The organism is Aureibaculum marinum, from assembly GCF_003813905.1.
Taxonomy (GTDB): domain Bacteria; phylum Bacteroidota; class Bacteroidia; order Flavobacteriales; family Flavobacteriaceae; genus Aureibaculum; species Aureibaculum marinum.
Map to the genome: position 1 here is coordinate 120343 of NZ_RPFJ01000003.1, position 57671 is coordinate 178013.

Sequence of the window (57671 nt, forward strand, 5' to 3'; positions counted from 1 at the left end):
TACCTCAATTCTATCAATATCTTGAGGGTTAATATCAGACAATCTATTTTGAACCACACCTGTTACCCCCAAAACGTTGGTTGAATTGTTGTTTACTATAACACCATCTATAATGTATAATGGGTCTGAACTTCCATTAACAGTACTCGCACTCCTTAAACGAACACTAATACCACCTGCTGGATCTCCAGAATTTTGTGAAACTTGTATACCCGCTAATTTTCCAGAAAGTGCACCTGTAACATCTAAAGAAGCTGATTCTGCAACATCTAAACCACTAACAGAAGATATTACATTTCCAATTTGTTTTTTAGCAGTTAAAGCTCCAACACCTGTAATTACAACTTCATCTAAGCCTAAAATATCGGCTTCCATTACTACGTCAATAACTATTTCAGACTGAGATTCATAATTAAAAGGAATTTCTTTCGTAGAATAACCAATAGATCTAAAGACTAGTATGTTACTACCTTCATTTAAATTAGCTTGAAGGGTATACTTTCCAGAAAAATCTGTAACCGCACCCTTAGCGGTATTTTTAATTTGGACTGTTACTCCAGGAATGGTCTCTCCAAAGTCGTCCGTTACTGTTCCTGTAATAGATATTGATTGTGCAACTATAAATTGCATAAACAATAGCATTAGGATTGATAAAACTAATTTGTTTGTTTTTTTCATTTTGAGTTAGTATTTTATATTAGTTAGACCAAATATATAAAACTAAACTCGAACATTATTAGTTATTAACATAAAAAAGCCTAAGTAAAACTACCTAGGCTTTTAACGTATTAAAACTCTAAATAATTTATTTACAAACCAATTACCAAAGTTGCTGTAAACTTTCCTTGATCAACATCTAACTCAGCCGGATTTGAGTATTCTGCAAATCCATAAACCCCAGTATTTGTAGATTTTTGATATGCTAAATCTAATTTAATGCTTCTACTAAAACTAAAACCTGTACCAAGAGAAAATCCTTGAACATTATCGCTATCAATAGCATCTTCAAAAGGACTTTCTTTATAAAAATAACCTCCTCGTAAACTAAATATTTTACCAAAACGCCATTCTCCACCTATTCTTAACTCTGACGTATTTTTTAAATCACTGTTAAAACTTCTATTAGTATCAGAAAAATCACTGTTGGGTTTTAATTTAGTTTTTGTATAATTTTTATAAGTATAATCTAAACTTAATAATCCGTCTTTTCCAAATAGATATGCAATACTTCCTGTTGCTTTTGCTGGTGTTACTAAATCATATTCATAAATATTTAAATCAGAAAACTCAGTATACAATCTAGAATTATTACTTACTTTTATTTCTAAATCATCACGATACTCTTCTGTAAGATTATACCAAGTTGGTGTTTGAAGTGCTAGTCCTAAACGTAATTCTTGAATAGGTTTAGCAATAAAACCTACATTTAACCCTACACCTTGGCCATAAGTATACAATTCTTGCAAAAATGAAGCATCAAGTAAATTTCCATTTCCGTCATTACTTGACTCTTCAAACAATCCTTTTTGGAAATGATCTATTTTGTGTGAAACCAACGATAACCCAAAACTGAAATTATTATCATATTCTGCAGCAAAAGATACTGTAAACTTAGTATTTTCACCCGAGGTATAACTTCCAAAAAAATGCCCATCAATATTATCATAATAAACATCATCTAAATAAGGATCTCCATCAAACTCTGTTAATCCATCACTTACCCCATTTACCTCAAATTCATTTTCATAATCTTTTACCAATGCATAATTGAAACCAATTGCAAATTTTGTCCAGTTTGAACCGTTATAAGGTTTAAATACTAAAACTCCACCCGCTTGTACCAAATTTAAAAAATTATCAGAATAATCTGTTGTAGTACCATAATAATTAGTTGAAATATCAGTATTTCTATACCCTAAGGTAATTGCTCCTTGTGAATTTGAAAAAACTGCCAATCCAGCAGGGTTAATATCCGAAGCAGACATATCTCCTCCTAAACTACCAAAAGCTCCACTCATAGCATTAAACCGTGCTGTTCCATTAATATCTTCATCAGAAAATAATACTGCTCCATCAAAATTACTTATAACTTGAGCATTAATTACTACAGAGGATAATAATCCTCCTATTAAAAATAGAATTTTTTTCATAATAATTTTATTGAATTTTATTGACGTCTAGAGCTACTTCTGGATACACTACTGCTTCTAGATGGACTACTGCTTCTAGAAACACTACTGCTTCTAGACACACTGCTTCTAGATGAACTGCTACTTCTTGAAACATTGCTTTTTGAAACACTACGACTCCTAGTTGGACTAGTAGTTCTTGTTGATACTCGTGCTGGAGATAAATTTTTTGATCTAATTACATTTGGAGAACTGCTTCTATTTACAGCATTTCTACTAACCACTCTTACACGTCTTTGAGCACTTGAATTTCTATTAACAGTACCTACAACGCTCCTATTTAAAGCAGCAGAAGAAGAAGAACGTCTAATAAGAGAACTTTGACTTCTAAAAGCTGTTGGCGAATCATTATTTCCGCGTCTAACCGCACTAGAGCTTCTTCTAACCCCACTTGAACTTCTCACTCCTGAATTGTTTGTTGGAGTACTGCTTCTTCTTATTGTTGAATTTTGACTCGGAGTAGTAGAACTAGACCTTCTAATGTTTGTATTAGTACGTCTCACACCTGTACTTGTTCTAGGTGAAGTAGTGGTTCTTCTCACTGAAGAATTTCCCCTTATATTATCTGAGCTTCTTCTAATACTCTCTGTACTTTTTGAAATTACAGACCTTCTAGTAGTAGTTCCTTGAATTCGTCGAGCTGCATCATTAGTAGCTATAGAAGATCTTCTACTATAAGCATTCCTATTTGCTAATCTACTTGTACTATAAGCATATCTTCTTCCATATGTGTAATTACCTCTATAAAAATTAGTATTGTAATAATAAGGATTGTGATATCTATACCTATAATAAGGCATATACCTATAAGGATTATAAAAAGGAGAGTAAAAACCTCCATGTCTATAATAAGGACGGTAATAACCTCCAAAATACCCCTCATATCCATACCCATAATAACTATCATAGTAAGGATAATAACTATATCCATAAAAATATGGATTGTAAAAACCATCCCAACCAAAACCATTATAAATAGTTACAGAAACATCATCTGTGTACTCCCATGGAGAACCTCCTTCAACATAACTACCGTCTTCATAATACTCTATATTGTCTTCATACCCATAGTCATCAATATCTGTAATAATATCATCTTCTGTGATATCGCTATACCTTTCGGCCTCTCGTTTGAAGTACTCTTGATATTTATTACTTCCAGGTCGAGCTTCTTCTACTACAACTTGTCTTTCATTATCTTCAGAAGCGTATATGCCATCATCATTATAAGTACCTTGATAGGTTCCGCAAGAGGACAAACCCAACAGCACTGTTACTGTAAAAGTAAGATAGGCTATTTTTTTGCTGATATTATATTTATTTTCCATATTCGCTTAATTTAATGGTACTAAATTACAAAATAGTTTTAGTTTTGTAATCTAATTATTTCGTATTATTTACATTACAATATTTATGCCAAAACCCAATATATGAGCAAAAACTTAACAAAACGAAGCGAGGATTATTCTAAATGGTATAATGAACTAGTTATTAAGGCCGACTTAGCCGAAATGTCTGGTGTTAGAGGTTGTATGGTAATAAAACCATATGGATATGCAATCTGGGAAAAAATGCAGAGTGAACTAGATAGAATGTTTAAAGAAACTGGACATGAAAATGCTTATTTTCCTATTTTTATTCCTAAATCTTATTTTAGTAAAGAAGCTAGTCATGTGGATGGATTTGCTAAAGAATGTGCCGTTGTAACTCATTACAGATTAAAAAACGCTGAAGATGGAAGTGGTATTGTTGTTGATGAAGATGCAAAACTAGAAGAAGAATTAATTGTTAGACCAACTTCTGAAACAATAATTTGGGATACCTATAGAAAATGGGTACAATCCTATAGAGACTTACCCATATTAGTAAATCAATGGGCCAATGTTGTACGTTGGGAAATGCGTACTCGATTATTTTTACGTACTGCTGAATTCTTATGGCAAGAAGGTCATACTGCACATGCCACCAAAAAAGAAGCCATTACTGAAGCTGAACAAATGCAAAATGTATACGCTAATTTTGCTGAAAACTTCATGGCCATGCCCGTAATTAAAGGTACAAAAACCGAAACTGAAAGGTTTGCAGGTGCATTAGAAACTTATACTATTGAAGCCCTAATGCAAGATGGAAAAGCATTACAAGCTGGAACATCTCACTTTTTGGGGCAAAATTTTGCAAAAGCTTTTGATGTTAAATTTACCTCTAAAGAAGGAAAATTAGAACATGTTTGGGCTACATCATGGGGTGTATCTACTCGATTAATGGGTGCATTGGTTATGACACACTCAGATGATAAAGGATTGGTTTTACCTCCAAATTTAGCACCAATACAAGTTGTAATTGTACCTATATATAAAGGAGAAGAACAACTTCAAATGATTTCTGAAAAAGCAAATCAGATAATGAATGAGCTCAGAATTAAAGGTATTTCTGTTAAATTTGATAATAGAGATACGCATAAACCAGGATGGAAATTTGCCGAATACGAATTAAAAGGTGTTCCACTTAGAATTGCAATGGGACCACGAGATATGGAAAACGGTACCGTTGAATTGGCTAGAAGAGATACCTTGACTAAAGAAATAGTAAAACAAGAAGAATTAGTTACTACTATTGAAAGTTTATTAATAGAAATACAACAGAGTCTTTACAATAAGGCCAAAGACTATAGAGATCAACACATCACTAAAGTAGATACATTTGAAGAATTTAAAAGTGTTTTAAATGATAAAGGAGGGTTTATATCTGCTCATTGGGATGGCACCGCTGAAACTGAAAATAAAATAAAAGACTTAACTAAAGCTACAATTAGATGCATTCCCATAGATTCAATTGAAGAAGAGGGAATTTGTGTTTTTAGTGGAAAACCATCCTCAAAGAGGGTTCTATTTGCAAAAGCATACTAGTTTAACTCTGATTATGAATGTGTTAAAAGTTCTTTTTCTAATAGAAACAACATATATTTTATGCAATTCATTTCTATTAATTTTTGATACTTTAAAAAAAAATGTCACTTTTTTTAAAAAGAACTTGCAGAGTTCAAAAAATGTATTATTTTTGCACTCGCTTTACAAGATAAAAGAGCACAATGGTCCGTTCGTCTAGGGGTTAGGACGCCAGGTTTTCATCCTGGTAACAGGGGTTCGATTCCCCTACGGACTACAAAAAGTTTAATCTAATAGGATTAAATAATTTATCAGATTTTGATAAAATAACATTTAAAAAGAAGTTAGATGGCAAATCACAAGTCAGCATTAAAGAGAATTAGAAATAGTGAGACTAAACGCTTAAGAAATAAGTTTCAGCATAAAACTACTAGAAATGCTATAAAAGAATTACGCGAAACTGAAAAGAAAGCAGATGCTGAAAAGCAATTAAACAAAGTTTTGTCTATGGTTGACAAATTAGCTAAAAAGAATATTATCCATAGTAATAAAGCTGCTAATTTAAAATCTAAGCTTACTAAGCATGTAGCTTCGTTATAATTTTGTAAACACTTAAAAAAGAGACCGTCATAATAAGACGGTCTTTTTTTTGTCCCTAATTTATCTATATTTCTACCAAAATTACCTCTTCTATATTAACTATTACTGTTGCTTAAATACATTTCAATATTATTTTCTAAATCTATTGAGAAAAACAATTAGGAGTTTTTATGTCTAAGTTGTTCTATATCTAAAGGAAAAGAAATGGAAAAGAATAATAAAGAAGAATTAACTTATGTATTATTTGGAGCAGAGGCTATTCAAATTTATAAAATATCATTAGATATGTTATTATCTTCTGTTCATTTAAATTATAAGGTTGGTGCATACAATGATGTGAAAACTTTTGTTAAAGAGAGTGAAAAATGGGATGATTTTATAGAAATCAATAAAAACGATTACATAAAGCTTAAAAAAAAAGGCCTAGAAAAACCATCGATAGAACATTCTAAAAAAAACAACAGTAAACCTTCAATTTTTAATTTATTTAAATGAGTTCTACCACTCATAAGTTCTATCAGCATCTAATCTAATAAAAACAAAGAGTAAAATAGTAAATCCCCATAGAGACGAGCCTCCGTAACTAAAAAAAGGCAAAGGAATACCAATGGTAGGCACCAATCCTATTACCATCCCTATATTAATCATAAAGTGAAAAAAGAAGATTGTAGCAACCGAATATCCAAAAATTCTACTAAACTTTAATTTTTGCCTTTCAGCGACTCTTATTATTCGCAAAATAAACGCTGTAAATATAATTATTACAGCACTTGTGCCTACAAACCCCCATTCTTCACCAATAGTACTAAAAATATAATCAGTCTGCTGTTCTGGGACAAAATTTCCCTGTGTTCTATCCCCCTCTAAAAACCCTTTACCTGTAAGTCCTCCAGAACCAATAGTAATCATGGATTGGTTGGTATTATAACCAATCCCCCTTGGGTCAACTTCTTTACCTAAGACGATACTAAATCGATCTCTATGTCTTTGATCAAAAATATTATTAAAAATATAATCAACACTATACATAAAAGTTCCTACACATATAAATAAAACTATAATTTTAGGCCATTCTCTATTTAAATGGAATTTCTTCAGGTTAAGCAGATAAAGAACTAGTAATGTTAAAATAGAAAATATAATAATTAATGCGGTTACAAAGCCAAAATAAAGAGTTGCTAAAAATAATATTATGAGTATGAAGCCAAGTCCTAAATACCACCCAGGAAGTCCTTCCCGATACATTACAAAAAATAAGGTAAAATAAATAAGTGCAGAACCTGCATCGGGTTGCAGTATAATTAAAACAAAAGGCACTAAAAGAATTAAAAAAGCTCTAATTTGAGTACTAAAATTACTAAGGTCTTTGTTGGGTTCACTTAAAAAGTTTGCTAAAGCTAAGGCGGTTGCAACTTTTGCAAATTCAGTTGGTTGTAAACTAAAACCTCCAAAATTATACCATGACGTTGCTCCATTCACTGTATTTCCAAAAATAAATAAACCTGCAAGACTCAGCATTGAAATAACATAAAAGAAGCCTGCAAATCGTTCATAAAACTTGGCGTCAATAGCCATTGTTATAGTAATTAAAACAGCACTTAACCCTATCCATTTTAATTGTTTTCCATAAAAAGTAGTTCCATCAAAAACACTTAAGCTTGTATCTGTTACAGTTGCCGCATAGATATTAATCCATCCGATAAACACAAGCACTATAAAAAACATTACAAGTATCCAATCTACTCCAGCAAATATGTTATTCTGTCTCTTTCTCAATTTTTTGTTCTAGCATTAATCTTTGTTTTTCATATTCATCTTGAATACTACCTTCAAACATACGTTTTTCTAAATAAGGTCTTGAAACAGTACCTTTTAAATATTTTTCAATTATTAAAGAGGCAATTGGAGCTGCCCATCTCGACCCCCAATATCCATTTTCAACAAAAATAGCAATTGCAATTTTTGGATTATCTTTTGGTGCAAAAGCAATAAAGATAGAATGATCTTGAAACTGTACCTTTTCTCCATTTATAATTGAAAAGTTCTCTGCGGTACCAGTTTTTCCACAAATTTCTATTCCTTCTACCCTAGAAGCTCTGGCTGTACCTTTTTCAAATACATTTAGCATCCCTTCAATAACAGGTTCAAAATGCTTAGGATCTATTGTTGTCTTTTTAGGAACAACAAACCTATCAATTTGAATAGGTTTATTATCAATTTTCTTTATAATGTGTGGTGTATAATAAAAACCTCTATTAGCTATAGCCGCTGTCATATTTGCTAATTGTATAGGAGATGTAGTAATTTCACCTTGCCCAATAGCATTAGATATATTTGTTGTGGCTCCCCATGCAAAATCAGGATACATTCTATTATATAATTTTTCATCAGGAACTTGACCCCTTGTTCCTGTTGATAGATCATTATGTAAAAAATCTCCTAAACCAAAACTCTTAACATGGTCACTCCACTTTTTCATTCCCTCAGCTGCTGTAGGATATTTTTCAATAGTTTTTTTATAAGCACTTGCAAAATAAGCATTACATGATTGATGAATTCCACTATTTAAAGCATGTACAGTACCATATGAACAGTGACATTTCATAAAACCTCTTCTCCCATAACGAAAACCCCGGTAACATGTAACTCGAGTTTCTGGAGTAATAACTCCTTCTTGTAAACCAATTAATCCTGTTAATATTTTAAACGGAGACCCTGGAGGATATTGAGCTAATAAGGACCTATCATATAAAGGATTTTCGTATTTTTTATCGTGTAAAATATTGTAGTTCTTAGAACGCTCTCTACCTACTAATAAATTTGGGTCGTAAGTTGGACTAGATACTAAAGTTAAAATTTCTCCAGTAGAAGGCTCTATTGCAACAATACCTCCTCTTTTATTCACCATTAAATCCTCAGCATATTTTTGAAGTTCAATATCTAATGTAATATTTACATCTTTACCTACTGTAGCTAAAGTATCATAAATACCATCTTTAAAGGGACCAATTTCTTTATTAAAACGGTCTCTTTGAATAAACTTCACCCCTTTTACTCCTCGAAGAGCTTCCTCGTATTGTTTTTCAACACCATTGATACCAATAAGCTCTCCTTGCTGATAATAACTATTTTTCTTTAATTGATAAGGGCTAACTTCTCCAATATATCCTAAAACGTTAGCAGCAGATTTTATAGGATATTGTCTTAATGTACGTTTTTGAATATAAAATCCTTTATACTTATACATTTTTTCTTGCAAAAAAGCATAATCACTTTTTGAAAGTTGAGCTACAAATACAGAAGGTATTCTAGGAGAATAAGTCCATGCTTTTTTATATCTTTTTAAAAATGTCTCTTTATCAATTTTTAACAAATTGCAAAACTCCACAGTGTCTAGAGCCTGAACATCTCGCGGAACAATCATTACATCATAAGAAGGCTGGTTGGCTACTACCAACACTCCATTTCTATCATAGATAAATCCTCTTTCTGGATAATCATATTTAACAGCTACAGCTGAATTATTTAATGGTGATGGCTTATATTTCGAAGCCAATACCTGAATATAAAATAACCTACTAATAAATATTAAACTGACTAATAATATAGAAAAATATGCAATATATTTTTTCTCCACTACTACTTGTTTTTATTCAATAATAATAAACTGAATATAATTAATATAATTGTAAAAATACTTGTTAAAATTGTTCTGGAAAGAATAGTAAGTATTTCCGCAAATTTAAAATATTCTAAACTAAAGAGGATTAAATGATGTGTTAAAGTTATAATAGCTATAAAACTTAACAATTTCAAAAATGGTAATCTAATTATTTTAAAAAGAGGAAAATCAATTTCTGTTTTTCTTGTCAATGCTTTAATTAATGGCAATCTAAAGTAAGCAATTGCAACTGTAGCTGCAGCGTTTACCCCTCCAGAATCTAAAAAAAAATCAATGCTTAATCCTAATAAAAAACTTAAAACAAGTAAAAGGCCTCGATCACGTCTTACAGGAAAAACTATTACAAATAAGATATATAAAAATGGATTAATGTATCCTAAAAAGTTAATATTATTTAGAATGGTAACTTGAATAACTATCAAGCCAATAAACAAAAAACTATTTTTTACTACTTCGTTCATTAATTTAATCCTTCTTCTAAATTATCTATTTCTTGCTTATCAAAACTTGTAATAATATTTACTGGTCCAATGGCACTCATATCATTAAAAAGTTTAATATTCACTTCTTTGTAAGTATTGTTTTCTTTATGAAAGTCTAGTATAGTACCTACTAAAATACCTTCAGGAAAAATAGTAGATCTGCCTCCAGTAATAATAGTATCACCAACTTGTATATTGGCTTGTATAGGCAAATCAATTAATTGCAAAATATTATAATCATCTCCATTCCAAGACAAGCTTCCAAAATGATAACTCTTTAGTAGTTTTACGTTTATTTTAGAATTTTCATTTAAAATAGATAAAACTGTAGCATACTTTTTAGATATTGAATTTGTAATACCAATTACTCCTCTACTATTTACAACTCCTTGATCATGTTTAACTCCATGGTTAGAACCCACATTAATGGTAATAAAATTAAACTTTCTATTGTATTGATTACGAATAACTTTAGCTGGAATATAACTATATTTTTGATGATATTTAGTAGAATCTAAAACAGTAATAGCATTTAAAACAGTATCAATATTACTTCTAGCGATTAAATTTTTTAAGCGAGCATTTTCTTCCATCAATTGCTCATTAAACTCTTTTAAGCTTGTGTACTCTTTAAATGCATTAATTTTACTGTAAACACCACCAGTTATACTATTTGCAGAATTCACAAACTTACTTTTGTGATAAGAATGACTTTGCAATGTGAACGAAAAAGCCAAAATTTCTAGCAACAAGAAGAGTAAAAAGTACTTGTTCTTTAGTATAAAACTAATAATCTGTTGCATATTATATCCGAGACTTTACTATTTCATCAATACGCTTTGATATTTTTCAAGGTCTTTTAAAGCAATTCCTGTACCTCTAACCACTGCTCTTAACGGATCTTCTGCTACATAAACAGGTAGATCAGTTTTTCTAGATAATCTTTTATCTAAACCTCTAAGCATAGAACCTCCTCCTGCTAAATAAATACCCGTATTATAAATATCAGCTGCAAGTTCTGGAGGCGTTTGAGAAAGCGTTTCCATAACAGCATCTTCTATTCTTAGGATAGATTTATCTAACGCTTTGGCTATTTCTCTATAAGATATTTTTATTTGTTTTGGTTTTCCACTCAATAAATCTCTACCCTGAACTAATATATCTTCGGGAGGATTATCCAATTCTTCGGTTGCAGCTCCTACAACAATTTTTATATTCTCTGCAGTGGTTTCACCAACATAAAGATTGTGTTGGGTACGCATGTAATAAGCGATGTCGTTGGTAAATACATCACCAGCTACTTTGATAGACTTATCACAAACAATACCACCTAAAGCAATTACAGCAATTTCTGTAGTTCCTCCACCTATGTCTATTATCATATTACCTTTTGGCATCATAATATCAATACCAATACCAACTGCTGCTGCCATTGGTTCATGAATCAAATAAATGTCTTTAGCATTCATATGTTCTGCAGAATCTCGTACTGCACGTTTTTCAACTTCAGTAATTCCTGAAGGAATACAGATTACCATTCGTAAAGAAGGTGGAAAGAAAAAACGTTTTTTTATGGAAGGAATTTGTTTAATAAATTCCTTTATCATTTGTTCTGAAGCTTCAAAATCGGCAATTACACCATCTTTTAAAGGCCTGATAGTTTTAATATTCTCATGCGTTTTACCTTGCATAAGATTTGCTCTTTTACCAATGGCAATAATTTTACCAGAAGTTCTATCTTTAGCTACAATTGACGGACTATCTATTACAACTTTACCATTGTGAATAATAAGCGTATTAGCTGTCCCCAAGTCAATCGCAACATCTTCAGTCAGGAAGTCAAAAAATCCCATAGAGTTATTTAGTTTGGGTTATTTAATTTTTGCGAATTGCCAAAGTTAATAAAATTAAAGGAATGTTAACGAAACTTTATTCCAAAATTAATTAATGTTTAAAATGACGCGTTCCTGTAAACACCATTGGCATGTTTTTAGTATTGCAATAATCAATAGATAATTGGTCTTTTATTGAACCTCCTGGTTGAATTACCGCATTAATTCCTGCGTTTTTAGCAATCTCTACACAATCAGGAAATGGGAAAAATGCATCACTTGCCATTACTGCTTCATTTAAATCAAATTTAAAATATTCAGCTTTTGCAATTGCCTGATTTAAAGCATCTACTCTAGAAGTTTGCCCAGTACCACTAGCAAAAAGCTGTTTGTTTTTAACTAAAACAATTGTATTTGATTTGGTATGTTTACAAATTTTTGAAGCAAATATTAAATCCTCAATTTCTCGGGCTGATGGTTTAGCCGATGTTACTACTTCTAATTCTTCTGCTTTATCTGTCTTGTTATCTTTTTCTTGAACTAAAACACCATTTAAACAGGTTCTTACGGTTGTTTTAGCCAATTCTACATCTTTTAAAATTAGCAATATCCTGTTCTTCTTTCCTTTTAAAATCTCCAGAGCATCATCATCAAAGGAAGGAGCTATTACTACTTCACAAAATAAACTATGAATTTGTTGTGCTGTTGCTTTATCAATAGTTGTATTGGCAATTAAAATACCTCCAAAAGCAGAAACAGGATCTCCTGCTAAAGCATCTTTATATGCTTCAGCCAACGTATCTCTTTGAGCAAAACCACATGCATTATTATGTTTTAAAATGGCAAAAGTTGGAGCTTCATTTTTGAATTCATTTATTAAATTTACAGCAGCATCTACATCTAATAAATTATTATAGCTCAACTCCTTACCATGTAATTTAGTAAACATAGCATCAAAATCACCAAAGAAGAATCCCTTTTGATGTGGATTCTCTCCGTAACGCAAAACTTTTCCATGGGTTTCACTTATTTTTAAAGCGGGCTCCTCGTGATTTGCATTAAAATAATTAAAAATAGCGGTATCGTAATGAGAAGAAATATTAAATGATTTACGTGCAAAATTTTTACGCTGTTCTAAAGTAGTTTCTCCAGATTGAGAAGTAATAATCTCTAAAAATTCGTCATATTGATCCATTGAAGAAACACAAACAACATCTTTGAAATTTTTCGCTGCCGCTCTTATTAAAGAAATACCACCAATATCTATTTTCTCTATAATATCTTGCTCAGAAGCTCCTGAAGCTACAGTTTTTTCGAAAGGATATAAATCAACAATTACAATATCTAACTCTGGAATTTCAAATTCATTTAATTGATCAACATCACCCTCATTTTCTCTTCTAGATAAAATACCTCCAAAAACTTTCGGGTGTAAGGTTTTAACACGTCCTCCTAAGATAGAAGGGTAAGAAGTTAAATCTTCTACGGGTACTACGTCTATACCTAATTCTTTAATAAATTTTTCTGTACCACCAGTTGAATAAATAGTAACACCCAACGCATTCAATTTTTGAACTATAGGTGCTAATCCATCTTTATGAAATACTGATATTAATGCTGATTTTGCTTTTTTTGAAGAACTCATTTTTACCTGTTATAATTTTTGCCAAAGCTACTAAAACACAACAGTTTATACACCAAAAAATTTAGCCGATTTATTAACAGGTGTTGATAGTTTTTTTTAGATTATCAATTGCGTATTTATTTTTAATTTTTTATAAATACAACTAACTATAAAGTCCATTCATAGAAGTTAACATCATCCATTAATTTAAATCCAGACCGTGAGTACAAATTATTGCCTATTTTATTTCTTTTTTCTGTTTCTAAATACATTCCACAAGCATTTGTACTTCTAACTAAATCTTTAGCCATTTCGATTAATTTTACAGATATTCCTTGACCTCTACACTCAGCAACTACAAATAAATCATTTAACAACCAATACTTTTTCATACGGGTTGAAGACAAAAGCGGATACAGCTGTATAAACCCAACCACATATTTATCATCATTCAATGCCACATAAATTTCAGAATCATTATTACATATTCTTTCTAACAAAAAATCATATGCTGCTTTAACATCAGCTTTTTTTTGATAAAACATTCTGTAACTATTAAATGCCTGAGACAACGATTCTAAATCCTGTTGGGTTGCTTTTCTATAAATCATTTCTTCAATTTTTTAGTTTAATTTAAGTACAAAACATAACTTATACCAACTTAAAGTTCACTAACAAGACCACACACATATTCTAAAAATTCTTCATCTTCTTTGGTAAAAGGATTTACCGTATGTGAGTCAATATCAATTTGACCAATATTTTCACCATTAACAAAAATAGGAATTACAATCTCTGACTTCACCTTCCAGCCACAAGAAATATAATTATCTTGCTCAGATACATCTTGTACCACAAAATTTTCATTACTTACAGCCACCTGTCCGCAAATACCTTTTCCAAATGGAATTATAGTATGCTCTGTTGGTTCTCCTGAAAACTGAGCCAATTTTAACTCCTGTTTATCTCCATTTTTAAAATAAAAACCAACCCAATCATAATATTCAATATTATTTCTTAATAAATCACAGATTGTCTGCAATTTATTATCATAAGATAATTTACTATTTACAATATCAAGGATATTCAACTTCAACGTTTTTATGTCCATAAGATTAATTATATTTGGCTGTTACAAATTTAACTTACTTTTACTTGAAAAAAAGAAAAACAATTATAAGATTTTTAATTAAGTTTTTTGTCACTTATTTTTTATTGGTCGGCATTTATTCTGTTTACTTAAAACAAACACAACAAAAGGGTGATGTTTTTTCTTGTGCCCCAATTACCAAGACTGTTGCTGAGCATTCTAAATGGTTTGGAGAATTATTAGGATATGATGTTGCTCTTGAACAACATGATTCTGAATTATCTATCAAACTAATAGTTGATAATATTTATGTAGCTAGAGTTGTTGAAGGATGCAATGCAATAAGTGTTATCATTCTTTTTTTAACTTTTATTATTGCTTTTTCTGGAAGTATTAAAGCTACCATTATTTATGGAATTATAGGCACTACTTTTATTTATATAGTTAACGTTGCCAGAGTTTTTATTTTAAGTATTTTAATGTACAAATATCCTGAATATCAAAGCATATTGCACGACTTATTGTTTCCCGCTATTATTTATGGTGCGGTTTTTCTTTTATGGATTATTTGGGTGAGACGTTTCTCTTATTTAAAAAAAATAAAAAATGAGTAGAACTGTTAGGTGGATACTTGCAATTTTTCTTTTTGTTTTACTTATTGCGGTAAGAGCATTTCAAAAATATCTATTTTACGATCCTTTTATTCAATATTTTGCTAGTGATTTTTTAGCCAAACCAATACCAGAATACAACATATTCAAATTGTTTTTAAGTCTACTATTTAGATATTTAATTAACACTATAATTTCCTTAGTTATAATTTATGTTATTTTTCAAAAAAAAGGACTGGTTAGGTTCTCTGTTAAGTTCTATACCGCAGCATTTATTTTTTTAAGTTTCGTTTACTTTATACTACTACAAATGGAAATGCTAGATGGTTATTTACTTACTTTTTATATCCGCAGATTTTTAATTCATCCTGTTTTTGTACTTATTTTAGTACCTTCATTTTATTACCAGCAAAAGTTAGTTAGACAGACTAAAAAATTGTAAGTTTGCACCACAATTCTAACTAACTAATCCAATAAATTTATTCAACATGAGTGAATTAAAACCTGTTTACATTCCAAAGAGTAAACACCCCAGAATTGTAATTATTGGTGCGGGTTTTGCCGGAATTCATTTAGCTAAAGCCTTAAAAAATAAGCCTTTCCAAATTGTGCTTATTGACCGAAATAACTTTCATCAATTTCAACCTTTATTGTACCAGGTTGCAACGAGCGGATTAGAACCAGATGCTATAGTTTTTCCAATACGTAAAATTTTTAGAAACTATAAAAATTTTGTATTTCGAATGACGGATGTAGAGAAAGTTAATGCTGAACATAAAAATATACAAACCGACATAGGTATTATTAATTATGATTATCTTGTTTTAGCTACCGGAAGTACTAATAATTTTTATGGATTAAAAGATGTTGAATATAACAGCATTGGATTAAAAACCATACAAGAATCATTAGATATTAGAAGTGATGTACTACAAAATATAGAAAAAGCAAATCAATCTGACAAGAATGAAATTAGACGTTTAAATACCTCAATTGTTATTATTGGAGCTGGCCCTGCAGGAGTTGAAATGGCCGGAGCATTTGCTGAATTTAAAAAATTTATTTATCCAAAAGACTATCCTGAATTAAGAGATTTTCCTTTACAAATTCACGTGGTTGAAGCTGGTAATGAAGTACTTTCTGCAATGAGTAAAAAATCATCTACAGATTCTCTTAAAGATTTAGAAAAAATGCAGGTAAAGGTGCATTTAGGTACTGCAATAAAATCTTTTGATGGAAAAACAGTTGTTTTGTCCTCTGGAGAAACTATCAAATCTTCAAATTTAATTTGGACCGCTGGAGTAAAAGGCCAATTCCCTGATGGAATTGAAAATGAAAACATAGTTCAAGGTAATCGTATTGCAGTAGATGAGTTTAACAGGGTAAAAGGTCGAGAATATGTTTTTGCCATTGGAGATGTAGCTTCAATGCAAACTGAAAAATACCCAAAGGGCCATCCAATGGTTGCTCCTACAGCGATTCAACAAGGACAGCTTTTAGCTAAAAATTTAATGCGTAAGCAAGAAGATTGGAAACCTTTTAATTATTTGGATAAAGGTTCTTTAGCTACAATTGGAAAAAGAAAAGCAGTTGCCGATTTTGGTAAATTGCACTTTCGTGGAAAAATTGCATGGTTTATTTGGTCAACTGTTCACCTAATTTCAATTAGTGGGTTTAAAAATAAATTACGCGTAGGCTTAAATTGGATGAATAATTATTTTTCTTATGACAAAGGGAACAGATTAATAATTAGAAAATATAAACGTTAAAAAGATACTGTTCTCTTAGAATATTTTTTATTTTTGCTTTAAGGTTAACTTAGTATATGAAAAAAGTAATTGTTAAAATATCGGCGTTTTTGATGGCCTTTATAGTGCTATTTTCAACACTATCTTTTACTGTACAAAAACATATTTGTGGTGGTAAAATTGCTGATGTTGCTTTTTTTGGTGACTTAGACCGTTGCGGAATACCTGATGAAGCTTTTGATAATGATTATCTTTTGAAGATTGAAAAAGAATCTTGCTGTAAAGATGAAGTTCATTTTGTACGCGGCTCCAATGCCAAGTTAAAAGTAGTATTAAAATTACAAGATCAAACACAACAGTTTGTATTTCTTTTTACTTATACTTACATCAATTTATTTAAAAGTGTAGAAGAAAAATTAAATTCATTTTTAAATTACTCACCCCCTATAATCATAAAGAACATACAAGTACTTTATGAGACCTTTATCATTTGATTTAACCTCACTTAAACTGTAAAAACAGTTTTTACTCCCCACAAAAAAGTATTACCAACTGATAATTACATCTTATAATCAGTCTATTAAAATACAATTCAACAATAAAAATAATTAAATAATGCTCTAATTTTAAAGAGTATTGACATAAAAGACATGAAAATTATATTAAAAATAGTATTCATTCTAATTCCTTTAGTGATACAATCACAATCTACTATAAAAGGAATGGCAATGATAAAAAACAGTACTGGAAAAACAGAAGGCTTACCTGGAGCAACTGTTTATTGGCTAGGCACAAACGTAGGCACTACTACTAACGATAAAGGGTGGTTTGAAATAAATTACAAACCTGAATACAAAAAACTAGTCTTTAGTTTTGTAGGTTTTAAAACGGATACAGTAAGCGTAAATGAACTTAAAGAAATCCATCATTTTATGGTTGAAAAAAATGATTTAGATGAAGTAACCATAAAATCACGAAAACAAGCAACGGCGAAATCATATTTACAATCTGCAAATGTAATAACTGTAAGTAGTGACGAATTGCTTAAAGCTGCATGTTGTAACTTATCAGAAAGCTTTGAAACCAATCCTTCTATCGATGTTAATTTTGCCGATGCCGTTACTGGTACACGACAGATTAAAATGCTTGGCTTAACAAGTCCTTATATTTTGATAACCTCTGAAAACATACCAACCATTCGTGGTGCATCACAAGCATACGGATTAAGTTTTACACCAGGAACTTGGGTAGAGAGTATCCAAATTACCAAAGGTGCAGGTAGTGTGGTGAATGGTTTTGAAAGTATTGCTGGGCAAATAAATACAGAACTAGTTAAACCTTTTACAGATGATAAACTTTTTGTAAACCTTTACGGAGCAAGTAGCGAAAGATTTGAAGCAAATGTACACCTCAACACAAAATTAAGCGACAAATGGAGTACGGGTTTATATCTTCATGGCAATACACATAATAAAAAGCACGATGTTAATGATGATGGTTTTATGGATATGCCAATTTATGATCAAATAAACATTATGAATAGGTGGCAATATACCAATCCTGAAAAAGGGTTAGTTACCTTTATTAATTTCAGATATTTAAATGATTCTAAACAAACAGGACAGATAAATTTTAACCCTGACACCGATAAGTTAACTACTAACGCTTGGGGAAGTGAAATTGATACTGAGCGTTTCGATGCCTCTTTAAAAGCCGGATATGTAAACTCTGAGATCCCTTGGCAATCAATAGGTTTACAAGCTGCATATAGTAGACATAATCAGGAATCTTATTTTGGACTAAATCAATATGACATTTTACACAATAGCCTATACAGCAATTTAATTTATAATTCCATAATCAGTGATTCTAGACATAAAATTAAAACAGGAGTGAGTTTTACTTATGACCATTACGATGAGTTTGTCAATACAACAGCTTTTAAACGCACAGAAAATTCAGCTGGAGCGTTTTTCGAATATAATTTTGACAACTTAGACAATTTAAATTTAACAGCAGGTATTCGCATTGATTATCATAATTTAATGGGAACTTTTGTAACACCTAGATTTCATGCACGTTATACGCCTTGGGAGAAATCTGCTTTAAGAGTCTCTTTTGGTCGTGGAAAACGAACTGCTAGTATTTTTGCTGAAAATCAATCTATTTTTTCAACTTCTCGAACTATTAACATACTAAGTACAGGAGGTGATATTTATGGATTGGATCCAGAAATTGCTTGGAATTATGGATTTTCTTTCTTGCAAGGATTTAATCTTTTTGGAAGAAACGCAGATGTAATGATAGACTACTACAGAACCGATTTTCAAAATCAAATTATAGTAGATTATGAAAATCCACAAGAATTAAACTTTTACAATTTACAAGGAGACAGTTATGCTAGTAGCCTACAACTTGAGATGAATTATAATGTATTTCAAAATGTTGATTTACGTATGGCTTATAAATATTATGATATTATTACGCAATACAATTCAGGTAAATTAGAAAAACCATTGACTTCAAAACATCGATTATTTGCAAATGTTTCATACATCACAAAATTAAAAAACAGTGGATCTCAATGGAAATTTGATGCCACTTACAATTGGTTAGGTAAACAGCGTTTTTCATCTACAACATCAAACCCTAATGCATATAAATTACCCAAATACACACCAACAGTTGGAACCTTAAATGTACAAATCACGAAAGTATTTTCTCCAAAATTTGAAGTATATTTAGGTGGTGAAAACGTAACAAATGTGAGACAAAAAAATCCAATTCTAGCTTCAAATGATCCTTTTGGAGAAAACTTTGATACCACTTTTGTGTACGGACCTATTTTTGGTAGTATGTATTATACAGGATTACGTTTTAAAATAAAGTAAAATTAGCCAAATTAAGTATTCTAACTATATTTACAGAATACTTAAAAGGTACAAAATTTATAAACAATGAAAAAAACAGTAATAATTTTATTAGTTTTAGTAAGTTCAGTAACATTTGCTCAAAACAAAAATGCCAAAGCCTCTATTAATGTTGATGGCGTTTGTTTAATGTGTAAAGAGCGTATAGAAAAAGCTGCCATAAAAGCAAAAGGTGTAAAGTCAGCCATTTGGAATGTAAAAACACACGAATTAAAATTAATTTATAATGAACGTAAAACAAACTTAAAAACGATTCAACAAAGCATTGCAGATGTAGGCCATGATACTGAAGATATAAAGGCTACAGATGAAGCTTACCAAAGTGTACATCCTTGTTGCTTGTATAGAGATGATAAGGTAAAATCTGATCATTAATAAATAAAGCAATTTTATTTGTACCTTCACAGCAATATAGATTTATAAAAAACATAATCTCTAAATAATTTATAATGAGAAAACTAATTTTAATATTGACTGTTATAACAGTCGTTAGCGTTGCTTTTACATCTTGTAAAAATGATAAAAAAGAAGAAGTAAAAACAGAAGAAAAAACAGACATGGCTTCAAATGAAGTTTATCAATGTCCGATGAATTGCGAAGATGGTAAAAGTTATACTGAGGCTGGAAATTGTCCTGTTTGTAAAATGGAGTTAAAAGCCAAAACTGTTGATATGGATGCTGACACTCCTAAGAAGCATTCAATGAATTGTGACTGCAAAAAAGAAGGCAGTGAATGTAAATGTGCTGAAGGAGAATGCAAGTGCATGGCAGGTAATGATTCGTCTAATCAAGTAGATGATAAAGACAAGCAATTATAATTATAAACTTTAATTACAATACATAAAAAAACACTTACAAGAATTATCTTGTAAGTGTTTTTTATTTCTATAAAGACTTTGTCTTACATCATACCTGGCATACCACCACCCATTGGAGGCATAGCACCACCGGCAGGAGCATCTTCTTTAATGTCAACTAATGCACATTCAGTTGTAAGAATCATTCCAGCAACAGAAGCCGCATTTTCTAAAGCTACACGTGTTACTTTAGTAGGATCTATAATTCCAGCTTTAAGCATATCTACGTACTCTTCTGTTTTGGCATTGAAACCAAAATCTTTTTTACCTTCTAAAACTTTAGCTACAACGACAGAACCCTCGCTACCTGCATTTCTAACAATAATACGTAAAGGAGCTTCAATAGCTCTTGCTACTATTTGAACTCCAGTAGTTTCATCTAAATTTTCTGTAGCTAATTTTTCAAGTACACTTCTACTTCTTAACAATGCAACACCACCACCGGCTACAATACCTTCTTCAACAGCTGCTCTAGTAGCATGCAATGCATCATCAACTCTATCTTTTTTCTCTTTCATTTCTACTTCAGAAGCAGCACCTACATACAATACAGCAACACCGCCAGCTAATTTAGCTAAACGCTCTTGTAATTTTTCTTTGTCATAATCAGAAGTAGTAGTTTCTATTTGAGATTTAATTTGATTTACTCTAGCTTCAATATCTTTTTTATCTCCAGAGCCATTTACAACAGTAGTATTATCTTTATCGATAGTTACTCTTTCTGCTGAACCTAACATATCTAATGTTGTATTCTCTAAAGTAAATCCTCTTTCTTCAGCAATAACAGTACCTCCAGTAAGAATTGCTAAATCTTCTAACATTGCTTTACGTCTATCTCCAAATCCTGGTGCTTTAACAGCAGCAATTTTTAAAGACCCACGTAATTTATTAACTACTAAAGTAGCTAAAGCTTCACCTTCTACATCTTCAGCAATAATTAATAATGGCTTACCTGATTGAGCAACTGGCTCTAATACTGGTAATAAATCTTTCATTGAAGAAATTTTCTTATCGTATAATAAGATATAAGGATTCTCTAAATCTGTAATCATCTTTTCTGAATCAGTCACAAAATATGGAGATAAATATCCTCTATCAAATTGCATACCTTCAACAGTATCTACATAAGTATCTGTTCCTTTAGCTTCTTCAACAGTGATAACACCTTCTTTACCTACTTTTTCAAAAGCTTCAGCAATTAAATCACCAATAGTTTCATCATTGTTAGCAGAAATAGAAGCTACTTGTTTAATTTTTTCAATTTTATTACCAACTACTTGAGATTTTTTGTGTAAATCATCTACAATAGCTGCAACAGCTTTATCAATACCTTTCTTTAAATCTAAAGGATTAGCACCCGCAGCTACATTTCTTAATCCTTCTTTAACAATTGCTTGAGCCAAAACAGTTGCAGTTGTTGTTCCATCACCAGCCTGATCATTAGTTTTAGAAGCCACTTCTTTTACCATTTGAGCTCCCATATTTTCTAAAGGATCTTCTAATTCGATCTCTTTAGCTACGGTTACACCATCCTTTGTTATTTGTGGTCCACCAAAAGATTTACCTATAACTACATTACGTCCTTTTGGACCCAATGTTACTTTAACTGCATTTGCTAATGCATCAACTCCACGTTTTAATCCGTCTCGTGATTCGATATCAAATTTTATATCTTTTGCCATTTTTATTTCATTTTTATAAGTCCTATTTTTTACAAAGCACTTCCTACTATGGAAAACTTATAGGACTTTCAGGTTATTATTATGTTTTTATTTTGGTCGCTTTGATTAAAAGCTAATTATAGAATTGCGAAAATATCACTCTCTCTCATAATTAAGTAATCACCACCGTCAAGTTTCAACTCGGTTCCAGCATATTTACCATATAAAACGGTATCTCCAACCTTAACTGTTGTAGGCTCATCTTTAGTACCTTTACCAACTGCTAGAACTTTTCCTTGTTGTGGTTTTTCTTTGGCAGAATCTGGAATATAAATTCCTGAGGCTGTTTTTGTTTCTGCAGCCATTGGCTCAATTACTACTCTATCAGCAAGAGGTTTAATCTTTATTTTACTCATTTCTTTAAAATTTTAGTTAATTTAATCGAAACTTGTTATGGCTAAAAATATGCCAATTTTAATAATCTGACAGATAGTCATCACCCAAATAATGAATCTTATAAAAAAACTGATTTACAAATGTCAAATTGAACATTATTAAAAGTTTACAAAGTGCCATTTTATTAAGAACATATACTTCTATTCAAAAAAATGACAGTTAACCTAATTCAGTTTACTTTTAAAAAGTTACACCCTTTAATTACAAATCAAGTAATATATTTTTTGCAAAAAAAAATGCCAACGTGTCATATTTACGTTGGCATCTTATAGTAATATATTTTCTTACCCTTAATTTGTAGAATCTTGTACTGTTGCTGGCTGTTCTACACTAACAGGAGCAGTTTGTTCAACAGGATTTCTATCATTTAACGTTTCTTCTATTTGAGATTTTGTATCAACAGTATTTCTAGGAATAGCAAAGTTTGACAACAAGATAAGTGCAAATAAAACCGTTGCTAATGTCCAAGTACTTTTATCTAAAAAGTTAGTAGTATTTTGAACCCCTCCTAAACTTTGAGATCCTTGCCCTCCAAAAGAAGAAGATAACCCTCCTCCTTTAGGATTTTGAACCATAATAATAAGTATAAGTAAGACTGCTACAATAACAATCAGAACTAAGAATAATGTATAGGTCATTTTTTATGAATTATTTTTTTGTAAAAATTTTATTGCTTTAATTCGGTCTGCAAAGAAACTACTTTTTTCTGGATATTTCAAACTTAATACTTTAAAAGCTTGAATTGCTTTGTCATACTTCTTTTGTTCCAGATAAACACGAGCTAAAGTCTCTGTCATTAACATACCATCTTCAACAACACTTTCAAAAGAAACATCAATATTTTCTACTTTTGTATCTGTTTTTAACTTGGGTTTAGACGCTATAAACTGCTCAATTATATCAAATTTCTCTTGCTTAGGGCTAGCCTTTTTAGTTGTATTATTCGCTTCTACTTTTACTTCTTTTAATACATTTTTTTCTACATTTACATCAGTTTCAACAACTTCCATTTTTTCTCTTTCAATAGGTTTCACATTGGTAAGCTGCAACCATTCTCTAAACGAATACATTTCTGAAAGGTCAAATTCCAAAGGCTTTCCAATTTTCAATTCTTCTTCTACTTTCTTTACATCCTTTACATCTACTTCTTTACCCTCTTCTACCTCAACATCTTCATGTATAACGGATAATTGAGACTGCTCTATTACATCGTTACTAACAATTTCCAAATCAACTACCTCTTTTGAATTGATAATCTCTTGTTGTTTCTCTAGAGCATTTGAATTGTCTAAAGTATCTGCTGTAATATAATCAAACAACACCGTTCTATTTGTAGTATGAGCTGCTGTAACTTTAAGGGCTGAGTTATACTTAAAACTATGTTGATTTTTTAAAGCTTTCAGATGAATCATCCTTGCGGCTTGGAAATAAGGATAATTTTTTAAAATTTCTTCAATAGCATTTGTTTGTTCTATAGAAATAGAACTATTCGTATTCAATAATGATGTAAATTCAGAAATATTCATATTACCATTTTGCTACAGAAGCATTATAAATATCTTGCGTCAATCGTTCAAAAATTTCTTCTAATGCAGTTTCTAATACACTTCCTATTAATTGAGAACTTGCGTCAAAATCAGAATAAAAAGAGAATGTTTTTTCAAAATTATCTTCTTCAACCAATTTATTGTAAAACCGTACTCGAACTGCTATTGTTAGCCTATTTTGTGCCGCCGTTTGATCTGCTGTTGCTGTAATAGGAATTACCTTATAATCAATTATTTCTCCCTCAAAATGCAAATCACCATTACTGGTTGTTAAGCTTAAATTGGTCTGACGTGTAAACAAATCGCGTAAAGCATCTGTAAACTTTTGGCTTAAGGTAGGTTCTACCAAAACTGCATTGTTAGGAAAATAATCTATTTGTATGGTTTCAGCATCTCCAGTACTACCTCCTGTAAAAGAGTATACACCACAACTTTGAATAGTTATGATAATAAACAGAAATGCGATAACTATTTTGTTCATTTATTATTTTTCTTTTCTAAAAAATGCGTTTAGAATTGCTAATATCAGAATTATCTTTTAATTAAAAGTATCTCCAAATTCTCTTCAAAAAACACCCTTCAACAATTTTGTTATTAATTTCAAGATGTAAATATATAAATCTCAACATAATTACATCTATATATTATTTCTTAATTGTCATTCCTTACGAATATGATTACAAATCATACTGTTTTATTTTTCTATAAAGCGTCCGTTCTGATATTCCTAATTCTTTAGCTGCTAATTTTCTTTTATTTTGATTTCTTTCTAATGCTTTTTTTATCATTTCATATTCCTTTTCTTGTAAAGACAAAGATTCTTCTACCGTTTCTGCATCTTGATAATTATCATTAAACGAATGTGCTTCTTCTTGATATTTTTCTCTTTTTTGTGGAGAAATAATTTCAACTAAACTTTCTTCATCATTAGAATCACCATAAATTTTCTGAATTAGACGCTGTGTATTTTCAATATTATCATGATCTACTTTTCCTCCTTGCATCAACTCCATGGTTAGCTTTTTTAAGTCTGTTATATCGTTACGCATATCAAACAGAACTTTATATAAGATTTCACGTTCATTAGCAAAATCACTATTCTGAGATTCTTTGTTAACAAGAGCTGGAAAATTAGAACTATAATCTGGCAAATAACCTTTTAAGGTTTGAGCTGAAATTTCTCTCTTTTGCTCTATAACAGAAATTTGTTCAGTAATATTACGTAATTGACGAATATTCCCTTTCCATGAGTAATCTTTTAAAATCCTAATGGCTTCATCTGTTAACCTAACGGTTGGCATTTTATATTTTTGAGCAAAATCAGATGCAAACTTTCTAAATAACAAATGAATATCATCTTTACGTTTACGTAAGGCAGGCAATTTAATCTCAACTGTACTTAATCGGTAATACAAATCTTCTCTAAATTTACCTTTTTGTATACCATCAATCATGTCTAAATTGGTAGCAGCAACAATTCTTACATTGGTTTTTTGAACTTGAGATGAACCTACTTTTATAAACTCTCCGTTCTCCAATACCCGGAGCAATCTAACTTGTGTTGTTAATGGCAATTCACCTACTTCATCTAAAAAAATAGTACCTCCATCTGCTACTTCAAAATATCCATTTCGGGCTTGTGTTGCTCCAGTAAATGAGCCTTTTTCGTGACCAAACAATTCACTATCAATCGTACCTTCTGGAATAGCCCCACAGTTTACCGCAATATATTTAGCATGCTTTCTATGTGATAGTTGATGAATAATTTTAGGTATAAATTCTTTACCAACTCCACTTTCTCCAGTCACCAATACCGAAATATCAGTAGGTGCTACCCGAATAGCTTTTTCTAACGCTCTATTTAATTGCATATCATTACCGATAATGCCAAAACGCTGTTTTATGGTTTGTAAGTTTTCCATAATTATGCCCTAATTTAGGGTGTCTTATTGGTCCCAAAAGGGACTCATTTAGTATTAATGTATACGCTTTTAAACCAATTCTATTCTAAAAAAATGTAACTAAGTTTAAAAACCTTGTAAACAAAAATGTTTAGTTATTCTTAGAGTACCCAACAGCAGTTCCAATCAACGTAGCTGAAGTACACGAATCAATTTTTACATTTACAAAATCACCAAGTTTATAGTGTTCTTTAGGAAAAACAACTACGGTATTTTGTGTATTTCTACCTTTCCATTCATTTTCATTTTTCTTTGAAGTACCTTCTATAAGTACTTCTTCTACCTTACCTAAATGTTGTTTTGTTCTGTAATGAGAATGCTCTTGTTGTAAAGCAATTACCTCTGCCAATCGTCTTTTTTTCACTTCAAGAGGAACGTCATCTTCAAATTTTTTGGCTGCTAATGTTCCTGGTCTTTCTGAATAAGCAAACATAAATCCGAAATCATATTTTACATATTCCATTAACGATAATGTATCTTGATGATCTTCTTCTGTTTCTCCACAAAATCCGGTTATCATATCTTGAGATAATGAACATTCTGGTATTATTTTACGAATATTATCTACTAATTCCATATACTCTTCCCTTGTATGCTGACGGTTCATTCGCTGTAAAACCTTTGTACTTCCTGATTGAACAGGCAAATGAATATATTTACAGATATTTTCATGTTTTGCCATGGTGTGCAATACATCTAAGCTCATATCTTGAGGATTAGAAGTTGAAAATCTAAATCGTATTTTTGGAAATTCAGTTGCACATAAATCTAATAATTGAGCAAAATCAACAGCAGTACTTTTAGCAATTTCAGAAGCTTTTTTAAAATCTTTTTTAAGTCCGCCTCCATACCAAAGATAACTATCTACATTCTGACCAAGTAAAGTTACTTCTTTAAAATTCTTTTGCTTTAGGTCTCTAATTTCTTCAATAATACTTTTCGGATCACGACTACGCTCTCTACCTCTTGTAAAAGGTACAACACAGAACGTACACATATTATCGCACCCTCTAGTTATAGAAACAAATGCTGAAACCCCGTTAGATTGTAATCGTACAGGAGACACATCTGCATAAGTTTCTTCTTTAGACAAAATTACGTTAATAGCATCTCTCCCTGCTTCAACTTCTTCAACCAAATTAGGCAAATCTCTATAAGCATCAGGACCAACAACTAAATCAACAATTTTCTCTTCATCTAAAAACTTAGATTTTAAACGCTCAGCCATACACCCTAATACTCCAACTTTCATAGACGGATTTACTCTTTTTACAGAGTTATAATACTGGAGACGTTTTCTAACAGTTTGCTCTGCATTATCACGAATTGAGCAAGTATTTACAAGAACTAAATCTGCATCTTCCAACTTTTGAGTAGTATTAAAACCTTCTTTCGCTAAAATTGAAGCCACAATCTCACTATCGCTCATATTCATCTGACAACCATAACTTTCTATAAAAAGTTTTTTATCATTACCTTCATTATTTTCAGTAACTAAAGGTTTTCCTTGCTTATTTTCTTCTATAATTTTTTCTGTATGCATTTTCTATAAAACTAACCTTTCCCTAAACAATTCTCTACTATTCTAATTTCAAACAAGAAATAAAATGGAAACTTTTTAACTCTTATTTTAATCGAAATTTTCTGAGCAAATATACAACCAATAATGAAACAATATGTCATTTTGGCAGAAATTTAACATCACTAAAACAACATTAAATAGTTGATTAATGGATTAAAAAAAATAATATTAAAAAATTCTATATACTTTTGCACTTTCAAACTCGTATTCAATTTATAAGTTTTCACGATTTAAAAAGTTGAATTATTAACTATCAATACAAGTCTATGGCAAAAAATCTAGTAATTGTTGAGTCACCTGCGAAAGCAAAAACCATTGAAAAATTTTTAGGTAAAGATTTTCAAGTTGAATCGAGTTATGGCCATATAGCCGATTTACCCTCAAAAGAATTAGGGGTAAATATTGATGATGATTTTAATCCTGAATATATTATTTCGTCTGACAAAAAAGCGGTAGTAAAAAAATTAAGAGATCTTGCCAAAAAAGTTGACACTGTTTGGCTAGCAAGTGATGAGGACCGAGAAGGAGAAGCTATTGCTTGGCATTTATTTGAGCAATTAAAATTAGACGAAGAAAACACCAAACGAATTGTTTTTCACGAAATCACAAAAAATGCCATCCTAAAAGCCGTTGCAAATCCTAGAGGTATTAATTACAATTTAGTTAATGCACAACAAGCAAGACGCGTTTTAGACCGATTGGTAGGTTATGAACTTTCTCCGGTTTTATGGAGAAAAGTAAAAGGCGGACTATCAGCGGGTAGAGTACAATCTGTTGCTGTACGTTTAATTGTTGAACGTGAACGTGATATTGAAAACTTTAAGCCTGTAGCTTCTTATAGAGTTGATGCAGAGTTTAGTAATGAAGAAGGCATGACCTTTAAAGCTAAACTACCAAAAAATTTTAAGACAAGAAAAGAAGCTGAAAAATTCTTAAACTCTTGTATAAATGCTGATTTTAAAGTAGCTGATTTACAAACAAAACCAGCAAAAAAATCTCCAGCTGCACCATTTACAACCTCAACCTTACAACAAGAAGCATCTCGAAAGTTATATTTTCCAGTTGCCAAAACAATGGTAATGGCACAACGCCTTTATGAAGCTGGTCTTATAACTTATATGAGAACTGATAGTGTAAACTTATCTGAAGATGCCAAAAAGGCTGCTGTAGCTGAAATAACAGCCTCTTACGGTGCAAAATACAGTAAACCAAGAAACTTTAAATCAAAATCTAAAGGTGCTCAAGAAGCTCACGAAGCTATTAGACCTACTGATATGACATTACATGAAGTCTCTTTAGGAAAAGATGAAGATAGATTGTACAGCTTAATTTGGAAAAGAACTCTAGCTTCTCAAATGAGTGAAGCTCAGTTAGAGCGTACAAATGTAAAAATCAGTAATTCTAATAATAAAGAAATATTAACTGCCAATGGAGAGGTAGTTACTTTTGATGGATTTTTAAAAGTTTATTTGGAAGGTACCGATAATGAAGATGAAGAACAAGAAGGAATGTTACCTAAATTGGAACTAAACGAAAAATTAAAAAACAACTACATCACCGCTACTGAACGCTATACAAGACCTCCTGGTAGATTTACCGAAGCCTCTTTGGTGAAACAACTAGAAGAACTAGGTATTGGTCGTCCGTCTACATACGCACCTACAATATCTACAATTCAACGTAGAGAATATGTAGTAAAAGGCTCAATAGATGGTGTAGAAAGAAAGTATACTGAATTAAAATTAAAGTCAAATAAATTATCTGAAAAAGAATTGACAGAAAAAGTTGGTTCTGATAAAGGAAAATTAGTACCAACAGATATTGGTAAAATTGTAAATGATTTTTTAGTAGAACACTTTAAAACAGTTTTAGATTTTGGATTTACTGCTAAAGCTGAAGAAGAATTTGATGAAATAGCAAGAGGAAAAGAAGATTGGACCTCTATGATTAAAGATTTTTATTCTAAATTTCATCCAATAGTTAAAGATGTTGCAGAAAATGCAGAAAGAGCAAAAGGTGAACGTCTTTTAGGTGTAGATCCTGAGTCTGGAAAAAATGTATATGCACGCTTAGGTAGGTTTGGTGCCATGGTTCAAATTGGTGAAGCTACCGATGAAGAAAAACCTAAATTTGCAAGCTTACAAGGTGATCAAACTATTGAAACTGTAACCTATGAAGAAGCAATGGATCTTTTCAAACTACCTAAAACCATAGGAGACTATGAAGGCGAAGAAGTAGTTGTGAATAATGGAAGATTTGGCCCTTATGTAAAATTTGGTAAAAAGTTTATTTCTCTTGACAAAGGTGAAAACCCTATGTCTGTTGATATGGATAGAGCCATAGAGCTTATAAAAGCGAAACAAAAAGCTGATGCTCCGATAGCTCATTATAAAGAATTGCCTGTGCAAAAAGGGGTAGGTAGATTTGGTCCTTTTATAAAATGGAACAACATGTTTATTAACGTAAACAAAAAATACGATTTCGACAATTTATCTCAAGCAGATATAGAAGAGTTGATTGAAGATAAAGTGAGAAAAGAAAAAGAAAAACTTATCCATCATTGGGAAGAAGAAGGTATACGAGTAGAAAAAGCTCGTTGGGGAAGATTTAATATTATCAAAGGAAAGCTAAAAATTGAATTGCCTAAAACCACTAAAGCAGAAAAATTAACTTTAGAAGAAGTGCAAGAAATTATTGAAAAGAAAACCCCAAAGAAAAAAACAAGAAAAAAAGCAGTTAAAAAGAAAAAGTAATTCAATTAAAAATTGTTAAGATAATTCTTAATTTAGAAAAATTCAATTTCAAGACTAAACAATGAGTTTCGAATTCTTAAATCCTGTTGAAGAAGCGGTTGTAGCCCATGCTACTTTACTGTCTAACCAAGCTTTGGGTAAAAAAATTACCATCCATTCTAAACAAAATGGATTGCCTGAATTAGAAGGAGCTCATATTGCTATTGTTGGTGTTTTAGAAGGAAGAAGAGCTGAGGATAATTTCGGTGCAGGAAAAGACTTTAGTGTTATTCGAAAATATTTATACCAATTGTTTCCTGGAAATTGGTTTTCTAAAATAATTGATTTAGGTAACATTCCACAAGGCGAAAACGAAGAAGATACCTACTTTGCATTACAAGAAATAATAACTTATTTAGTAAAAAATAATATTATTCCTATAATTTTAGGTGGCGGACAAGATTTAACCTACGCCAATTATCGTGCTTACGATAATTTAGAACAAATGGTTAACTTAACTACTGTTGACACCAAATTTGATTTAGGACATTTTGAAGATGAAATATCTTCTACTTCTTTTTTAAATAGAATAATTTTAGACAAACCTTGTAATCTATTTAATTATAGTAATATTGGTTATCAAACTTATTTTAATTCTCAAGAAGAAATAGACCTTTTAGAAAAATTATATTTCGATACTTACAGGCTTGGTGAAATTGCTAGTGATGTAAAAATTGTAGAACCCGTTTTACGAGACACTGATGTAGTAAGTATTGACATAGGTTCTATACGAAGAGCAGAAGCTCCTGCCAACAACAATGCCGTACCTAATGGCTTTTATGGCGAAACTATCTGTGCAATTTCAAGATATGCAGGCATTAGTGATAAGGTTTCCTCTTTTGGAATTTACGAATACAATGCCAAATTAGATGAAAAAGATCAAACAGCACATTTGATAGCCCAAATAATATGGTATTTTATAGAAGGCTATAATTTTAGAACAAACGAATATCCTTTTACTTCTAAAAAAGATTATAAAAAATACATCGTCCCTATTGAAGATACTACAATTAATTTCTTCAAAAGCAACAAAAGTGATAGATGGTGGATGGAAGTTGAACATCCTAATAATAAAACTACAAAGAGTACGTTAATACCCTGTACGTATCAAGATTATTTAAGAGCGGGCAATCAAGTTATTCCAGAAAGATGGTGGAAAACTTTTAGAAAATTAAATTAGTTATACACTAAAAATATTTTTTTTGCGTTCTTAAAGTGATTCCACGAAATCAAAATTGTTTTTAATCAAAATAGTTTTAATAAAACAAATAGTATTGTTCCCCTATATAAGGGATACTAAATTTACATTTATGAGAAAAGTAACCGTTTATTTTTTACTTGCTGTATTTGCTTTAGCAACCAGTTGCGGCTCCAGCGATAGAGGTGAGCTAACTGGTGTTAGATCAAAAAAGAAATTTTTCCCGGAAAAACCATTAGGTATGACTTTAATTCCTGGTGGTGCTTTTACTATGGGTAAAACTGATGAAGATATCGCCGGTGCTCTTAATACACCATCTAGAACAGTAACCGTTAGACCATTTTATATGGACGAAACTGAAATTACCAACGCTGAATATAGAGAATTTGTCGTTTGGGTAAGAGATTCTATTGTAAGAACACAATTAGCTCTTCTTGCTGAAGAACAAGGTTTTGGAGCTGCTAGTGCTGACTTAGATGCTGGTCCTTCTAAATCTAGCGACGATGGAATTCAAAAATACAAATTTGCAGAACCTGATACTACAGCCAATGTATATTATAAGTACATGATGGACAATTATGGTAGCTTAGGTGACCTAAACTCTCCAACAGAAGGAAAAGCTTTAAATTGGGAACCTGAACTAATTTGGAATGTAGCAGATTATCCAGACGCTAGTTATGCTGAAGCGATGGACAGTTTATACCTTCCTATAACTGAAGTTTTTGACGGTAAAAGAATTATCAATACAAAAAAATTATTATACCTATACTATACTTTTGATAGAGAAGGTGCTGCAAGAAACAGTAGCAACAGAAAAGATTATATCAAAAAAAATGTAGTAGAAGTTTATCCAGACACCACCGTTTGGGTGAAAGATTTCAACTACTCATATAACGACCCAATGCATCAAGATTATTTCTGGCATCAAGCCTACAATGATTATCCTGTTGTTGGTGTTACATGGTATCAAGCAAAAGCTTTCTGTGACTTTAGAACTCAAAAGAAAAACAGATACTTAGCTAATAAAAAAGGTGGTGGTAGAGTACCAAACTTTAGACTACCAACTGAAACAGAATGGGAATTTGCCGCACGTGGAGGTTTAGAATATGCTAAATACCCATGGGGAGGTCCTTACACAGTAACTGATAGAGGTTGTTTTATGGCCAACTTTAAGCCACAAAGAGGTGATTATGCTGCTGATGGAGCATTATACACCATAGAAGCTAAATCTTATACTCCAAATGACTATGGCCTTTACAACATGGCAGGTAATGTGTCTGAATGGACAGATACTGCATACGACCCAGCTTCATACTACTTAGGATCAACTATGAACCCTAATGTAAACGATAGCAATAACAAAAGAAAAGTTATCCGTGGAGGATCTTGGAAAGATGTAGCCTATTTCTTAGAAGTAAGTACTAGAGATTATGAATACGGAGATTCTGCAAGAAGCTATATAGGTTTTAGAACTGTACAAGATTACATGGGTGTTAAATAATACTTAACTCAGGTAATAAATAGTTAATAAAATTTATAAAGTATTAAATAACAAACAATAATAATTAGTAATAACAAACGTTTAGAGTAAACCAACTAAAATTAATAAATAAATTTAACCCAAAAAAAGAAAAAAATTATGGCACAATCATTAAAAAAGAAAAAGTTGATGAACATGGTCTACGGACTAGGAGCTTCTGTTGTATTAGTAGGAGCATTATTCAAAATCTTACACTTTAGTATCGGACCTTTAACAGGTGGAGTTATGTTAACTATCGGACTTTTAACAGAAGCATTAATATTTTTCTTCTCTGCTTTTGAACCTGTAGAAGAAGACTTAGACTGGTCTTTAGTATATCCTGAATTAGCAGGTGGTTCTAGCTCAGATCGTGCTTCTAATAAAGGAGGTGGAGATGCAGAAAGCTTGTTATCAGAAAAATTAGATAATATGTTAGCTGAAGCAAACCTTGATTCTGAAAAAATGGGAAGATTAGCTAGTAGCATTGAAAACTTTGCTGGTGCTGCAGAAAATATTGCTCCAGCAGCAAACTCAGTTGCCGCAACAAGTAAATACAGTGAGCAATTATCTTTAGCTGCTTCTAATATGGAATCTTTAAACAGTCTGTATCAAGTACAATACGAAAGTGCAGCGAAACAATCTGAATTAAGTCAAGCTGTTGCTGAAAATACTGAAAGACTTAAAGATCAAATGGAATCTTTAGCTACGAACTTATCATCTTTAAATGGTGTTTATGGAGGTATGCTATCTGCAATGTCTAATAGAAACTAATTAGCACGTAATAAGTAATTTAACCCAACTATTAATTAAAACTAATTAGAAAAAAATGGCAGGAGGCAAATTATCACCAAGGCAGAAAATGATTAACTTAATGTATTTGGTATTTATCGCTATGTTAGCAATGAATATGTCAAAACAAGTTTTATCTGCTTTTGGTTTCATGAACGAAAAACTGACAGCATCTAACGTGTCAGCGGAAAAACAAAATGCAGCTACTTACGCTAACTTGGCTACTAAAGCAGCCGATCAACCGGAGAAGTATGCAGAACACAATACCAATGCTCAAAAAGTACAAGCTTTATCATTAGACTTTAATGCTCATCTTGAAAAAATGAAAGAAGAGTTATTAGCTGGTGTTGAAGATCCTACTAACTATGAGACAATGGATAGTGAAAATGCTGGGAATGAATATTTCTTCAAAGGAGAAACATTAACCGAAGCAGGTCAAACATTCTTAGACAAATTGAATACTTACCGTAATGAAGTTATTACTATTTTAGGCGATGATTATAAAGATATTGCGGAAAAAGTAAATGTTCGATTTGACACGTCTGATCAAAAATTAAAAGACGGAGAAGGTACTCAACCATGGATAAATAATCGTTTTGAAGGTTTTCCTTTAATTACAACGATTACCAACTTAACTCAAATGCAAGCGGATATTAAAACCACTGAAAATGAGATGCTAATGGCAATGGTACAAGGTCAATTAGAAAGTGACGTATCAATGAGAAATTATACTACAATTTTAGTACCCGACAACCCTGCAACTTTACAAGGTGCAAACTTTAAAGGTAAAATTGTATTAGGTAAATATGACGCAACATTAAAACCAACTAAAGTAATTGTAAATGGTAAAGAAATCACTAACATTGAAGGTGGTGGTGCTGTTTTAGATTTCCCAGCTGGTAATGTTGGTGAGAATGACATAAAAGGTGAGTTTGTATTTAAAGAAGGTGATTCTTTAGTTAGACTACCTATCAACACTAAATATGCAGTAGTTGCTAAACCTAACAGTGCAGTAATTTCAGCTGATAAAATGAATGTTGTGTATAGAGGTGTTGCAAACCCTATTACAATCTCAATGCCAGGTGTTCCTGACAATTCAATTACGGCTAATGCTCCAGGTTTACGTAAAGCAAGTGGTTTAGGTAAATACATTATGAATCCAGGTAAAGGTACTTCAGTTAAAATTAATGTTACTGGTAAATTGCCTGATGGTTCTACTGTAACTTCTGGACAAACGTTTAGAATTAAAGACATCCCTGCTCCTTCTGCAGCAGTAAGAGGTAGCCAATATGGGGTTGTTAAAATGCCTAAGACATCTTTACAGAAAATGAGTATCTCTGCTATTATTCCAGACTTTGAGTTTGATTTAAAAATTGGAGTATCAGGATTTAGTGTAAAAGTTGACGGTTCACCAACTGTTAAAGTTAAAGGTACTAAATTTAATGCAGCCGCTATAAGAGCTTTAAGTAAAGCAAGAAAAGGCGATATGGTTACAATATTTGATGTAAAAGCATCGTTAACAGGTAACAGTGGTTATTACTTAAAGAAAGTACAACCATTAACTGTAGAATTAACAAATTAAAAAATAGATATTATGAATTGGAGAGGTTTTTTAGTAGTGTGTGTTGTGGTCTTGGCAACAAACTCAATATATGCACAAGCTAACTTGCTAAACGCAAAGATTCCTGAAGAAATTGGGATGAAAACAGCAGAACAATTAGCAGCTGATAATGACGGGCCATTACCTTACGGTTATATAGATGATAGAGATATCCTTTGGTCTAAAGTTGTATGGGAATACATAGATTTGAATGAAAAAATTAATTTACCATTCTATTACCCAATAGACACAAACAACATTAGCTCTAGTAGAAGATCTCTTTATGACACTTTACTAAGAGGTATCAAAAGTGGTGAAATTGCAGATGTGTACGATGATTCTTACTTTGAAAACAAATTAACTTTCAAAGAAATTCAAGCTCGTTTATCTAGAGTTGACACTAGTGATGCTGGTATAGAATTATTAAATGCTGGTGAAGAAATTACCGACGAATATGTAGATAGAGTTGATTTAACTGCTGGTGATATTGCCGGACTTAAAATCAAAGGTGTATGGTATTTCGATAAAAGACAAGGTGAGTTAAAATACAGATTATTAGGTATTGCACCTGTTGCACCAGATGTAAATTTTATGGGCATGGGAGAAACGTCAATGGATGAACTTGTAGAGTTATTCTGGGTATGGTATCCTGGAGCTAGAGAAGTAACCCACGCAATGAAAGTGTTTAACAATAAAAATTCTGCTTTCCCTTTATCTTATGATCACTTATTAAATGCTAGACGTTTTGTTGCTAGTATTTATAGAGAAGAGAACATATATGGCAATAGAGATGTTGCAGAATATATAAAAGGAAATGCATTATTCCAAGTGCTAGAAGCTGATAGACTAAAAGAAGATATCAGAAATAAAGAACTAGACATGTGGAATTATTAATAAGTTCACTGTAGTATATCTGAAAAGCTTCTACTCTTAATTGAGTAGGAGTTTTTTTTTGTTTAAAAGAAATATATTAACTCTTTTTAAGTCAAAATTGGTGTTTCATTTCCTATTCTAAAATAGGTAATTTTTCTTTTTATAATTACCTTTACATTATGAATGTAGATTATATAATTGTAGGTCTTGGATTAGCAGGATTGGCTTTTGCTGAAGAATTGAAATGTAATAACAAATCTTTCATTATTTATGAAGATTATTCTCAAAACTCTTCTCGTGTAGCAGGTGGAGCTTATAATCCTGTTATTTTAAAACGATTTACTCCTGTTTGGGATGCTTTTGATCAATTGGAAATTGCAATTCCCTTTTATAAAACTTTAGAAAAAAAATTAAAAGTAAAAATAGATTCTCCATTAGATATTTATCGAATTTTTACTTCGGTTGAAGAGCAAAATAATTGGTTTAATGCTTGTGACAAACCTTTTTTTAGTAATTATATGATTCCTAAAATCATAAAAAACACAAACAAAAGTATTCATGCTCCTTTTGGATTTGGTAAAATAACAAACACTGGAAAAATTGACACTGAACTATTATTAAATACATACAGAACCTATTTACAAGAAACTAATCAGTTGTTAAATGAACGTTTTGATTATTCTAAAATTAGTTTTACTGGTGATTTAATACAATACAATAATATCACTTCAAAAAAAATTGTTTTTTGTGAAGGTTTTGGTGTGGTTAAAAATCCTTATTTCAAAACAGTACCATTAAAAGAAGCGAAAGGTGAATTGCTAACCATCCACTCCCCTAATCTCAACATTAAATCTATTATAAAATCTTCTGTATTTATTATGCCATTAGATAATGACAATTATTTAGTAGGTGCAACTTTTAACTGGAAAGATAAAACATTAAAACCAACACTGGAGGCCAAAAGAGATTTGGAGACTAAATTACAAAAAATTATTACTGTACCCTATAAAGTTATAAATCAGAAAGCAGGAATTAGGCCTACTGTAAAAGATAGAAGACCAATAATAGGCAAACACCCGAAACATCCTCAACTGGCAATTTTAAACGGGTTAGGCACAAGAGGTGTAATGTTAGCTCCAAAAATGGCTTATCAACTTTACCATCATTTAGAAAATAATAAAAATTTAAGTAAAGAAGTTGACCTTGCTAGATTTTAAAAAATAAAAAGCCCAAAATTCATTAGAATTTTGGGCTTTTTACATCTATAAATGTAATATTACATCTCTAAAGCTTTTTTAGGATTTCCATCCATAAGCAATTCTACAGGGTTTTCTAACGCTTCTTTAACTGCTACTAAAAACCCAACAGACTCTCTACCATCTATAATTCGGTGATCGTAAGACAAGGCTACATACATAATTGGTCTAATTGTAACTGCCCCATTTATGGCTACAGGTCTTTCTACTATATTATGCATACCTAAAATAGCACTTTGAGGTGGATTAATAATTGGAGTAGACAACATTGAGCCAAATACTCCACCATTTGTAATAGTAAAAGTACCTCCAGTCATTTCATCAACTGTAATTTCTCCTTCTCTAGCACGTATAGCCAAACGTTTAACCTCAGCTTCAACACCTCTAAATGTTAAATTTTCCGCATTTCTAATTACAGGCACCATTAATCCTTTAGGTCCAGAAACTGCAATTGAAATATCTTGAAAATCATAAGAAACTTTATAGTCTCCATCAATCATAGAGTTAACATCAGGATATAGTTGTAATGCTCTTACTACAGCTTTGGTAAAAAAGCTCATAAACCCTAAACCAACCCCATGTCTTTCTTTAAAAGCCTCTTTATATTCATTACGTAAATCAAATATAGGTTTCATATCTACTTCGTTAAAAGTAGTAAGCATTGCAGTTTCATTTTTAACAGACACTAAACGCTCTGCAACTTTACGACGCAACATTGATAATTTTTTACGCTCAGAGCCTCTTACGCCACCTGTAGAAGGTGACCCCATACTTGGGGTGGCTTTAATTGCGTCATCTTTTGTAATTCTTCCATCTTTACCAGTTCCTTTTATGGAAGTTGCAGAAATTCCTTTTTCTGCTAATATCTTTTTAGCTGCTGGTGAAGCTGCTCCACTAGCATAAGTTTCTTTCTTTTCAATTTCCACAGTTTTTTCTACCTTTTTAGCTGGCTCTTCTTTTGCAGCTTCTTTTTGTGGACTAGCACCATCAGGCTTTTTAGCACTGGTATCAATTAGACACACAACGGCACCAACGGCAACAGCATCACCTTCTTCTGCTTTTAATGTAATGATACCACTTTCCTCCGCAGGCAACTCTAATGTTGCTTTATCAGAGTCTACCTCTGCAATAGCCTGATCTTTTTCTACATAATCACCATCTTCTACCAACCAAGTGGCTATTTCTACTTCGGTAATCGATTCGCCCGGTGAAGGGACTTTCATTTCTAAAATCATAATTGTTTAAATTATCAATATTCAAATTCCTATCAAAAATAATGGAATTTATTAATTATTTTATATTTATTTATCAAAAACTGAATCTATAACTCGTTGCTGTCTTCTTTTAAATCTAGTACTAGATCCTGCTGCAGGCACAGCATAAAATGGTCTACTTGCAACTTCTAATTTTACCAAAGTAAAACGTTGTAACATATAACTCCAAGCTCCCATATTTTGAGGCTCTTCTTGAGCCCAAACATATCTTTCAACATTTTTATACTGATTAATAATACTTTGAATTTTTTCTAAATCTAAAGGAAAAAGTTGTTCTATTCTGATTAATGCAACATCTTCTCTTGCTAATTCTTCACGAGCAGCTAGTAAATCATAATAAAATTTACCTGTACAGAATACTATTTTTTTAATTTTCTTTTTATCTACATTATCATCAATTACCGTTTGAAATTCACCTTTTGCTAAATCATTAAGTTTTGATATTGCTTTTGGATGACGTAATAAACTTTTAGGCGTAAAAACAATTAAAGGCTTTCTATAATTACGTTTCATTTGACGCCTTAATAAATGATAAAAATTGGCTGGAGTTGTACAATCCGCAACAGTCATATTATGATTTGCACATAATTGTAGGTAACGTTCCATTCTAGCTGAAGAGTGTTCAGAACCTTGCCCTTCGTAACCATGTGGTAATAATACAACGATACCATTTTGGAGTTTCCACTTATCTTCGGCTGCTGACATGTATTGGTCAAATATAATTTGAGCACCATTACTAAAATCACCAAATTGTGCCTCCCATATGGTTAATGTATTTGGGTTAGCCATAGCATAACCATAATCAAAGCCTAATACTCCATACTCCGATAACAATGAATTATAAATGGTCATCTTACCCTTATTATTCGGATTGCTATTTAGTAAATTTATGCGTTCTTCTGTTACTTCATCACGTAAAATAGCATGTCTATGACTAAAAGTACCACGCTCAACATCTTGACCTGAAATTCTAACATTAAAACCTTCTTCTAATAGAGAGCCATAAGCTAAGGTTTCTGCCATACCCCAATCTAATGTATCTGCTTCTATCATCTTAGCTCTGTCATTTAAAATACGAATAGCTTTTCTAACAAAATTAGCTCCTTCGGGTACATGTGATACTACATCAGCAATACCTTTTAAATTTTTAATGGAATATTTAGTGTTAACAGGTTTTAACATTTCATTAGAATCTGCTTTAACAAAACCTTGCCAAGTACTTTCCATAAAAGGCTTTACTACTGAACTTGTGTCGTCCTTAGATTTTAAATATTCACTTTCAAGGAATGATTTATACTCGTTATGTATTTTATCTACATAAGCCTGATCTACAGTTTTTTCTTCTAATAATTTAGCAACATAAATTTCTTTAGGATTTCTATGTTTGGCTATCGTTTTATATAATTTTGGTTGCGTAAAACGAGGTTCATCGCCTTCATTATGACCATATTTTCTATATCCAAGTAAATCGATAAAAACATCACGTTTAAACTTCATTCTGAACGCCAATGCCAATTCTGTAGCATGCACTACAGCTTCAGCATCGTCTGCATTTACATGCAACACCGGAGACAAAGTTACTTTACCAACATCTGTACAATAAGTACTAGATCTTGCATCTAAATAATTAGTAGTAAAACCAATCTGATTATTTACAACAATATGAATAGTTCCTCCAGTTTTATAGCCATTTAACTTAGCCATTTGAATAACTTCATAAACAATACCTTGACCAGCAATTGCTGCATCTCCATGAACTAAAATTGGTAATATTTTAGAGGAATCTCCATTATATTTTCTGTCTATTTTGGCTCTAACAATTCCCTCAGCTACCGCATCAACTGTTTCTAAATGAGATGGATTTGGAACCAAGTTCATTTTTATCTCTTTACCATTTTGATAAGTTTTATTCAACGTTAAACCCATATGGTATTTTACATCACCATCAATAGTATCATCTTCAAAATCTTTACCCTCAAATTCGCTAAATAATTCTCTTACCGGCTTTCTAAAAATATTTGTAAGCGTATTTAAACGACCTCTATGAGCCATCCCTAAAACACATTCTTCTAACTGATATTCATTAACAGCCTGATAAAGCATATTACTAATAGCAGGAATAAGAGCTTCTCCTCCTTCTAAAGAAAAACGTTTTTGCCCTACATATTTCGTTTGTAAAAACTGTTCAAAAGTAACAGATTGATTTAATTTTGAAAGAATATATTTTTTCTTTTCAACATCGTATTTTGGATAGTTATCATTTACATTTAACTTATCTTGCCACCACTTAATTTCTTCTGGTTTACGAATATACATATATTCAACCCCAATAGAGTCACAATAAATAGCTTCAAGATGTTTAATAATATCTCTTAAAGAGGCATTACCAATACCTAAAATTTTACCTGCATCAAATATAGTATCTAAATCATTTTCTGACAGTCCAAAATTCTCTAAGGCTAACGTAGGTGTATATTTTCTACGCTCACGTACTGGATTTGTTTTTGTAAACAAATGTCCTCTAGAACGGTAACCGTTTATTAATTCTATAACCTGAAATTCCTTTTGAACTAATTCTGGAACTTCAAATTCTACATTATTGTTTTTTGTTTCGCCATCTAAACTATAATCAGTATTGGCAAGATCGTAACCTTGAAAAAAACTTCTCCAACTTGGTTCTACAGCATCAGGATTTGATAAATATTTCTGATACAAATCTTCAATAAAACCTGTGTGAGCTGCATTTAAGAATGAAAACCTATCCATTAATTTTTAAATATAAAATATGAACTACAAAAATACAACTTTTACGCATATAAAATAATATTGAAGCCATGGATAACAATAAGATTTAACAAAAATTAAAGATTCTAAGTAATTGAGATATATTTGAACTTTAAGTTTGAATTAATTGAGTATAAAAAAGGTATCTCTAACCACAACTATATCTTTCTCTTATGACATAATTAGAAGTAACAGTTGCTATAACTAAAACGAAGTAGCATACTCAAATAGCGACATGTAGTCAAAAAAAAAACCAACCTAACGGTTGGTTTTTTTTATTTTGCTCCCCCTCTTGGGCTCGAACCAAGGACCCTCTGATTAACAGTCAGATGCTCTAACCAACTGAGCTAAGGAGGAATGTTTCTCTTTCTTTAAATTTTCAGGATGCAAATATAAATGTTTTTCTATTTCTTACAACAATAAATGCAATAATTTTTTTAAAAAAATTTAGTCTAAAAATGATGAGTATTTATTATCAACGTTTTAACCTAATTTAAGGTTCTTATTTATGATAAAAAAAATTTAAAATATTACTTCTTTTTATTCCGTTTGTTATAATTTTTATCTCCTCTAGTTTTTGGTTTCTTGTATTTCGCAGCAATTTTATATTGATAAGAGCCTCCTTTATTAACTTTTTTATTTTTATCAGATTTTTCATGAAACCCTGAACCTAAAGATTCGTCTCTTTTTTTTATCTGATTTTTAGATTCAATAGTTTTGGGTTGCTCTTCGGGTATTAATTTTTTAGATATTTCGACATTTTCAGGTAATGAAACTTCCTTTATTTTAATTCCCATTAAATGTTCAATGGCATTTTTATAATCATGTTCCTTTTCTGTATAAAACAAAAGGCTTTCTCCTTTATGTGCTGCTCGTCCGGTTCTACCAATACGATGCATATAATTTTCTGGAAATTTAGGAGTATCAAAATTTATTACATGCGAAATTTCATCTAAATCCAGACCACGTGCCATTACATCTGTAGTTACTAAAATTCTATTGTCTCCTTGATTAAATTGCTTCATGGAACGCAATCTATAATTTTGTGTTTTGTTAGAATGTATTACACACAGTTCGTTATTATAAAATTCGTCTAATGACTCAAATAAACGATCTGCATTGCGTTTATTTGAAACGAATATTAATACTTTTTTATAGGTTGATACATCTTTTAAAAGAGAAACCAATAAATTTACCTTTGTATAAAAATTAGGAACAGCATAACAACGTTGCATTATATTATCTAATGGCGTACCACTTAAAGCAATAGTTATTTTAACTGGTGCAATAAAAAAATCATTAATCAATACATCTACATCTTCAGTCATTGTTGCCGAAAACATAATATTCTGTCGGTTTGCAGGTAACAAATCAAATAAATTGGTTAACTGAAAGCGAAACCCTAAATCGAGCATAACATCAACCTCATCAATCACTAACTTTTTAACAGCTTTTAATGTCAATGCTCTACTCAATACTAAATCATACAACCTTCCTGGTGTTGCCACAATAATATCACACCCTTGTTCTAGCATTGCTTTTTGAGCATTTATATTGGTACCACCATATATTTCAAAAACTCTATGATTAAGATATTTTCCGAATTTATTAATCTCACCTGCAACTTGAACCACCAGTTCTCGAGTAGGAACTAAAACAAGAACACGAGGATGCTTTTCTTTAGAAAATTTAAGTTGTTGTAAAATTGGTAAAAGATATGCCAAGGTTTTTCCAGTACCTGTTTGAGCAATACCAACAACATTTTTACCAGAAGCAATTACTGAAAACGCTTTAGATTGTATAGGAGTTGGTGTTATAAACCCAAAATCGTCTAAGGCATTACTTAGTTGTTTTGAAATCTTAAATTCATCAAAAGATTGTATCATAATATATTTTGTCGCAAAAGTACGGTTTTGAAATCATCTTGCCCTTTACTTTTTATTTAACAATTATTATCTGAAATACTAATTTAACATTATTACTCTTTTTTACAACAGTAAAAGTGCCTCATTTTAGATTAAACAAACAACTGATTTACTATTAAACAAACTCAACGACTAGTAATTCTATTTTTTTATAAAAAAAAACCATCCCAAAAATGGGATGGTTTTTCACTATTACTTTCTTTCTCTATTATCTATTATTCAATAACGGTTTCTTCAACCTCTTCTTTTACAACAGAGAAGTTTGTACGTCTATTTAATTGGTGTTCCTCCTTAGAACATTTAACTCCGTCAGAACATTTATTAACCAATTGAGATTCTCCTAAACCTTCGCTAGTTAATCTTTCTGGAGCAATTCCTTTAGCAATCATATACTCTACTGTAGATTTTGCTCTACGTTCAGATAATTTCTGGTTATATGATTTTGTTCCTCTAGAATCTGTATGAGAAGTTGCATGAATTTTAAGATCTGGATATTTATTCATCACCTCAATTACTTTATCTAACTCAAGTGCAGCATCAGGGCGAATATTATGCTTATCAAAATCAAAATAGATAACATTAATATTAACCAATACCTCGTCACCAATAAGTTTAAATTCAGACTCTAAATCTAAATTTTGTACTATAGCTGGTGCATCAAGATCGTTAACTGTAGTCACTTCTTTTTCTAATTTTAAATACCCGTCATTAGTTCCTACAATCGTATATTCACTATTACAAGGTACATCAAAACTATACTCTGCAGTATCTTCACTAGCTGCGGTTATCTGTAATTGATTACCTTCACTATCTAAAATTGCCACTAAAGCACCAGGCAATAATTCTTTAGTATCTCTATCTCTTACAACACCTCTAACAGTTTGTAAACATTCAATGTATATTTTTTCATCGACTTTAAAAGAGTAGATATCATCATCCCCTTTCCCTTCCTTTCTGTTTGAAGAAAAATAACCTTGTGTTTCGTCTCTTAAGATATAAGCAAAATCATCTTTTGGACTGTTTAGTGGTTCGCCTAAATTTATTGGTTCAGATACGGTATTATCATAAATTTTACTAGCAAAAATATCCAAATTACCAAAACCTGCATGTCCATTTGAAGAGAAAAACAACATGTTGTCATCATCTATATGAGGAAACATTTCACGCTCTTCGGTATTAATTCTATTCCCCATATTTCTTGGTTCACTATAAGTACCATCTGGTAAAATATCTACTACCCAAATATCAGTTTTACCAATAGAACCAGGTCTATCAGATACAAAATATAATTTTTTCTCCTCTTTATCTAATGTTGGTAATCCTGTTGAGAAATCGTCACTATTAAATTCTAATTTTTGAACATTACTCCATATATAATTACTTTCTACATCAGCTTTATAAAGTTGAATGTTGCTTAAACCATTCCTTCCTTTAATAGCCTTACCTTTTTCATCGTAATTATTACCTGAAAAATAAACAGTTTTTAAATCTTTAGTGAATGTTACACTAGCTTCGTGATATTTTCTATTCACTTCACCACGTAAACTTTGTTTATTAATAATTTGTCCTGTACTGTCAATATCACCAATAAATAAATCTAAAAAAGGCTGGTCGTTACCTTCCCAGTTTCTTCTAACAATGGCAACTTTTTCTGTAGGAGAAGCAAAAATAACTTTATCTTTTCCATAAAAATTCAAGCCAAAGTCAGCATTTTTGGTATTAACATTTAACAACCTAATACTGTGTTTACCAGGTGATGATTGTGCAGCCATTAAAAATGTGCATAACAATAAACTGAGCGTAATTATTTTTTTCATATCATTTTTTTTTAACATAAATTATATTATTCCACTTATTATAATTTCTGAATTCAAAGTAAATTATAGCTTTTAAAAAAGCCTCTGATTTAAAAAAACAAATTTAACAAATATAATTTAACACTTATTATAAGTTGGCATAGGTTTTGTTAAAACAAGCAACAGAAAGCGTTTTTAACTGAATATTAGACAGTTAACACATTTTACATTTATTAAATAGTGCTATTTTCTTCCTTCTATTCTAGGTTTTTCATTAAATTCAAGACCATTATAATCCAATTTCCATCCAAAAGTACCAACCATTTGTTCAATAATTTTAACAGTATCTAGTGCTTTTGAAGTTGCCGAAGATAACAATTCACTTTCTGGAATTTTTTCCTCAATATTCATTCTTACCTTTTTATTTAGATTACTCAAATCAGACGCCGCAAATTTATTAAAGTATCCATGTTTTACATCATAGTACTGAATATCTGTTTCAATACTTAATATTTCTGGTTCCGGAAAGTGTTCTAAAATTAACTTTTTCTTTTCAGGAATGGATTGCAATTTTATTTTTTTCATATCAAAACCTATCATTACCTTGGCATTAGCAAGAACAATAGCTTTTCTTTTACTACTTATTAAGTTTAATAGCACACCTTTTACGTCTTCAAAATGCATTATTTCAGAAAAATCCCCCTCTACGGTTATCATTTTTGAAACGTTTCTTATTTTTTCTAATAGTACTACAGACTGTTCCTCTGATTTATTTTTAGTAAATCTGTTGCTAAAAATTAGAACAATTACACCTAATATTATAATGCCTAAAAGTAACCCTAAAATAAATTCCATTTGGTTAAATTATTTACGCTAATTTTTCTTTTAAAATTTAAACTTTTCTCCCTAACTCTATCTTCAAGTTACTATTCTTAATTATTTTATTGCCCGCAACATCTCTCTTTTACCAGGAGGCCCCGACAACCTTTCTACTTTAAAACCGACCTCTTGCATGGCTCTTCTGACACTTCCTTTTGCAGAATAGGTCACCAAAATTCCATTTTGCTTTAAAGCATTATACATTTTTCTAAAAATTTTCACCGTCCATAACTCAGGTTGTACTCTAGCTCCAAAAGCATCAAAATAAATTAGATTGTAGGTAGTTAAATCTTCAATATCACTAAAAAACTGTTGTTTTTTATACAGAGTAAAACAATCAGAAATATAATGTTTCTTTTCCCAAGAAAGCTCATGTAGTTTATTAAAAATAGTTTTATCGGTTTCAGCATTTAATTCCGATATATAATTCAATTTACTAATCTCTTCCTGAATAACAGGATAGGCTTCTATACCTACATAATCTATTTTATAGTTATTTTTTTTAGTTTCTAAATAGGTAATAAATGCATTTAACCCAGTACCAAATCCTATTTCTAAAATAGAAATATTTTGACCTGAATGAAACTGTTTTAAGCCTCTCTCTATAAAAACATGATAAGCCTCTTGTATTGCACCATGCTTTGAATGATATTGTTCATTCAATTCAGGAAGGTGAATTGTAGTAGAACCATCTGAAGTTATAATAATTTCTCTTTCCAAACTAATTTATCAATAGCTTTTTAATCTTTGGGATGGGACCAGTGCATCTTGTTTGATGACACTGTATACAACTATTTATGGATTGATTAAAATAAAAAGCTGTTGAATCTGATGTGGTTGAAAATGTGGCTTTTTGATAATTTATAAACTCAACTGCCAAGCTATCAAACTCCACATCACGATCATCTGGATCTGTCAATACCGCTTTATGAATATTTACAAATTCTTCAGGAAACGACAATAAACTATCCTTATTAATAATTCTCGCTTTTGTAACTTTATTAAACTCATACATTTGACGCATTAGCAATGCCATTTCTGAAGGCTCATACATTTGCATTTCTTCAGCTTTATTTTCTTTTTCAGCCTTTTCTGATTTAGCACAAGACGTCAGAAAAAAAAGAGTAATTAATAAAAATAACAATTGTCTTATCCTCATTTAGTGTAATTAAAGTAAGTTTATTTTATCAATTTTAGTATAAAAATGAACACCAATTATTTAGATTAAGGTTTCATTAAAACACCATCAGCCTCAAATGCATAAGTAATTTTAGGTTCGGTAATTTTAGCTATTTCTTCTTCTGATTTACCAGCATCTTTAGCATAATGTTGTAATTCTTCTACAGAAATTTCAGTTACATAAGCTCTACCATCTACAATCACTTCTTTGTTATCAGAATCTAAAGGCATAAAAAAACCATAATCTGTAAAGCGAACCATAGATTCTTTATCATTACCTAAATCTAACTTCATCCAACATCCTTTCTTTTTACAAACTTCGTTAATATTAGAGGCAAATTTAACTGCTATCGTATCTCCAGACTTTAAATTTTCAAATTTAGCAGCCATCTCTTCTTTTGAAATAACATTTTCATCGGTTATTTTTTCACCAAATGAAGCATAAGCAATTTCTGATTGCTCTTTATTGTCTACCTCTTTCTTTTCTTCTTTACAAGCAATAAATGCTAAAAAACAAGTTAAGATTATTAATTTTCGCATAATGAATTTATTTTTTACACAAAAATATAGTTTTAAAGTTAATTTTCACTAAGAATGGCTATTTTTGTTAACTAAATTAAGCATTATGAGTACAGGAACTTCGATAAATTTAAAGGTAGAGAAAACCAAGAACTCCAAACTTTCTCAAATCGATTTTAATAATTTACCTTTTGGTCAAACTTTTTCTGATCACATGTTTGTTTGTGATTATAAAGATGGAAAATGGCAAACGCCACAAATTATTCCCTATCAAAACATCAGTTTAGACCCTGCTGCCAAGATTTTTCATTATGGACAATCTGTTTTTGAAGGAATGAAAGCCTATAAAGATGATCAAGATCAGATTTGGTTATTTAGACCCTTAGAAAATCAAAAACGTATTAACATTTCTTCAGAAAGGCTTGCAATGCCTGCATTTCCTAAGAACTATTTTATGGAAGGTTTAGAAACTTTATTAAAAATTGATAAAGAATGGATTCCGCAAACACCAGGAAGCTCGTTATATATAAGACCTTTTATTTTTGCTACTGGAGTTGGGTTTCATGCATCACCTGCAGATGAATATAAATTTATTATAGCATGTGCACCTTCTGGACCTTATTTTTCAGGAAATGTAAAAGTATTAATTGAAGAAAAATATTCACGATCAGCTAATGGTGGTGTTGGTTTTGCAAAAGCTGGTGGTAACTATGCAGGACAATTTTATCCAACTGAACTTGCAGTAAAAAAAGGATACCATCAAGTAATTTGGACTGATGACAATACACACGAATATATTGAAGAGGCTGGAGCCATGAATATTTTCGTTAGAATTGGTGATACTTTAATTACTAGTCCTACGAGTGATAGAATATTAGATGGTGTTACGCGAAAAAGTATTTTAGACATCGCCAAAGACGAAAATATACCTGTTGAAGTAAGAAAATTTACAGTTACTGAACTAGTAGAAGCTTCTAAAAATGGTACCTTAAAAGAAATGTTTGGTGCTGGTACAGCTGCTGTAGTTTCTCCAATTTCATTATTTGGTCATAAAGGTGAAAATTACGAATTGCCTGAAATTGAAAACAGTTACGCTTCAAGATTTAAGAAACGAATTACCGACATTCAATACAACAGAGCTGAAGATAAATTTGGTTGGAGGTATTTGGTAAAATAACCATTAACAAAATTAATAAAAAAAAGGCAACTCTTTACAGCACAAAGTTTTGCCTTTTTTTGTATATAAATTTAATACTCTTTTTTATCCAAAATTTTACCTATATTAGGTTTAAAGTAATTAGGTCCTTTTAACACTTTGCCATCTTCACGGTAAATAGGATTTCCATCTTCACCTAATTTACTCATATTGCTACGCTGAATTTCATTAAAAACCTCTTCTATTTTATGTTGCATACCATGTTCTATAATTGTACCACATAAGATATATAACATATCTCCTAAGGCATCAGCTACTTCAACTAAATCATTAGCTTGAGCTGCAGCTAAATATTCTTTATTCTCTTCGTCCATTAAATTGAAACGTAATTTTATTTTTGAATGTGATAGATTCGCCACAGGCTTATCCTTAATACCCAAACCAAACGCTTTATGAAATTCTTCTACTGCTTTTATTTTATCTTGCATTATTATTCTATTTTTGTGTTTATAAATATAAGAGAAAAATGTTTAGTAAAGGTCAAGTCGTTTTTGGAATTTTATTCGCTATAGCTTTTGTTATTTTTATAGTTTGGAGTTATAGAAAAGACCTAAAACTTCATAAAATATACTATAAAAAAGTATGGGTTGTTGGACTTACAATTATAATTGTAATCGCTATTTTCGGTGCTTTAACTCATTTTTTACACAATAAATAGGTGTTATTCTTAAAAACAAACAACACACCATTAAAATCGCCCTAATAATTACCTATAAAATTCTAGATTTGTTTTACTGAAATAATCTTAACGGGGCAAGCTTCTTTTGCTTTTAGATTATCTTCAAAAATGGCATCGTCAGGAGATTTTAGCGTAAAGAATCCTTTTTTTTCTTGACTGTGTAACAACACTGATTTTCCATCTTTTTTAGACATTTGAAACTGTAAAGGAGCCAATTCCACACAATAATTACACCCTATACATTTCGCCCTTTGAAGTGTGATTATTACCATAACTTAATAAATTCCTAAAAATAATTAAAAAAGAATACTATAATTACAACATTAAGCTTGAGCATATTCTGTTGCAACTATTTTATAAAGCTTATCAGAAGAACGAATTCTAAACTCTAAAGGTATAGTTACAGAATCTCCTTTAGTAGCAACTTCTCCTTTTTTATCATTAACATACATCTCTTTTATTTCCATTTCTTTTGCTCCTGTAGTTGGACCTGTAACTAAAATGGTATCACCTACTTTAATATCGTAAGCTTCTATTTTAAATTCTCCAATAGTTGCTTTAGGGAAATAATGCATGCCTTTTCCTACATACACCTTTTTCTGAGTAGCGTGTGATCCAGAACCATTACTCCACTCTCCTAATTTTTGTCCTAGATAATATCCACTCCAAAAACCTCTATTGTATACCTTACCCAATTCTTTCATCCAACCAGTTACTTTCTCTTTATCATAAGTACCCTCTTGAATACTATCAATAGCATCTCTGTAACATTTTATTACTTTAGCTACATATTCTGGAGCTCTACCTCTACCTTCAATTTTTAGAACTTTTATTCCTGCATCTACAACTTGATCTAAAAAATCTATTGTACATAAATCTTTCGGAGACATAATATATTCATTATCCAACTCCATTTCAACACCTGTTTCTTGATCTATAACAGTATATTTTTTTCTACAATTTTGTTTACAAGCTCCCCTATTCGCACTTGAATTGTGTGAGTGTAAACTCATATAACATTTTCCAGAAACCGCCATACATAGTGCTCCATGTCCAAATATTTCAATTTCAATTAATCGTCCTGACGGGCCTTTAATTTGCTCTTTCTCAATCTGTTCAGTAATTTTTTTAACTTGACGCAAACTCAATTCTCTACTCAATACAATTGTATCTGCAAATAATGCATAAAACTTAACTGTTTCTAAATTAGTAACATTAATTTGTGTTGAAATATGCACCTCCATTCCAACACTCCTAGCCATAGCGATAACCGCCTGATCCATAGCAATTATTGCGGTAATATTTGCTTCTTTAGCTTTGTTAATAAGTGTTTTTACAATAGATAAATCATGATCATAAATAATGGTATTTAATGTTAGATAAGTGCGAATACCTTTAGCACTACATCTTTTAGAAATTTCAGGCAAATCATCTAAAGTAAAATTTATAGATGCTCTTGCACGCATATTTAATTGTTCTACACCAAAGTAAACAGAATCTGCACCATTATCTATTGCAGCTTGTAAAGATTCAAAATTTCCGGCCGGAGCCATTAATTCAATTTTCTGCATAACCTATTTTTTAAACTTTAATACTTCTGACCTTCCTTTTTTAAATATTTTATTACTATTATGTGTTCCTTTTCTTAAGGCTTTTTGCTCTTCATAAGGCAAATTATAAATTTCTTGACATTTTTCTGAACAACAACCTTCCATTTTTTCTTTGCACGCATCACATTGTATAAATAACAAATGACATGCTTCATTTTTACAATTTACATGAGTATCGCAAGGCTTACCACATTGATGACAGTTGGCAATTACATCATCAGAAATTTTTTCAGCCCTACGATGATCAAATACAAAATTTTTGCCTACAAATTTATTTTCGAGTTTTTCTTCATTTACTTGACGTACATACTCTATAATTCCACCTTCTAATTGAAATACATTCTTAAACCCTTTATGTTTGTAATAGGCACTGGCTTTTTCACAACGAATACCACCAGTACAGTACATTAATAAATTTTTATCTTCTTTATGGTCTCTTAAATCTTCTTCAATAACATCTAAAGAATCTCTAAATGTATCGACATCAGGAGTAATTGCTCCTTCAAAATGACCTATTTCACTTTCGTAATGATTTCGCATATCAACACAAATTGTATTTGGATCTGCCAACAACTTGTTAAACTCTTTTGCCTTCAAATGCACTCCTATATTGGTAACATCAAAAGATGCATCATTTAATCCATCAGCTACAATTTTATCACGAACCTTTACCTTTAGTTTTAAAAATGACATATTATCTTGCTCAACTGCAATATTCAATCTCACATTTTTTAAAAAAGGTATTTGATCTAATTTCTCTTTAAAATCATTGAAGTTATCTGCAGGTACAGATAACTGAGCATTTATACCCTCATGAGCAACATAAATACGCCCTAAAACATCTTGTTCGTTCCAAAGCACAAATAAATGATTTCTAAATAAACTAGGGTTTCCAATTTTGGAATAAGCATAGAAAGACAAGGTTAATCGCTGTTTGCCAGCTTTTTCAATTAACGTTGCTCTTTCTTTGGCACTTAAGGTATTGTACAGTTGCATGCTATACTCAATATTTAAGGTTCAAAGGTAAAATAAAATATATTCACCCTTTTAATATTGAGCGAATTAAGATTTTCTTATAAAATTGCTGCAAAACTAGGGCTTTTCTATCTTTTTTAGAAGAAAATTCAACATTTTAATACAATTTGATAAAAATTCAACTTTTGAAAAAATAAGTTTTAAAGCTATAGAACTTTTTAAGACCTTTGTACTCTAAAAATTAAAATTATGAGAATTGCTGTTGTAGGTGCTACCGGAATGGTAGGTAATGTAATGCTAAAATCATTAGCTGAACGAAATTTTCCTTTAACGGAATTAATTCCTGTTGCCTCTGAAAAATCAGTTGGTAAAAAAGTTGAATTTAAAGGTAAAGAGTATACCATTGTAGGATTACAAGATGCAGTAGATATGCAACCTGATATTGCCTTATTTTCTGCAGGAGGAAGTACTTCTTTAGAGTGGGCTCCTAAATTTGCTGCCGTTGGTACAACGGTAGTTGACAACTCTTCTGCTTGGAGAATGGATGCTACAAAAAAGCTAATTGTTCCTGAAATTAATGCAGATATTTTAACAAAAGAAGATAAGATAATTGCCAATCCTAATTGCTCTACCATTCAAATGGTAATGGCATTGGCTCCATTACATAAAAAATATCAAATTAAACGATTGGTAATTTCTACTTACCAATCTATTACTGGAACCGGTGTAAAAGCTGTTCAGCAATTAGAAAATGAATATAAAGGTGAAAAAGGCGAAATGGCTTATCACTATCCTATTCATAAAAATGCCATTCCTCATTGTGATGTTTTTGAAGAGAATGGTTACACCAAAGAAGAAATGAAATTGGTACGTGAAACTCAAAAAATTTTAAACGATAATACTATTGCTGTTACAGCAACTGCCGTTAGAATTCCTGTTGTAGGCGGTCACAGTGAATGTGTTAATATTGAATTTGAAAATGAATTTGATGTTTCTGAAATAAGAAAATTATTAAGCGAAACACCTGGTGTTACCGTACAAGATAATTTAGATACTAATACGTATCCGATGCCTATTTACGCCCATGGAAAAGATGATGTATTTGTAGGTAGAATTCGTAGAGATTTGTCGCAGCCGAATACTTTAAACATGTGGATTGTTTCTGATAATTTACGTAAAGGTGCTGCTACCAATACAATACAGATTGCAGAATATTTAATTGAACATAACTTATGCCCTTCTACAACTCTTTCTTAAAGAATGTGTAGTTGAATTTAGATAAAACAAATTTATAATTTAATTTGATCCGCCTAAAATAGAATTTTAGGCGTTTTTTTTATAAAAGCACCCAAAACTTAATACTATTAGGCTATTCTATTGTTTATTTTCTACAAGAACAAAGCAATTCATTTATAAAATATTCTTGAAAGAACTATTTCAGCCTTATTAAAATGGAAAATTAATAGATTCTGGATCTATAAAGTCTTTACTGTATGGATTTTCTAGAAAACTATACACTGGTTTTTGAAATTGAAGAATATCTTCCTTTTCAATGCCATATACTTGCCAATAATTAGCAAGTAATTGAGCATAAATATCATTATCCCAAAACCCAAATACAGGTTCTTTACCCTCAGAATTAATTGCTATTTCAATTCCTTGCTCATTACTTTCTATGTTATATTCAGGTTTATATTGTAATATATAATCTGAATAGTGAAATTTGGCATACAACTCTTCAAACTGAATAGGATGTAAAACGTGTCCTTTTATTTTATCTAATAACTCTTTATGACGCTCCGCCAATACACCGTTATCTTGTAAGCATACAATAAAACCAAAACCATTGACTCCAAATTGAAACATTAAATTAACAGTATCGTCTCGGTAGCTAAAAATATCTTTAGAATATTTAAGAGGAAACACAACAATACTCCATGGTTTTTTACCTACAAAAGAAATTGGTTCTATTAAAGATTGTAGCATTAAATGAAAGTAGCCAAAACGTTGCCTAAGTGTAACTGAAAGTTTAAAATTTTCACCTTTAGCTAACAACCTATCTCTTTCATAAATCATTTCGTAATACAACAAACCATAAACTATTCTGCCTGTCCATTGAAAAAGTAATTCTTGATCAAGAGAAGCCATCCCCACATACCCTTTTTTATACGCCTTTTGAATTTCGAAATCTAATGTTTCAAAAGCTTTTTTGACTCTAGCTGAACATGGTAAACGAAGATCTGCATAGGTATATACCTTGCTCTTATCTAGCATTTCAATATGCTCATCTCCAAATTTAAAATGATTCATTAACCACTCTGGAAAAACAGAAATACTATCATTTGTTAAATCTCCAGTAAGGAAGCAAAAATGGTCATCAAAAATCAAATCCGTAAAAGGATTAAAAAGTGGTTGGGACATAAATAATAGTAGTTATTAAGCTTAGATATTTTGCAAATATAGACATAAACAATTGTATACTTTGTTCTCTTTTATTGTAAATTAATTTTATAAAAATTTAACATCACTAATAACAAAAACCTGCTATGTGTTAGCAGGTTTTTATTCTCTCTCAATTACAATGTTAAACAGCTATAGTTATTTCTTCACTTTTAAAACATCCTCTATAATTTGTTCTAATTGCTGTTTTGGTAAAGCTCCTTGAGCCATTTGAGGTTTTTCATCTGTTGGACAAAACAACATAGACGGAATACTTCTAATAGCAAATGCTGCAGAAAGTTCTTGTTCTTTTTCTGTATCTACTTTATAAATATTGATCTTGCCTTTATACTCTTCACTTAACTGTTCTAAAACAGGAGCAATAGCTTTACATGGTCCACACCAATCCGCATAAAAATCTATAATACATGGTAAATCTCCTTCAAATTTCCACTCTTTATTTTTTTCATAATTAAAAACTTTTTCTAAAAAAGTTTCCTTTGTTAATACTTCTGTCATGATTTTTTTTATTTAAATTAACACACTCTAACCCAATAATCAGAGCATTTTTTCCTTTTTGTTGGAAAATAAACTCTATTTTTAATAGTATAACTAGAACAGCACAATAACTATTCCGTAATATTTTTACGGACAAATTGACGGCTTTTTAATTAATTATTATGAAACTAAGGTTACAAACTGTTAGTTTAATATAGATTATACGACTAAATTACCATAACTAAAATAATATATTATGAATACAAAATTAACAATGGTATTAAGAATAGTATTAGGATTAGTACTCGTTATATTCGGAGCTAATAAGTTTTACCCCTTTATGCCTCAACCAGAAGAAATGTCAATAGCAGCCGCAAGTTTTATGCAAGCCTTAAAAGCTACAGGATATATGTTCCCTTTAATTGGAGCAGTTGAAGTTTTCTCAGGACTTCTGCTTCTTTTTAAAAAATCTGTTCCTTTAGCATTACTATTGTTGGCTCCTGTAACAGTTAACATTTTACTTTTTCACATCGCTTTAGAGCCAGCTACACTTGTTCCTGGTTTAGTTATATTGATTATACAAATTATACTGTTTTATGCCTATTGGGATAAATTTAAAACACTATTTAACTGATTATTAACTGTTCTCTAATCTCAAAGCATATTATTTCCGATATGCTTTTTTTATGTACTTTTGTTAGAGTAAAACTAAAAATACTCATTTAATGAAAAATTTCACTTCTCTTATTTTAATTACTATATTAATAATGTCTTGTAAAACTGAAAAAAAAGTAGATGAACAAACCGCTTTAACATATCCTGAAACAAAAAAAGTAGATACCATTACCAACTATTTTGGAACTGAAGTTAAAGATCCTTACCGTTGGTTAGAAGATGATATGTCTGAAGAAACAGGACAATGGGTAGAAGCACAAAACAAAGTTACTTTTGATTATTTAGATCAAATACCTTATCGTGATGCCCTAAAAAAACGTTTAGAAAAATTATGGAATTACGAGAAAGTAGGTTCTCCTTTTAAGGAAGGTGATTATACCTATTTTTACAAAAATGATGGTTTACAAAACCAATATGTAGTTTATCGTCAAAAAGAAGATGAAGAGCCAGAAGTATTTTTAGACCCCAATACTTTTTCTGAAGACGGAACCACCTCTTTGGCGGGATTGTCTTTTTCTAAAAATGGAAAATTTGCTGCCTACTCTATTTCTGAAGGTGGTTCGGATTGGAGAAAAGTTATTGTTATAGATGCCATAACAAAAGATATTAAAGAAGATACTTTAATTGATGTAAAATTTAGTGGTATTTCTTGGAAAGGAAATGAAGGTTTTTACTATTCAAGCTATGATAAACCTGAAGGAAGTGAATTATCAGCCAAAACAGATCAACATAAATTATATTATCATAAATTAGGCACTTCACAAAAAGATGATGAACTAATTTTTGGTGGTACTACCTCTGAAAAAAATAGATATGTTGGAGGAAGTGTTACTGAAGACGATCGATATCTTATAATATCAGCATCAACCTCAACCTCTGGAAATAAATTGTTTATTAAAGATTTACAAGATAAAAACAGTAAATTAAAAACTATTGTAGATGATTATGATAGTGATTCTTATGTAATTGAAAATATTGGCAGTAAATTATATATTGTTACCAATAGAAATGCTCCTAATAAAAAAATTGTAACTGTTGATGCTTCAAATCCAACTCCAGAAAATTGGAAAGATTTTATCCCTGAAACAGAAAATGTACTAACTCCTAGTACGGGTGCAGGATATTTTTATGCCAACTATATGGTAGATGCAGTTTCTAAAGTTTTACAATATGATATGAATGGGAAATTAATACGAGAAGTAAAATTACCCGGAGTAGGTTCTGCTGGAGGTTTTGGAGGAAAAAAAGATGCTAACGAATTGTATTTTTCATTTTCAAATTATATTACTCCTGGTACTATTTATAAATTAGATCCTACAACTGGAGAATATGAAGTTTATAAAAAACCTGAGATTTCAGGTTATGACCCTGCTAATTTTGAATCAAAACAAGTTTTTTACACTTCAAAAGATGGTACAAAAGTACCGATGATTATTACACATAAAAAAGGATTAGAATT

53 protein-coding genes and 2 tRNA genes (2 of these 55 only partly in view) are annotated in these 57671 nt (G+C 31.0%); 22 read left to right on the plus strand and 33 right to left on the minus strand.

All coding sequences use genetic code 11. The features are described from left to right. The 3 genes from EGM88_RS03470 to EGM88_RS03480 all read right to left on the minus strand — a co-directional run. Positions 1–678, minus strand: the 5' end (the start) of a protein-coding gene (locus tag EGM88_RS03470; protein ID WP_123896582.1) for a SusC/RagA family TonB-linked outer membrane protein. 2292 nt of this gene lie to the left of the window's left edge; 678 of the gene's 2970 nt are visible here — the first part of the coding sequence; the start codon lies at positions 676–678; its stop codon lies off the left edge, out of view. A 131-nt stretch (positions 679–809) separates the two neighbouring features. Beyond that, a complete protein-coding gene (locus EGM88_RS03475; protein WP_123896583.1) occupies positions 810–2150 on the minus strand; it encodes an OmpP1/FadL family transporter in 1341 nt (446 codons plus the stop codon). Positions 2151–2167: 17 nt separating this feature from the next. Beyond that, entirely contained in the window at positions 2168–3517 is a 1350-nt protein-coding gene (locus EGM88_RS03480) for a hypothetical protein (protein ID WP_123896584.1), read from the minus strand. A 102-nt stretch (positions 3518–3619) separates the two neighbouring features. Between EGM88_RS03480 and proS the strand changes: the two genes are divergently transcribed. From proS to EGM88_RS03500, 4 genes are all read left to right on the plus strand, one after another. Continuing rightward, positions 3620–5095: a proline--tRNA ligase gene (gene proS, locus EGM88_RS03485; RefSeq protein WP_123896585.1), complete on the plus strand. Its 1476-nt coding sequence runs from the start codon at positions 3620–3622 to the stop codon at positions 5093–5095. Between the two features lie 184 nt (positions 5096–5279). Next, positions 5280–5351, plus strand: a tRNA-Glu gene (locus tag EGM88_RS03490). 71 nt (positions 5352–5422) lie between these two features. After that, positions 5423–5674, plus strand: coding sequence for a 30S ribosomal protein S20 (gene rpsT / locus EGM88_RS03495; protein WP_123896586.1), 252 nt, complete (start codon positions 5423–5425; stop codon positions 5672–5674). A 204-nt stretch (positions 5675–5878) separates the two neighbouring features. After that, positions 5879–6169, plus strand: a complete 291-nt coding sequence (locus EGM88_RS03500) for a hypothetical protein (protein ID WP_123896587.1) — start codon at positions 5879–5881, stop codon at positions 6167–6169. A 3-nt stretch (positions 6170–6172) separates the two neighbouring features. On the opposite strand, the gene rodA is transcribed toward EGM88_RS03500, so the two are convergent. The 8 genes from rodA to EGM88_RS03540 all read right to left on the minus strand — a co-directional run bounded on the left by rodA (position 6173) and on the right by EGM88_RS03540 (position 14405). Next, positions 6173–7450: a rod shape-determining protein RodA gene (gene rodA, locus EGM88_RS03505; RefSeq protein ID WP_238988368.1), complete on the minus strand. Its 1278-nt coding sequence runs from the start codon at positions 7448–7450 to the stop codon at positions 6173–6175. Beyond that, complete coding sequence (gene mrdA / locus EGM88_RS03510; protein WP_123896588.1) at positions 7431–9311, minus strand: penicillin-binding protein 2; 1881 nt, start codon at positions 9309–9311, stop codon at positions 7431–7433. Before mrdA ends, rodA begins: the two co-directional genes overlap by 20 nt. Positions 9312–9313: 2 nt before the next feature. Beyond that, a complete protein-coding gene (mreD, locus tag EGM88_RS03515; RefSeq protein ID WP_123896589.1) occupies positions 9314–9817 on the minus strand; it encodes a rod shape-determining protein MreD in 504 nt (167 codons plus the stop codon). After that, positions 9817–10641: a rod shape-determining protein MreC gene (gene mreC, locus EGM88_RS03520; protein WP_123896590.1), complete on the minus strand. Its 825-nt coding sequence runs from the start codon at positions 10639–10641 to the stop codon at positions 9817–9819. Before mreC ends, mreD begins: the two co-directional genes overlap by 1 nt. An 18-nt stretch (positions 10642–10659) precedes the next feature. After that, positions 10660–11691 (minus strand): rod shape-determining protein, encoded by a 1032-nt coding sequence (locus EGM88_RS03525; protein WP_123896591.1) that lies wholly within the window; start codon positions 11689–11691, stop codon positions 10660–10662. A gap of 91 nt (positions 11692–11782) precedes the next feature. Further along, a complete protein-coding gene (gene purH / locus EGM88_RS03530; protein ID WP_123896592.1) occupies positions 11783–13315 on the minus strand; it encodes a bifunctional phosphoribosylaminoimidazolecarboxamide formyltransferase/IMP cyclohydrolase in 1533 nt (510 codons plus the stop codon). A 146-nt stretch (positions 13316–13461) separates the two neighbouring features. Then, positions 13462–13905 carry a GNAT family N-acetyltransferase gene (locus EGM88_RS03535; protein ID WP_123896593.1) on the minus strand — a complete coding sequence of 148 codons (444 nt, stop codon included), beginning with the start codon at positions 13903–13905 and terminating at the stop codon, positions 13462–13464. Positions 13906–13955: 50 nt separating this feature from the next. Continuing rightward, positions 13956–14405 (minus strand): GAF domain-containing protein, encoded by a 450-nt coding sequence (locus EGM88_RS03540; protein ID WP_123896594.1) that lies wholly within the window; start codon positions 14403–14405, stop codon positions 13956–13958. 44 nt (positions 14406–14449) lie between these two features. Between EGM88_RS03540 and xrtF the strand changes: the two genes are divergently transcribed. The 7 genes from xrtF (at position 14450) to EGM88_RS03575 (ending at position 20491) form a co-directional block, all read left to right on the plus strand. Further along, the gene (xrtF, locus tag EGM88_RS03545; protein ID WP_123896595.1) at positions 14450–14998 is read left to right on the plus strand and encodes an exosortase family protein XrtF; all 549 of its coding nucleotides are present in this window, start codon (positions 14450–14452) and stop codon (positions 14996–14998) included. Further along, the gene (locus EGM88_RS03550) at positions 14991–15437 is read left to right on the plus strand and encodes an exosortase F system-associated membrane protein (protein ID WP_123896596.1); all 447 of its coding nucleotides are present in this window, start codon (positions 14991–14993) and stop codon (positions 15435–15437) included. The genes xrtF and EGM88_RS03550 overlap by 8 nt, the downstream gene beginning before the upstream one ends. 46 nt (positions 15438–15483) lie before the next feature. Further along, positions 15484–16764, plus strand: coding sequence for an NAD(P)/FAD-dependent oxidoreductase (locus EGM88_RS03555; protein ID WP_123896597.1), 1281 nt, complete (start codon positions 15484–15486; stop codon positions 16762–16764). A 56-nt stretch (positions 16765–16820) separates the two neighbouring features. Further along, entirely contained in the window at positions 16821–17237 is a 417-nt protein-coding gene (locus EGM88_RS03560; protein WP_123896598.1) for an HYC_CC_PP family protein, read from the plus strand. Positions 17238–17393: 156 nt separating this feature from the next. Continuing rightward, positions 17394–19634: a TonB-dependent receptor gene (locus EGM88_RS03565; protein ID WP_123896599.1), complete on the plus strand. Its 2241-nt coding sequence runs from the start codon at positions 17394–17396 to the stop codon at positions 19632–19634. 66 nt (positions 19635–19700) lie between these two features. Further along, positions 19701–20048 carry a heavy-metal-associated domain-containing protein gene (locus tag EGM88_RS03570; protein WP_123896600.1) on the plus strand — a complete coding sequence of 116 codons (348 nt, stop codon included), beginning with the start codon at positions 19701–19703 and terminating at the stop codon, positions 20046–20048. Positions 20049–20122: 74 nt separating this feature from the next. Beyond that, positions 20123–20491 carry a heavy metal-binding domain-containing protein gene (locus tag EGM88_RS03575; protein WP_123896601.1) on the plus strand — a complete coding sequence of 123 codons (369 nt, stop codon included), beginning with the start codon at positions 20123–20125 and terminating at the stop codon, positions 20489–20491. A gap of 83 nt (positions 20492–20574) precedes the next feature. On the opposite strand, the gene groL is transcribed toward EGM88_RS03575, so the two are convergent. From groL to miaB, 7 genes are all read right to left on the minus strand, one after another. Next, positions 20575–22212, minus strand: coding sequence for a chaperonin GroEL (gene groL / locus EGM88_RS03580; RefSeq protein WP_123896602.1), 1638 nt, complete (start codon positions 22210–22212; stop codon positions 20575–20577). A gap of 116 nt (positions 22213–22328) precedes the next feature. Next, positions 22329–22607: a co-chaperone GroES gene (locus EGM88_RS03585; protein WP_123896603.1), complete on the minus strand. Its 279-nt coding sequence runs from the start codon at positions 22605–22607 to the stop codon at positions 22329–22331. Positions 22608–22937: 330 nt separating this feature from the next. Continuing rightward, entirely contained in the window at positions 22938–23285 is a 348-nt protein-coding gene (gene secG, locus EGM88_RS03590; protein ID WP_123896604.1) for a preprotein translocase subunit SecG, read from the minus strand. A gap of 3 nt (positions 23286–23288) precedes the next feature. Continuing rightward, entirely contained in the window at positions 23289–24173 is an 885-nt protein-coding gene (locus EGM88_RS03595; RefSeq protein ID WP_123896605.1) for a tetratricopeptide repeat protein, read from the minus strand. 1 nt (position 24174) lies between these two features. Then, complete coding sequence (locus EGM88_RS03600) at positions 24175–24675, minus strand: LptE family protein (RefSeq protein ID WP_123896606.1); 501 nt, start codon at positions 24673–24675, stop codon at positions 24175–24177. 196 nt (positions 24676–24871) lie between these two features. Further along, positions 24872–26116: a sigma-54 interaction domain-containing protein gene (locus EGM88_RS03605; protein ID WP_123896607.1), complete on the minus strand. Its 1245-nt coding sequence runs from the start codon at positions 26114–26116 to the stop codon at positions 24872–24874. 130 nt (positions 26117–26246) lie between these two features. Further along, a complete protein-coding gene (gene miaB, locus EGM88_RS03610; protein WP_123896608.1) occupies positions 26247–27698 on the minus strand; it encodes a tRNA (N6-isopentenyl adenosine(37)-C2)-methylthiotransferase MiaB in 1452 nt (483 codons plus the stop codon). Positions 27699–28003: 305 nt separating this feature from the next. On the opposite strand from miaB, the gene topA reads away from it, so the two are divergent. The 7 genes from topA (at position 28004) to EGM88_RS03645 (ending at position 37725) form a co-directional block, all read left to right on the plus strand. After that, positions 28004–30490, plus strand: coding sequence for a type I DNA topoisomerase (gene topA, locus EGM88_RS03615; protein ID WP_123896609.1), 2487 nt, complete (start codon positions 28004–28006; stop codon positions 30488–30490). Between the two features lie 61 nt (positions 30491–30551). Then, the gene (locus tag EGM88_RS03620; protein ID WP_123896610.1) at positions 30552–31709 is read left to right on the plus strand and encodes a formimidoylglutamase; all 1158 of its coding nucleotides are present in this window, start codon (positions 30552–30554) and stop codon (positions 31707–31709) included. A 130-nt stretch (positions 31710–31839) separates the two neighbouring features. Beyond that, on the plus strand, positions 31840–33228 hold the full coding sequence (gene porK / locus EGM88_RS03625) for a T9SS ring complex lipoprotein PorK/GldK (RefSeq protein ID WP_123896611.1): 1389 nt from the start codon (positions 31840–31842) through the stop codon (positions 33226–33228). 138 nt (positions 33229–33366) lie between these two features. Further along, positions 33367–34017, plus strand: coding sequence for a type IX secretion system motor protein PorL/GldL (gene porL, locus EGM88_RS03630; RefSeq protein ID WP_123896612.1), 651 nt, complete (start codon positions 33367–33369; stop codon positions 34015–34017). A gap of 55 nt (positions 34018–34072) precedes the next feature. Then, positions 34073–35617 carry a type IX secretion system motor protein PorM/GldM gene (porM, locus tag EGM88_RS03635; RefSeq protein ID WP_123896613.1) on the plus strand — a complete coding sequence of 515 codons (1545 nt, stop codon included), beginning with the start codon at positions 34073–34075 and terminating at the stop codon, positions 35615–35617. A 12-nt stretch (positions 35618–35629) separates the two neighbouring features. Further along, complete coding sequence (porN, locus tag EGM88_RS03640; RefSeq protein WP_123896614.1) at positions 35630–36529, plus strand: type IX secretion system ring subunit PorN/GldN; 900 nt, start codon at positions 35630–35632, stop codon at positions 36527–36529. 158 nt (positions 36530–36687) lie between these two features. Further along, complete coding sequence (locus EGM88_RS03645; RefSeq protein WP_123896615.1) at positions 36688–37725, plus strand: NAD(P)/FAD-dependent oxidoreductase; 1038 nt, start codon at positions 36688–36690, stop codon at positions 37723–37725. Between the two features lie 59 nt (positions 37726–37784). Here EGM88_RS03645 and odhB read toward each other — a convergent pair whose 3' ends face one another. The 9 genes from odhB to EGM88_RS03690 all read right to left on the minus strand — a co-directional run bounded on the left by odhB (position 37785) and on the right by EGM88_RS03690 (position 48141). Further along, positions 37785–38999, minus strand: a complete 1215-nt coding sequence (gene odhB / locus EGM88_RS03650; protein WP_123896616.1) for a 2-oxoglutarate dehydrogenase complex dihydrolipoyllysine-residue succinyltransferase — start codon at positions 38997–38999, stop codon at positions 37785–37787. Between the two features lie 66 nt (positions 39000–39065). Then, positions 39066–41804, minus strand: a complete 2739-nt coding sequence (locus EGM88_RS03655) for a 2-oxoglutarate dehydrogenase E1 component (RefSeq protein WP_123896617.1) — start codon at positions 41802–41804, stop codon at positions 39066–39068. A gap of 301 nt (positions 41805–42105) precedes the next feature. Beyond that, a tRNA-Asn gene (locus EGM88_RS03660) sits at positions 42106–42179 on the minus strand. 173 nt (positions 42180–42352) lie between these two features. Further along, a complete protein-coding gene (locus tag EGM88_RS03665; RefSeq protein WP_123896660.1) occupies positions 42353–43705 on the minus strand; it encodes a DEAD/DEAH box helicase in 1353 nt (450 codons plus the stop codon). 257 nt (positions 43706–43962) lie between these two features. Next, a complete protein-coding gene (locus EGM88_RS03670) occupies positions 43963–45564 on the minus strand; it encodes an OmpA family protein (protein ID WP_162497538.1) in 1602 nt (533 codons plus the stop codon). A 222-nt stretch (positions 45565–45786) separates the two neighbouring features. Beyond that, positions 45787–46398 (minus strand): DUF4230 domain-containing protein, encoded by a 612-nt coding sequence (locus EGM88_RS03675; protein WP_123896619.1) that lies wholly within the window; start codon positions 46396–46398, stop codon positions 45787–45789. Between the two features lie 81 nt (positions 46399–46479). Continuing rightward, on the minus strand, positions 46480–47142 hold the full coding sequence (mnmD, locus tag EGM88_RS03680; protein ID WP_123896620.1) for a tRNA (5-methylaminomethyl-2-thiouridine)(34)-methyltransferase MnmD: 663 nt from the start codon (positions 47140–47142) through the stop codon (positions 46480–46482). Position 47143: 1 nt separating this feature from the next. Continuing rightward, complete coding sequence (locus EGM88_RS03685) at positions 47144–47581, minus strand: hypothetical protein (protein WP_123896621.1); 438 nt, start codon at positions 47579–47581, stop codon at positions 47144–47146. 65 nt (positions 47582–47646) lie between these two features. Next, positions 47647–48141 carry a DUF4920 domain-containing protein gene (locus EGM88_RS03690; protein WP_123896622.1) on the minus strand — a complete coding sequence of 165 codons (495 nt, stop codon included), beginning with the start codon at positions 48139–48141 and terminating at the stop codon, positions 47647–47649. A gap of 85 nt (positions 48142–48226) precedes the next feature. Here EGM88_RS03690 and EGM88_RS03695 point away from each other — a divergent pair, with 85 nt between their 5' ends. After that, positions 48227–49297, plus strand: a complete 1071-nt coding sequence (locus EGM88_RS03695) for a branched-chain amino acid aminotransferase (RefSeq protein WP_123896623.1) — start codon at positions 48227–48229, stop codon at positions 49295–49297. Between the two features lie 71 nt (positions 49298–49368). Here the strand turns inward: EGM88_RS03695 and EGM88_RS03700 are convergent, their stop codons facing one another. The 4 genes from EGM88_RS03700 to trhO form a co-directional block, all read right to left on the minus strand. After that, a complete protein-coding gene (locus tag EGM88_RS03700; protein WP_123896624.1) occupies positions 49369–49764 on the minus strand; it encodes a pyrophosphohydrolase domain-containing protein in 396 nt (131 codons plus the stop codon). A gap of 292 nt (positions 49765–50056) precedes the next feature. Next, entirely contained in the window at positions 50057–50287 is a 231-nt protein-coding gene (locus tag EGM88_RS03710; protein ID WP_123896626.1) for a ferredoxin, read from the minus strand. Positions 50288–50338: 51 nt separating this feature from the next. After that, positions 50339–51586 (minus strand): peptidase U32 family protein, encoded by a 1248-nt coding sequence (locus tag EGM88_RS03715; RefSeq protein WP_123896627.1) that lies wholly within the window; start codon positions 51584–51586, stop codon positions 50339–50341. Positions 51587–51589: 3 nt separating this feature from the next. Then, positions 51590–52621: an oxygen-dependent tRNA uridine(34) hydroxylase TrhO gene (trhO, locus tag EGM88_RS03720; RefSeq protein WP_123896628.1), complete on the minus strand. Its 1032-nt coding sequence runs from the start codon at positions 52619–52621 to the stop codon at positions 51590–51592. A 228-nt stretch (positions 52622–52849) separates the two neighbouring features. Here trhO and EGM88_RS03725 point away from each other — a divergent pair, with 228 nt between their 5' ends. Then, complete coding sequence (locus tag EGM88_RS03725) at positions 52850–53857, plus strand: aspartate-semialdehyde dehydrogenase (protein WP_123896629.1); 1008 nt, start codon at positions 52850–52852, stop codon at positions 53855–53857. A gap of 189 nt (positions 53858–54046) precedes the next feature. On the opposite strand, the gene EGM88_RS03730 is transcribed toward EGM88_RS03725, so the two are convergent. Together EGM88_RS03730 and trxA are read right to left on the minus strand one after the other, a co-directional pair. Next, positions 54047–55021: a hypothetical protein gene (locus tag EGM88_RS03730; protein WP_123896630.1), complete on the minus strand. Its 975-nt coding sequence runs from the start codon at positions 55019–55021 to the stop codon at positions 54047–54049. Positions 55022–55198: 177 nt separating this feature from the next. Further along, positions 55199–55558 (minus strand): thioredoxin, encoded by a 360-nt coding sequence (gene trxA, locus EGM88_RS03735; protein ID WP_123896631.1) that lies wholly within the window; start codon positions 55556–55558, stop codon positions 55199–55201. 235 nt (positions 55559–55793) lie between these two features. Here trxA and EGM88_RS03740 point away from each other — a divergent pair, with 235 nt between their 5' ends. Both EGM88_RS03740 and EGM88_RS03745 read left to right on the plus strand, forming a co-directional pair. Further along, a complete protein-coding gene (locus tag EGM88_RS03740) occupies positions 55794–56171 on the plus strand; it encodes a DoxX family membrane protein (protein ID WP_123896632.1) in 378 nt (125 codons plus the stop codon). A 91-nt stretch (positions 56172–56262) separates the two neighbouring features. Further along, positions 56263–57671: the 5' portion of a prolyl oligopeptidase family serine peptidase gene (locus EGM88_RS03745; RefSeq protein WP_123896633.1), read on the plus strand. 739 nt of this gene lie beyond the right edge of the window; only the first 1409 of its 2148 coding nucleotides appear in the window; it begins with the start codon at positions 56263–56265; the stop codon falls past the right edge of the window.

What these genes read in the sequence shown, in the direction of transcription:
- EGM88_RS03575 (WP_123896601.1), top strand. Translation starts at nt 20,123, where the DNA reads ATGAGAAAACTAATTTTAATATTGACTGTTATAACAGTCGTTAGCGTT.
- rpsT (WP_123896586.1), top strand. Translation starts at nt 5,423, where the DNA reads ATGGCAAATCACAAGTCAGCATTAAAGAGAATTAGAAATAGTGAGACT.
- EGM88_RS03740 (WP_123896632.1), top strand. Translation starts at nt 55,794, where the DNA reads ATGAATACAAAATTAACAATGGTATTAAGAATAGTATTAGGATTAGTA.
- EGM88_RS03560 (WP_123896598.1), top strand. Translation starts at nt 16,821, where the DNA reads ATGAAAAAAGTAATTGTTAAAATATCGGCGTTTTTGATGGCCTTTATA.
- trxA (WP_123896631.1), bottom strand. Translation starts at nt 55,558, where the DNA reads ATGACAGAAGTATTAACAAAGGAAACTTTTTTAGAAAAAGTTTTTAAT.
- EGM88_RS03565 (WP_123896599.1), top strand. Translation starts at nt 17,394, where the DNA reads ATGAAAATTATATTAAAAATAGTATTCATTCTAATTCCTTTAGTGATA.
- secG (WP_123896604.1), bottom strand. Translation starts at nt 23,285, where the DNA reads ATGACCTATACATTATTCTTAGTTCTGATTGTTATTGTAGCAGTCTTA.
- EGM88_RS03595 (WP_123896605.1), bottom strand. Translation starts at nt 24,173, where the DNA reads ATGAATATTTCTGAATTTACATCATTATTGAATACGAATAGTTCTATT.
- porM (WP_123896613.1), top strand. Translation starts at nt 34,073, where the DNA reads ATGGCAGGAGGCAAATTATCACCAAGGCAGAAAATGATTAACTTAATG.
- EGM88_RS03730 (WP_123896630.1), bottom strand. Translation starts at nt 55,021, where the DNA reads ATGTCCCAACCACTTTTTAATCCTTTTACGGATTTGATTTTTGATGAC.
- EGM88_RS03550 (WP_123896596.1), top strand. Translation starts at nt 14,991, where the DNA reads ATGAGTAGAACTGTTAGGTGGATACTTGCAATTTTTCTTTTTGTTTTA.
- groL (WP_123896602.1), bottom strand. Translation starts at nt 22,212, where the DNA reads ATGGCAAAAGATATAAAATTTGATATCGAATCACGAGACGGATTAAAA.
- EGM88_RS03710 (WP_123896626.1), bottom strand. Translation starts at nt 50,287, where the DNA reads ATGGTAATAATCACACTTCAAAGGGCGAAATGTATAGGGTGTAATTAT.
- EGM88_RS03725 (WP_123896629.1), top strand. Translation starts at nt 52,850, where the DNA reads ATGAGAATTGCTGTTGTAGGTGCTACCGGAATGGTAGGTAATGTAATG.
- odhB (WP_123896616.1), bottom strand. Translation starts at nt 38,999, where the DNA reads ATGATTTTAGAAATGAAAGTCCCTTCACCGGGCGAATCGATTACCGAA.
- EGM88_RS03670 (WP_162497538.1), bottom strand. Translation starts at nt 45,564, where the DNA reads ATGAAAAAAATAATTACGCTCAGTTTATTGTTATGCACATTTTTAATG.
- EGM88_RS03480 (WP_123896584.1), bottom strand. Translation starts at nt 3,517, where the DNA reads ATGGAAAATAAATATAATATCAGCAAAAAAATAGCCTATCTTACTTTT.
- EGM88_RS03570 (WP_123896600.1), top strand. Translation starts at nt 19,701, where the DNA reads ATGAAAAAAACAGTAATAATTTTATTAGTTTTAGTAAGTTCAGTAACA.
- EGM88_RS03555 (WP_123896597.1), top strand. Translation starts at nt 15,484, where the DNA reads ATGAGTGAATTAAAACCTGTTTACATTCCAAAGAGTAAACACCCCAGA.
- EGM88_RS03695 (WP_123896623.1), top strand. Translation starts at nt 48,227, where the DNA reads ATGAGTACAGGAACTTCGATAAATTTAAAGGTAGAGAAAACCAAGAAC.
- purH (WP_123896592.1), bottom strand. Translation starts at nt 13,315, where the DNA reads ATGAGTTCTTCAAAAAAAGCAAAATCAGCATTAATATCAGTATTTCAT.
- EGM88_RS03475 (WP_123896583.1), bottom strand. Translation starts at nt 2,150, where the DNA reads ATGAAAAAAATTCTATTTTTAATAGGAGGATTATTATCCTCTGTAGTA.
- EGM88_RS03655 (WP_123896617.1), bottom strand. Translation starts at nt 41,804, where the DNA reads ATGGATAGGTTTTCATTCTTAAATGCAGCTCACACAGGTTTTATTGAA.
- EGM88_RS03535 (WP_123896593.1), bottom strand. Translation starts at nt 13,905, where the DNA reads ATGATTTATAGAAAAGCAACCCAACAGGATTTAGAATCGTTGTCTCAG.
- EGM88_RS03685 (WP_123896621.1), bottom strand. Translation starts at nt 47,581, where the DNA reads ATGAGGATAAGACAATTGTTATTTTTATTAATTACTCTTTTTTTTCTG.
- EGM88_RS03525 (WP_123896591.1), bottom strand. Translation starts at nt 11,691, where the DNA reads ATGGGATTTTTTGACTTCCTGACTGAAGATGTTGCGATTGACTTGGGG.
- porK (WP_123896611.1), top strand. Translation starts at nt 31,840, where the DNA reads ATGAGAAAAGTAACCGTTTATTTTTTACTTGCTGTATTTGCTTTAGCA.
- EGM88_RS03620 (WP_123896610.1), top strand. Translation starts at nt 30,552, where the DNA reads ATGAGTTTCGAATTCTTAAATCCTGTTGAAGAAGCGGTTGTAGCCCAT.
- EGM88_RS03500 (WP_123896587.1), top strand. Translation starts at nt 5,879, where the DNA reads ATGGAAAAGAATAATAAAGAAGAATTAACTTATGTATTATTTGGAGCA.
- trhO (WP_123896628.1), bottom strand. Translation starts at nt 52,621, where the DNA reads ATGCAACTGTACAATACCTTAAGTGCCAAAGAAAGAGCAACGTTAATT.
- EGM88_RS03715 (WP_123896627.1), bottom strand. Translation starts at nt 51,586, where the DNA reads ATGCAGAAAATTGAATTAATGGCTCCGGCCGGAAATTTTGAATCTTTA.
- mreD (WP_123896589.1), bottom strand. Translation starts at nt 9,817, where the DNA reads ATGAACGAAGTAGTAAAAAATAGTTTTTTGTTTATTGGCTTGATAGTT.
- EGM88_RS03690 (WP_123896622.1), bottom strand. Translation starts at nt 48,141, where the DNA reads ATGCGAAAATTAATAATCTTAACTTGTTTTTTAGCATTTATTGCTTGT.
- EGM88_RS03645 (WP_123896615.1), top strand. Translation starts at nt 36,688, where the DNA reads ATGAATGTAGATTATATAATTGTAGGTCTTGGATTAGCAGGATTGGCT.
- EGM88_RS03540 (WP_123896594.1), bottom strand. Translation starts at nt 14,405, where the DNA reads ATGGACATAAAAACGTTGAAGTTGAATATCCTTGATATTGTAAATAGT.
- EGM88_RS03585 (WP_123896603.1), bottom strand. Translation starts at nt 22,607, where the DNA reads ATGAGTAAAATAAAGATTAAACCTCTTGCTGATAGAGTAGTAATTGAG.
- miaB (WP_123896608.1), bottom strand. Translation starts at nt 27,698, where the DNA reads ATGCATACAGAAAAAATTATAGAAGAAAATAAGCAAGGAAAACCTTTA.
- topA (WP_123896609.1), top strand. Translation starts at nt 28,004, where the DNA reads ATGGCAAAAAATCTAGTAATTGTTGAGTCACCTGCGAAAGCAAAAACC.
- EGM88_RS03700 (WP_123896624.1), bottom strand. Translation starts at nt 49,764, where the DNA reads ATGCAAGATAAAATAAAAGCAGTAGAAGAATTTCATAAAGCGTTTGGT.
- proS (WP_123896585.1), top strand. Translation starts at nt 3,620, where the DNA reads ATGAGCAAAAACTTAACAAAACGAAGCGAGGATTATTCTAAATGGTAT.
- porN (WP_123896614.1), top strand. Translation starts at nt 35,630, where the DNA reads ATGAATTGGAGAGGTTTTTTAGTAGTGTGTGTTGTGGTCTTGGCAACA.
- EGM88_RS03675 (WP_123896619.1), bottom strand. Translation starts at nt 46,398, where the DNA reads ATGGAATTTATTTTAGGGTTACTTTTAGGCATTATAATATTAGGTGTA.
- EGM88_RS03600 (WP_123896606.1), bottom strand. Translation starts at nt 24,675, where the DNA reads ATGAACAAAATAGTTATCGCATTTCTGTTTATTATCATAACTATTCAA.
- EGM88_RS03605 (WP_123896607.1), bottom strand. Translation starts at nt 26,116, where the DNA reads ATGGAAAACTTACAAACCATAAAACAGCGTTTTGGCATTATCGGTAAT.
- porL (WP_123896612.1), top strand. Translation starts at nt 33,367, where the DNA reads ATGGCACAATCATTAAAAAAGAAAAAGTTGATGAACATGGTCTACGGA.
- mreC (WP_123896590.1), bottom strand. Translation starts at nt 10,641, where the DNA reads ATGCAACAGATTATTAGTTTTATACTAAAGAACAAGTACTTTTTACTC.